The following is a 57,671-nucleotide window of genomic DNA, read 5'->3' as shown; positions in this document are numbered from 1 at the left end:
ACTCAAGAGCAACGTCTGATTTATTACAGTAGAAATCCGTTTCGATATCTGAATCACTACAGAACTGATAGCGAACAGTATCCATCTTATAGGATTTTTCTAAAGTAGAGATAGTACCATTGCCTAAGGTTGGGGTAGTCGGCTGCTCTTTTTTCCATGAGCCTAGAATACTGTTATCTCGAGTCTTAACACTTATCCAAGGTCCATCAGCATCAAAGATAGTGTCATCTGACATCTTAGGTTGTATTTCACGAGCATAACCAAAACGCAGTGCGGCTAAATCGTAAGCGCCATAAATATTATTATAGAAGCTTGAATCTGCCATGTACTCCATTACTGAACTATAACTGGTAATGATTTGCATGGATTTATCGCCAGCTACACCTAACGCTTTATCAATTTTTGGTTGTACTTTTTTGTAGAATGGCGAATTTTTGGTGAAGTGATGCGCAAGATCTACACTAGAACGGAAGTTATGACGAAGACCGAATGAGTGGCCCAGTTCGTGAGTTAAAATAGCTGAGTAGAAACCATTGCCGGTAATTTCCTGCATAAGCAATTGATTTTTTGGAGATAACTCAGAGAAGCTCAACATGTCAGAATGTCTTGGTTCACCGGTCCATAAATCAGGGTCATCCCAAATCGTTGAGTCTGGCCCATAAATTGGAGATAAGTTTTCTGTCCAGAACGTTTGGATATATGGCGGTAATTGATCCCCTGAAACTTCAGGTGTTTTAGGTATCGGTGGTACCTTCATAGATGTAGATGCATGGACACCGTTGTCTATATCATAAGTGCCTACACCTACCCTTTTGTTCGCCCCAAACGTCTCTAAGCCATGCAGGGCATTATAGTATTGGGTTGATTTAGCCAGATTTGAACGTTCAGCATCAGATAGCGCTTCATCATCACTGGATGTGTTATACGCGGTATCATCTGCGGTTGCAGTGGATTGTGACGTGCTAGTATCACTCGCATTCATATCACCGCTAGTAAGTTTTGCACTGATTTCATCGGCATTGAGTTTGCCGTCTAAATATTTAAACGTATCACGAATAGTGTCATAACGACCTTCTGTGCCCGTTGAGCGAGACATTGGTAGGTTCATCACAATATGGCTTGCTACGATTTCACCGGTTTGGGTATCAGTAATAGACTCTGTTAGCCCGCTGTAATTAAAGTTATCAGCGAAGTTATCTAGCGTGATATAGCTATAGCGCAAGTCACCGAATCTTTTATCCCCTTGTTTTTTAAGAACAATAGTCGGAACGCCCGTTTTCGCTTCTTTAAGCTCAATGTTAATGGCTTTGATGGCATTCTTAGCCGAATCTAAATACGGTTTGTTCTCTGGAAGATAATAATTATTGTCTAAATAATAAGTGATGTTTTCTCTGTTTGGATTCCAGCGATATAGATAGTCATGGTAACGATGACCATTTTGTACTTTGCTTCTATCTCGAAGCGAAATATACGCTAAATTTTCTGTTTCACTGTCAAAAAAGCCAAATCGAGCAAAGTCTTCATGGCTATACGGAACAGGGGTGTACTCTTTTTTACTCAGATTATCTTTAGCAACAATCGAGTAAAATTCATGGGTAGCGAAGCTGTTTGAGCTTGTGCCTGTGCCTGATTCACTACCGGCAATATTGCGATAAACAACCTGACAAGAGTTACTGTTACTTAGCGTATAGCGTTTTTGCAGTTCAAAGTTGATGATGCCATTTTTTAGGTCAATCTCAGAACCGTTCCAACTACCATCGTGCACTAAGGTTGCGCCACCTTGCTGCTGCATACAGTTGTTAAACTGTTGACCGATACCTTCCTCACCATCTGAGAATTGCTCAACATTGGCGAGATCTGGAATGAAGTAACGTTTTTTATCCCATGACACATCAGCATCGGAATTAACGGTTTCTTTGTTGATACATTTGTCGTAGCTGTCTTCCTGACATTTATAGTCGATATAGCTACCCGGTATAAACAACACCATCGGCCAATTAGTAATATTACTTTGGTTGTCACTCGTATAAATATCACGAGGAAGCGCTCTCACTTCTATACCATCTGAGACTAGGTTAATTTTTACCGATGCATGACGACGAATATCGTAGGCAACCGCATTATTCAGAAAAGACGGTAATTGAGTGACGGTATGGCTATATATGAATTTAGTGTCATTTAAGCTGCTAATGTCAGATGTTGTCATCTGATTAATATCTTTAGCTACTTCTTTATATTCTTCATCTTTCGGGCCGCATCCCACTATTGCTAGTGAACACAACAAAGACACTACAGTTCCTTTGTAGCCCATACTATTCCAGTTTTTATTCATTTATCTATTACTACTATGCCGATGAATATTAATTTGTAAGAAAATATGTCGAACTTCGCACTATATAATGCAGATCAAATTGATACAACGGGGTCAGGTCTTGAATTTTGCATATCTATTCGGGGGTCAGGTCTTGAATTTTGCAAGGTACCCCATTTTAAGGGCTGTGTGGGAGAGTCCTTGCTGTAACGGGTGTGGCTATGCAATCTGATGTTGCAAAATTGGAATTTTCAGTTTTCAACCTAGATTAAAAACTTGAGTAAAGAGAATAGCTACGTCTATATTTTCTATAGCTACCTACATAACTATTCATTGATGATTAGATGTTGATATTTTTAGTCCTTTATAGATGCGGCTAAATATGGAAGTGACTCAGGGTGATGCAAATTTCAAGACCTGACCCCGCAAGTTACTATTTTTTGTAACTAAGTTTGTGAGTCATTCTCATTTAAGGGGGTGACTATATGCGTTTGGCTGATTATTATCAGGCGCATTTCTTCTTTGGTAAGCGATGCTATGACGATTTCAAGACGCAACTTCCTCAAAGGCTCTCTGGCTACGGCAATTGTCACTGGTAGCGGTCTTACTCTTTTCTCTATCGATAAAGTGTTTGATGAGGATACTCAAATTATCCCTCATGCCAGCCACTTTGGGCCTTTTAATGCGATCGTCAAAGATGGGGTTGTGATTGGTATTCAGCCAATTTCTGAGTTGGATGCTATGCCTACGGAGATGTTGACCAAAGGTATCTTGAGCCGTTTATACGATGACACTCGAGTGCAATATCCTATGGTGCGCGCGTCTTATCTTGCTGATCCTACTGGAGATACTAAACCTCATTTACGCGGTAAAGAATCGTTTGTGCAAGTGAGTTGGGAGACGGCGTTATCTTTGGTTGCTAATGCCATAAACCACACGGTTGAGCAACACGGTAACGAAGCCATATTTAGCAGCTCTTACGGCGGATGGGCGCATCCGGGGTTGATGAAACCGCATGTATTACAAGGTCGTTTCTTTAATCTTATTGGCGGCCAGAGTGCAACTACTGGTGATTACTCTGGCGGCGCGTCGCAAATTATTTTGCCGCACGTGATTGGCGATATGGAAGTGTACTCTCCGCAAACTGCGTGGCCTGTTATAAAGGAATATACGCAAACCTTTGTGCTGATTGGTTGCGACCCTTGGAAGAACAACCGCATTGAAGCTCGCGTTGCTGATCATCAAATGTATCCGCATTGGAAAGAGTTTGTGCAAGCGGGGGTTAAATTCATTTCAATTAACCCGCAACGTACCCATACCGATGTTGAGCTCGATGCCGAGTGGGTTAAAATTGTGCCCAACACAGATACCGCGCTATTTTTAGCCATGGCGCAATACGTGCATAGCCAAGGCATGCACGATGCTAAATATCTTGAGCGTTATACCGTTGGCTCGGATAAATACATCGATCACCTGCAAGGTAAAGACGACGGTATAGTGAAATCACCGGAGTGGGCTGAAAAAATTACTGGCATTAGCGCCGATGAGATCAAATCTCTGGCGATTCGCTTTGTCACTACCCGCACGCAATTTGCCGCTTCTTGGTCGCTACAACGAGCTGATCACGGCGAAATGGTGCATTGGGCTATCATCAACTTTGCCGCCATGATAGGCAAAATTGGTAAGCCGGGTGAAGGGGCTGGCTTTAGTTGGCACTATGGCAATGGCGGCATGCCACAATCAGGTAAAACTGCGCCGATTGGCTTGTCACAAGGTCGAAACCTAGTGAAATCGATCTGTCCTGCTTCGCGCATCTCAGAGATGTTGAACAACCCGGGCAAATCCTTTACCCGAGATGGTCTCGAATACACTTATCCTGACGTGAAAATGATTTATAACGCCGGTAATAATGTGGTGTCTCATCAGCAAAACACTAATGAGTTCCTTAAAGCCTTAAACGAAAAAGTGGAAACCTTTGTCTGCCAAGATCCTTGGTGGTGCGCATCGTCGCGCTTCGCCGATATTGTTCTGCCGGCAACCAGCACATTAGAACGCAATGATGTAACCTCTGGCGGCACTTACAGCGCAGATAAAGTGTATGCGATGCGCCAAGTGATAGAACCATACGGAGAAAGCCTTGATGATTTTGAGATTTTCCGCAGATTATCCGCCATCTTCGGTGTTGAAAAGCAGTTTACTCAAGATTCCAGCGCTGACGATATAGTGAAAAAAGGCTACCAAGCCTCATCGGCTACCATGCCATTTGATGACTTTTGGCGATTAGGCGTTGCGCCTATGCCCGTCCCAGAAAAAGCCAAGCAGTGGGTGAGACACGGTGATTTTTACAATGATCCAGAAAGCAACCCATTACACACACGTTCAGGGAAAATAGAACTTTATTGTCAAGATATCGCCGATTTTAATGTTAATGATTGCCCGCCAATGCCAAGCTTTATGACGCCTAGTGAGTACTTAGGTAACGCCGATTCTGAGCAGGTGCATGTGGTTAGCCCGCACCCTTATATGCGAGTGCACTCGCAGTTAGCAAACGCTGACATTCGAAACATTGAAAATGTTCAGGGCCGTCAATATGTTCTCATTAATCAGCAAGATGCCGACAAGCGAGGCATTAAAGCGGGCGGTTTAGTCGAGATTTATAACGAACGTGGACATGTGATTGCAGGCGCGAAAGTGTCTGATCAAATCATGCCGGGCGTGATCAGTTTAGAAGAAGGCGCATGGTTACAATTTGACCAAAGGGGACGTTGTAACGGCGGCGCAATTAATGTGCTGACCTCAAGTAAAGCAAGCAGCGGTCTTAGTCAGGCGACGATCGCCAATACTTGCTTAGCCTACATGAAGCCTTGCCATGATCCTGAATCTGATAATCGCGCTTTTGAGCCACCAGTTGTTGAAACCAACAAACAGGGGCATACCGTAACTGCCGCGCCTATTTCAGCCCGTGCAAAAGCTAATAGTGCCGAGACGCAAAAAGCGGCTAAGCCGAGCGTGCACAGCGCCGGTGAGGCGCTATTTTATGAGCGCTGCACTATGTGTCACTCAGCAAAAGATCCTAAGCAGTACACCAAAGCACAATGGCACAGTATTACTCAAAGTATGTTCCCACGTGCCGGGCTTGATCCTGAGCAGCGAAAACTGGTGATGTCATTTTTAGAAGCTCACGCAAAAGATGCTAAGTAATTAATTAGCAGTAAAAGAGTATCGGTTACTGCGCTGTTGGAAATAGAAAATAGCTCAACAAGAAAGGCCTATTCATTTAAAATTGAATAGGCCTTATTTTTTGGATTTACCTTTGATATCAGTGCGTTATGCGTTCGTGTTACTAACCCGATAAAAAGTTGCGTATAACAAAGGCACAACCACCAAAGTCAACACAGTCGCAAAGCCAAGACCTGCCATTATGGTGACTGCCATAGAGCCAAAAAACGGATCTGCGACTAATGGTATTAAGCCTAAAATCGTGGTCAATGCCGCCATACTCACTGGTTTAACACGGCTTAGCGCACTGTCGATAAGTGCCACATACGGAGGCTTACCACTGCCAAGGTCGGTATTAATTTGATCCATCAACACGATGCCATTTTTAATGACCATCCCACTTAAACTAAGCAGACCTAATAGAGCGGTGAAACTAAATGGCAAACCAGTTGCTAGCAAGCCAAAACTGACCCCAATAATGGACAATGGTACGGTAAACCAAATCACTAAAGGCTTGCGTAGGGAATTGAACAAAAATACCGTAATCACAAACATCAGCAGATAACCCAGAGGCATTGCCGCGCCAAGTGCTTGTTGCGCCTGTTGCTCAGATTCATATTCACCCCCCCAATTTAGCTGATATCCCGCAGGAAGATGATACGCCTCGACAAGCGGTCGAATACGGTTAAACAGCACAGCTGGCGTTTCACTGCTGAGAATATCATGGTCGGCTAAGACTGAAATTTCACGTTTTCTGTCACGGCGCATAATTATGGAATCTTCCCAATCTAAGCTTAAACCATCCACAACTTGCTCAATCGGCACATAGCCTTGGAGCACTGGGCTCCAAATTTGTAAGCGTTTCAATGTTTGAATATCTTCTCGCTCCACTTTAGGCAGACGAGAAATGATTGGTAGCTGTTTGGTGCCGTCTCGAAGGACACCAATCGGCACACCGCCAAACGCCATTTCCAGAGTTTGTGACAAATCTTGTTTAGAGATTCCAAGGCGACGCGCTTTCGATTCATTAAACGCCGGCACGAGAATCTTGCTCTTTTCGCGCAGGTTATTTCGCACATTACGCGCGCCAGGATCGCTGGCAATAATACGTTCAATATCATTGGATATATGACGTAGTACTTGCATGTCAGGCCCTGTGATACGTGCTTCAATTTTTGACGCAGGAGAAGGACCAAATTCCACCACTTGCAACCTAAAATTAACTTGCGGAAATTGCTGGGGGAGCGTGGTATTTAGATTGTCTAATAGTGCGAACATGCTATCCAAATCATGTGCTCGCACCAAAAGTTGCGCATAAGAAGGGTAAGACATCTCAGGCTGATAGGTTAGAGAGTAACGCTGCCAACCTTGCCCTATCGTTGTTGCAACATAATCGACTTTGTCATTTTGCTGAATAAATTCATTGATTTGCTTGGTTATTTTGGTGGTTTGTCGAATATCCGCACCTTGCGGAAGCCACGCATTGACATAAAAAATTGGTGTATTTGAAGCTGGGAAAAACTGTTGTTTGACTGAGCCAAAGCCAATGACAGCGCTTACCAGTAATAGTAGAAGCGTCACCAAAGATAACTTTTTATAATGAAGGACAAATATCAGAGCGCGTTTAAATAGGGTAAATATGACGCCTTGGTATAAGTCATCGTTGTCCGTGGTTGGCTCAATGTCTCCTAAAAAGCGCTCAGCTAAAAACGGGGTTAAAGTTAATGCCGTCACCCAACTCAAAAACAGCGAAAAACATAACACCCAAAATAGCGATGCCATGAATTCGCCCGTGGCATCTTGCGATAAGCCAATCGGTGCAAATGCAGTAATGGCAATCACAGTAGCGCCCAATAAAGGCCATTGGGTTTGTTTGACAATCGCCATAGCCGCTTGCGCTTTCGACAGCCCACGCTTCATGCCAACTTGAATACCTTCCACCACCACGATGGCATTATCCACCAACATGCCAAGGGCAATAACCAAGGCGCCAAGGGAGATGCGGTGCAGTTCGATATTTTGATAGTCCATCAAAATAAAGGTGCCAAACACTGTCAGTAGTAGCACTAAGCCGATAATCAGGCCGCTGCGCAGTCCCATGGCAAACAGCAATACGACGATAACAATACCTATTGCTTGCGCAAGGCTGACTAGAAAGCTGTTGACTGAATGAGCCACTTCATGAGACTGGTCATAAAAGACATTCAGCTTCATACCTACAGGAGTTTCATTGTCTAGTTGTTGGATGCGCTGTGAAATAGCCTGACCTATATCGACCACATTCACGCCTGATGCAAACGAGATGCCGATGTTTAAGGCAGGTTGCCCGTTAAATAGCACTAGATTCTGCGGCTGCTCTGAAATGCCTTGTTTAACGGTGGCAATGTCTTTAAGGCGAATAAGTTTGCCAGTATCTCGGCCGTGAATAATGAGGTTTTCTAAGCTCTCAATGGAAGACATATTGCCAGTAGGGCGCAGGCGCAGATTATCGCCGGATACCATCACTTGCCCTGCATTTTGCACCGAGTTTTGTTGGTTAATGAGCCCAACTACAGTATTAGAGTCAAGGTTTAACGCTGCCAGTCGTTCGGTGGACATTTCGATATAGATTTGCTCTGGCTGGTCGCCTGTGATCATGACTTTGCCAACGCCATCAATTAACTCTAGCTCCCGCGACAGATAATCAGCGTAGCGTTTTAATTCAGGATAACTGTAGGCTTTGCCGGTTAAGGCAAGCGACATGCCGTACACATCACCAAAATCATCAAGCACTGAAATCCCTTGTACCCCTTGTGGCAAGCTTGGTTTCAGATCGTTGATTTTTCGGCGCATTTCATCCCATATTTGCGCTAATTGATCCGAAGCATAGATAGATTTCATGCGCACTAAAATTTGGGTTTTACCTGCGGTTGTGGTCGAAGTAATGTGATCCACATACGGCAACTGGCGAATGGCTTTTTCTAGAGGGTAGGCTAATTCTTCTTCCACTTCGTGAGGAGTTGCGCCCGGGTAAATGGCAACTACCATGGCATCTTTGATGGTAAATTCTGGGTCTTCTAAGCGACCAAGATCGTTAAAGGTGATGATGCCACCAATGAGTAAGATCAGGATAAACATCCAGCTGATGACGCTGTTTTTTATAGAGTAGTGTGCGATGTTCATTATTGAGATACCTTGCCCACAATGGTAAATGGACGGTGATGAGTTAACTTAGAGAGTTGGTTGGTGATGAGCAAATCGCCTTGCTGTAAGCCTTTGCTGATCACGGCGCCATCTTTTGTGATGGAATTTACTGTGACGTCTTGTTGGGTCAATTGTTGGTTTTTATACAGCCAAACACTAAATTCGCTTGGATTGTTGCCCGCCACCAGTGTGTTGGCCGGAATAAGATACGCAAGCGTCTGCGAGGCTTTATTGGTTGTCATAACGACTTGCGCTGCGGTGCCCGGCAATACTTGGGTAGGGGTTTGGTTTACCTCAAAGCGCATCAGATAATTACCGTGATTAGCGGTAGGCTCAGCCGACCATAGCAACAATCGACCATTGACAGGCTGTGGCAAACTTTCAAACTGGATTTGCACCTGAGTGCCGAGTTTGGGCCGTAAGCTGAGCAGCATTTCTTCGGTTACATTGATATCCACTTGCACGCGGTCGTGTCGATACAGGGTTAATATTGGCTCTGCTGAGGTGACATTTTCCGCGACTTCTTTCTCCACTGTGGCGATGGTTGCGTTAAAAGGAGCAAGCAATCGAGTTTGCGATAAACGACGCTGCAGTGATTGATACTGAATATCGGCCAATTGTTGTTTGCCGTTAATCGCATCAAATTCAGCGCGAGAGATCATTTTCTTAGTTGTTAGCCGTTGCGCTCGGGCGCGTTGTTTATTGGCAAGATCTAGCGCCACTTTCGCTTGCTTTAATTGCTGATTAATACGGGTATCGTCAAGAGTAGCAAGCACTTGACCTTTAATGACAGTGTCACCCGATTTGACGGATAAGTGAGTAATTTCACCGGCATTAACAAAGGCAAGTGGCGTGATATCTGCGGGCACACTGACCCCATTGAATTCACGGTTGCCAAGGGTGATCTGCTGTTTTACCTCAAAGGTTTTAAGGTGCAATGTAGGGGGTGTTAGCGCTGCTTGTTCGCTAAAACAGCCGCTTAAAAGCGTACACATTATCGCGACTAAGGGGGTAATTAAGGTGCGTTTCATCAAATGCCTCGTTCTCTGATCCATGGGCGTACAATTTGGTTTTCTACTAATGTTTGCACGCCGCTTTCTACCAGTATTTCCCCTGATTTCACGCCAAATACCACGCCAGTATCAAGATTGACCGACACCAGTCGTCGATGCACCTTGGAACTGCTTGGGTCATAGATCCAAACATGGCCTTTTTGCATATGATTCACTTCTGCCATATCAATCCAAGCACTGCTTTGAATAGGATTTGGGGCAGATTGATCACTTTTGATAAACACCTGCAATTGACCGCTGTGTCCTGGCATGAGTGGGATTGTTGAATTAAATGCCACCTTCACCAAATAGCTATTGGTGTCTAAATCGGGTTGGCTGGATATTTCGATGATCTGCGCAGGGAAGGGATGATCAGGCAAAGTATCACTGACAAATTGCAATTTAGGTTGTCTTCCCATAAGACGATGCGCGACTAAAACCGGCACCGACACCGACACGTTGTAACTGCTGTTATCTATGATATTGACGATAGGTTGCAAAGGCGCAACCACTTGGTGGGCATTGCTATGACGCATGGAGACCACGCCAGAAAAAGGCGCATAGATTTTGCCATAGGAAAGGTCAGTTTTGGCCTGCTCTAACGCCGCTTCGGTGGTTTTGTATTGGGTATAGGCTTGGTCCAATGCATCTTTACTGATCAGTTTTTTTGCCTGCAGTTGCTTAGCACGTTGATACTCACTTTTCCCCAGTACAAATTCTGTGGTTGCCGATTTTACGGCTAATTTTAAGTCTGCATCATCTAATGAGGCCAACAGTTGTCCTTTCGACACTTTTTGCCCCATTTCGACTGATATTGATTGTATTTCTCCTCCAACACGAAAAGAGATGGGTGAGTTCTTTACTGGAACAATCTCACCTAAAAATTGATAGGAGGGGTCCATATGCTGCAACTGCAGTCGGGTTGTTTTAATCGGTTTAATATTGCTAGGAGTTATTTCATCGGAGTGAGATAGGTCACAACCGACTAATAAAACACCTAGCAAGAGGCTGATAATTAAGGGAAATAGCTTCATGTTACACACCTTTACTGTACGTGCGTGTAGTATAAATGTGTTGAATAAGTTAAATCAATATATTTTACATTTGTGTAGTAAATAAAAAGAGTTATTGTATTCATGTCATTATTTAGTACCTTAACGTTAGGCAACAAAATACGCAGAGGATTGTGGTGCAGAGAAAACAAGGTCGAAGAAGCGCAGAAGAAGCTGAAAAAACAAAGCTGATGATTCTTAGTAGCGCGGCGTTTTTATTTTGTGAGAAGGGATACAACCAAGTCTCAGTACGTGACATCAGTGAGCGAGCAGGTGTTACCCACAGTTTGATTCGCCACTACTTTGGTAGCAAAGTGCAGATCTGGCGAGCAATCATCGATAAGATGCACGATTATGTTGATATTTATGGCAAAGGATTAGAAGAGTACATAGAGGTTGATGTCGCAGATAAATCGTTTATTTATCATTATTTGTGTCACTTTATGGCCTATATGCTGAGATGTCCGCAGTTATGCCAAATTATGCTCGATTATATCCATCACCCGGATAATGGTGCACAGGATGATGGGGAATATAGCCCACATATTCAAAGTGTTGTTGAGCGAGCTTACGACAATATTCCCGATGTGATTGCCAGACTATCAAACAACCCCAATTTGACCATGTGGCGCTTTTTAACTCACGCTGGTGGCGCTGTAGCGTTTAAGCCGTTTATGACAGCTGCGTGGCCGGGAAAAACCTATCAACAAGGTTTGCTAGAACATTGGAGGCTCTACGAACAAGAGATTGCTCGGGAATATGATATTGCTCAATCTCAGCGTTTAATCGCCTCTAGTATTGATGAGTTGGTGATTGATGTTGAGTGCCATGATGCTGATTTACAAAAGATATATCAGCAGCAACTTGAGTTGTTAAAGCAAGATCGACAGTAACGCTTGGGTTATGAGATATTGCGTTAAAACACGCTCTATCTACCGAAAAGAAAACTGAAAAAAGAAAGCTGATAAAAGAAATGCACACCCTCTATAAGGTGTGCATTTTTGTTTAGAAGTGACTCGCAGTTAGAGCTTTATGCTTTATGTCCCTTTGCTAAGATAGCGTGAGATTTCTAGTTTCCTCTACCGAAATACACCGTGCATCCATAGAAAACAAACCCAGCCACAATTACCCCAATTATCCATACGTCGGTCTGATTCATTTTTTGTCCTCGTCTGAGTAAATACCTATTAATTTAGCGATAACCACAGAGATAATAGTTATCGAAAAAATCATCGTTAGTGCCTGTAAAAAAATTTCAAATGCAAGATTCATCTGCGATTCCTTCTAGTGGGAGCTTGCTTGTGTCATCGTTTTTGAACGAAGTTTTGCAGGTTTAGATTCACCAGCAAACATCAGCAATACAATGGTTAAGATAAAGGCAACCGATGCCGTGATATGAGCATTTTCTAGACGTGCCGTCATTGGCAGTACTTCGATGATGGCATGTTTCAGCGGACGGATAGTCCAAATCATGTTACACGCCCAAGATACTAGCAATACAGTAACTGCCACATTGGTGTTTCGTTTCCAGAATAGTCCTGCAACTGTGACGAAGAATAACGGAGCCAACCATGCAAATAGCCAGTTGATAGCCGGTACAATAGCCGGTTGGTTAAAGAAGGTCAGTACTGCAGCAACAGAGCCGAACGCAATGATAAGGCGCTGAATGGTTCTCTTCTCTTCGATCGGCGTCATTGGCGTTTTGCGGTTTGCCTGAATGATGTCTTTGGTGAAGATAGTAGCAGGAGCCAATACGGTCATTGCGTAAGTAGACAGTAGCGCACCCACAAAACCGGCTTGTAGCATGACGACTAACCATGTTGGTAGCAGTTTCACCACTAAGGTTGCGCCCGCAAGTTTAGGACCCAGTTCCGCAAATTCAGGAATAGTAAATGCCGCTAGACCGACAAGTACAGGGAATACACCAAAGATGCCGTTGATAGGAGCGGCAATCCAGATTGAACGACGGATAACCGATTCGTCTTTTGCAGACATAGCCGCAGCCATACCTTGCTGGTTAACAGATTGAGAGAATACTACGGAGAAAACAGTGGCAATACCAAAACCAAATAGTAGGTCTGGCGTACCGAAAATGCTCAGTTTAAATTCTTGACCATTGTCGATATAGAATTGGCGAACGCCATCCCAACCTTCAGGTAGAACGAAGCCTAAGTAAACCGCAGCAATAATAATTGAGCTATACATTACGACAGCGTTGACTAGGTTTACCCACATGGTTTGCTTAATGCCACCCATAGTGACATACGCTAAACCAAGGAAAGCACCAACAATGATTGAGAAAGGAAGTGACCAACCACTGGTCGCAGACAGTGCAATACCAATCGCTTGAGTTTCAAGAGAGACTAGACCAAATACCACCATTGCACTAATACATGCAGTTAGGTTACGCATTTGTTTGCCAAATAAGTTGCCTTGTAGCTCAGGAATGGTTGAACATCCTAAACGACGAACCCAGCGCCCAGTACCCATACAAATAACACACATTAGTATGGTGTGGGCAAAACAGAACCAAAGCGCTACCGCACCCATTCCGTAGGACATTTCCATCAGTCCATATACGTGCGCCGAACCTAAGTAGGTGATGGCGAGCGTAACAGAAAACATTGCGATATTTGCATCAGCACCACCACGTGCCATGTCGGTGACACGCCCCGATGCTTTATCTTGTTGATTTAAGTACCACCCAATCCCGCCAATAACGACGAGATTATAAAGAAGTACCATGATTAAAACTGAGTTCATATTTAAGACCTCTTAATTGATATTATCCGTAAATTCAGCGTTTATAATGAGATAAATATCAATATAAAAAATCGAAGCGCATCACTATTCATATCAATTATTTTGCATGGATAAGAATCGATATTTCATAAAAGAAATATAGTTTAATCTCACAGGCATATAAGTTTTATTAATAATATAGGCTGGATCACTAAATACTATTTCAAAATTTAAAAATACATGAGCTAAATCTACATTGTTCAATAAATAGATAGAATAAGTGTGATGTGTTTTATTTTCATTTTTCGACGTATGGTATTAGTTTTCCCATTAATGAAGTGTATGAACTTGAATTCCAAGTTTTTTAATACGGCTTCTCAGTGTATGTGGATTTATGTCTAATATTTCAGCTGCGCCATTTGCACCTTGTATTTTTCCTTTAGTAAATAAGAGAACCTTCTCTATATGGTTCTTATTTATTTCATCTAAGGTGAAGAACATAGTCTCTGGATCTTGTTGCGTTGATAAAATGTACGGGGTTTGATCGGGTTCAACGGTACAAAAAGTCAGCTCTGCCCCCTGACAACTAATGACAGAGCGTTCAATAATATTGGCAAGCTCTCGTACATTACCTGGCCAGTGGTAGCTTTGCAGGTTAGAAATCTCACCCAGTGCAATCTCAGGTCGTGGGACATGTAACTTATTACAACACTGAGAGATAAAGTGGTTAGCAAATAGAGGGATGTCTTCTAGGCGTTCCCTTAATGGCGGCACAGTGATAGGGAATAGACACAAGCGATAGTATAAATCGGCGCGGAACGTATTGTTCTCTACCATCTTATCTAAAGAGCGGTTGGTTGCCGCTATAATACGCACATCCACTTTAATGGTTGCATTACTGCCAATGCGCTCCATTTCACCGTTTTGCAGAACGCGTAATAGGCGCACTTGGGCTTGTTTTGAAAGCTCACCAATTTCGTCTAAGAAGAGTGTGCCTTTATTCGCTCGTTCAAAGCGACCTATTTGACGCTCAATTGCTCCAGTAAAGGCGCCTTTTTCATGGCCAAATAACTCACTGTCTATAAGGCTTTCAGGGATAGCGCCGCAGTTTACTCGAATAAACGGTTCGTCTTTACGTGCTGATAGAGCTTGGATTTCATTGGCTATAACGTCTTTGCCAACACCGGTTTCTCCTAAGATAAGTACTGGTGCATCCGTGAGCGCAATAGCTTTTACCTGCTGCATGGTTTGTTTTAAACCACTGTCACAACCAATAACATCAATACGATTTATGCCGGCTATCTTATGTTTTAGGTGTTGGTTTTCTTTCAATAGGTTTTCATGCATTTGCTTGATTTCTAAGTGTTTAATGCTATTTGATACTGCGATACCAAACGGGGAGTTTAGTGATGAGAACAGTTCAGTATGCAAAGAGGTAAAGCGATTTTCCCCTCTTGCCAATAGTGCGATATCGCAAATACGTTGCTCGCCGATTTTTATTCTTGAAATCATATGTGAGTAAGTATGATTGCCATATATGGATTTCAGATGTTCTTGAACTTTGGCGCTAATGGGGTCGTCTTGATAATCATTGACCGCTTTTACATCATTAGTCTGCTCCCAGCGTGGAATGTAACGAAAGTCTTCTTCTATAGGGATAATAATGTTGCAGGCGCGACTGCTGGTCATGTCCGCAGAGGCGATAATTCGTAGCGAGCACAGGTTTTCATCCCATAGGTGCACAGATAACACATCGCCAGGGATAACTTCAGTCATAAATTGCAGGCAACTTTGTAGGCCATGATGCAAGTTTAAGCTTCCAGTCAGGGCTTCTACCGCTTGTTTGTAAAAACTGTCTTTATCCATAAGGGGGCTTCACTTAAATTTATTATAAATAGGAAATATCGTTATGATATTTAATAGCGCTGTGATATTTCCTATTCTATCTTGAGTCCTATTATCTAAAAACTGATTAAGATCATTATTTAGTTTTGATTTAAGGTGATAGAGATCCATAAATTAATAATTAAAAATGTTGGCTTGCATTTTGCAGTATGTAGATAACTATTTAAGTTGTTAGTGGAGTAATTGGATGAAGATTCCTAATATCGCAGCAGATAAACAATTAAAAGTAATTTTATTTGGTTTAACTCATACAATAAATGTATTAACTAAAAAAGACCGAAAGTTTAAAGCCCTTGTTTCTCAAAAAGATTTCACGGCGTGTATTTGTATTCGAACGTCAGATGTTGGGCGAGTTTTTAAATTTAATAACGGCAAAGTAAGATCTCAATCAAAAAAAGACATTAATTGTGATGTGGTCATGACATTTGAGTCAGCAGAAGACGCCATGAAGATGATGGTGCCGTGGCGCGATTATCAAGATGTGATTGATCTGGCAAAATTATTTAAAGTGGATATTTGTGGTAAAGAAGATGACACCGTAGTGGTGCATTTCACCGATATTCTTGGCGCTATCATGGACAACCAAGTTAAGTATGGCACCCCAATGCCAGATGGCACGATGCGCTATGTGAACAACACCAATGGTGGTCCGGTTTTCGTATTTGTTAAAGACGACAAAATCATTCGTATTACGCCAATTGATTTGGCTGAGGATGACGCTAAGCCTTGGACAATCAAAGCCCGCGGTAAAGAATTTACACCGACCAATAAAGTGACGGTAAGCCCGCATACGCAAGGCATCAAATCTACTATCTATTCTAAAGATCGTATTTTGTACCCAATGAAGCGTGTCGATTTTGATCCAGATGGCGAGCGTAATCCCCAAAACCGTGGTATTTCAGGCTACGAACGCATTAGCTGGGAAGAAGCCACTGATATAGTGGCTAAAGAAATTGTGCGCGTGAAAAAAGAATTTGGACCGGGCGCGATTATGAACGGTTCTGGCTCGCACCATACTTGGGGTAACTTAGGCTATTGGCTATCGGCTCGTCCACGCTTCTTTAATACTATCGGTACTTCGTATGTATCGCACAACCCAGACAGTTGGGAAGGCTTCTATTGGGGCGCAATGCACCACTGGGGAAATTCAATTCGTCTTGGCGCGCCAGATACCTATTCAACGGTAGAAGATGCACTGCAACATACAGATATGATCGTATTTTGGTCAGCGGATCCTGAGTCTACTAGCGGCGTGTACGGCGCTATGGAAGGGACGCAGCGTCGCTTGTGGGCAAAACAGCTCGGTATTGAGTTTGTGCATATCGACCCATTCTACAACCACACCGCAGCACTGCTTGGCGGTAAATGGTTTGGCACTAAGCCTTCTACCAGTAATGCAATGGCGCTTGCGATTGCTTATGTATGGATGAAAGAAGGTCTATACGACAAAGACTTTGTCGCTGATAAAACCGAAGGTTTTGCTGAGTGGCAAGAGTACGTATTGGGTAACGAAGACGGCATCCCGAAAACGCCGGAGTGGCAGGAAGACGAAACCGGAATTCCAGCACATGATGTGCGTGCATTGGCAAGAAAATGGGGTTCAAAACGCGTTTATCTAGCTGCGGGTGGTATTCAAGGCTTTGGCTCTGCATGTCGCAGTGCAACGGGCGCCGAGTGGGCACGCTCTATGGTGTGCTTAATGGCGATGCAAGGCATTGGTAAGCCGGGCGTGAACATGGGTTGTTTGCAACAAGGTACTCCGGTGGATACGCGTTTCTTCTTCCCTGGATACTCTGAAGGCGGTTTGTCAGGTGACTACGAAGGCACTGGTGTTGGCGTGAACATGTATCAGCGTATGCCACAAGTAATGACTATGAATACGGTCAAGCAGGTAGTGCCAAGGCTGAAGATCCCTGAAGCGATTTTAGAAGGAGAAGTGACCGGCTATCCGACCGATACTAAGTCAATTGAAGGGCAGTTCTTTGAGTATAAATACCCTGCACCAGGCCACGCTCCAATCAAGATGTACTATAAATACGGTGGCTCTCACTTTGGCACCATGAACGATTCAAACCGCTACGCGCACATGTATCGTAGCCCGAATCTAGAAACGGTCGTCAACCAATCTATTTGGTTAGAAGGTGAGGCGAAATTTGCAGACGTTATTCTTCCAGCTTGTACTAACTTTGAGCGTTGGGATATTGGTGAGTTTGCAAACTGTGGCGGTTATATCCATCACTGTTATACGCAGGTAAACCACCGCGTTGTGACCATTCAGCATAAGTGTATTGAACCGTTAGGTGAGTCTAAATCTGACTACGAAATCTTCCGCATGATTGCTTCTAAGCTAGGTCTAGGAGCTTACTACAGTGAAGGGACTTCAGAGCTTGAATGGGTACGCCGTTTATTTAATGGTACAGATTTACCAAGCAAGATCTCTTGGAAGCAATTCTTAAAACGTGGTTACTATGTGGTTCCACCGCCGAAAGAAGAGCACCGAGACCCTGTGTCATGGCGCTGGTATTACGAAGGGCGTAAGAAAGATGTGCCAGAGATGAATCCGCTTCCTTCTGAATATAAAGAAGGTTTTAAAGAGGGGCTACAAACGCAAAGTGGCAAGATTGAATTTGTCTGTAACAGCTTAAAACGCTTTGCTCCTGATGATCCTGAGCGTCCAATTATGACCAAGTACATTCCGTCTTGGGAAGGGCCACACTCGGGTGAGTTGTACGAGAAATATCCATTACAGATGATCTCTCCGCATAGCCGATACAGCTTCCATACCATGATGGATGGCAAGGATTCTTATATCAATGATATCCACGATCACCGCGTTGAGATTGATGGGTACTTCTATTGGATTATTCGTCTTAATGACGCTGATGCGAAGAGTCGTGGTATTAAGCATAACCAAATCGTTGAAGTATTTAATGATCGTGGTTCTGTGTTATGTGCCGCTCATATTACCAGCCGTGTACCAGCAGGTACGGTGCACTCTTATGAATCTTCTGCGCTCTATGAGCCAATTGGCGAACCAGGACGCTCACCAGATCGCGGCGGATCGGTAAATACATTAACCCCAAGCCGTCCAATTATTAAAAAGTCACACTCAACGGCATGTAACTCTTGCTTAGTGAATATCCGTGTATGGGAGGGAGAGTAATTATGGAAAATCAACAAGTAATCCAAACTTGGAACCTGATCGTAGACGTAGAGCGCTGCGAAAACTGTAACAACTGTTTCATGGCTGACAAAGACGAATATTGCGGTAACAGCTTCCCAGGTTACACCGAAGAACAGCCTCGCCATGGACATCGCTGGATTGATATTAAACGCAGAGAAAGAGGCAGTGGCTCATTAGTTGACGTTGCTTACCTGCCGACAATGTGTAACCAGTGTAAAGATGCGCCATGTGTGAAAGCGGCCAAAAATGGTGAGATTTATCAACGTGATGACGGGATTGTGATCATCGATCCTATCAAAGCGAAAGGGCAAGAGCGCTTAGTGAAAACCTGTCCTTACGGGCACATTTGGTGGAACGAAGAGTTATCGCTACCGCAAAAATGGTTCTTTGATGCGCACTTACTAGATAACGGCTGGAAAGAGCCACGTTGTGTGCAGTCTTGTGCAACAGGTGCATTGCAGTCAGTGAAAACCAGTGACCAAGAAATGGAAGAAACCGCCAAGCGTGATAACTTGCAAGTGCTTCATCCAGAGCACGGCACGCGCCCTAGAATTTGGTATAAAAACCTACATCGTTTTAATAAGCAGCACATCGCAGGTTCGGTCATTATGACCGTTGATGGAGTGTCTGATTGTGTAGAGTCTGCGATTGTGAGTCTAAGCCAAAACGGTAACAAGATTGCCGATCTCAATACCGATTACTTCGGTGACTTTAAGTTTGATGACTTAACTGAAAGCCCTGAACCGTACACGATTAAGGTCTCTCATCCGAAAGGCCAGTATGAAACGTCACTGGTGCTAGAAGACAGTATTAACTTAGGTGTTCTTGTCTTAGAGTAACAATATAGACAAGCAGTGAACCAATAAATAAAACCCCAAATGCTAAATTAGCCTTTGGGGTTTTTCTTTGGGTGAATAGTTAATGACTAAAATTAACTTAAATATAAAAAACAGGCTTATCCCATTAAGCCAGAATGTAATAATTTAGCACCAGAAAGAAGCAGTAGGAAATAACAAATACGATACACTTGTTGCTGCGAAGCAATATTTAATAAGAATACGCCAAGCTTCACGCCAATTGGCGCAAGAGGAAGAAGCACCAGTGAAGTCAGCAGGTTTTGTGAGTCAAATTGACCAAAGTAAGCGTAAGGAATCAGCTTAATCAGGTTCATAATGGCAAATAACACCGCCATAGTGCCCACTAACACCATCTTATTCAGGTTTTTAGGCAGCAAATAAATGCTAATTGGACCGCCACCGGCATGAATCATAGTGCTAGAAATCCCTGATAAGGTACTCCAGATACCGCAAGAGATTTTACCGGAACTTTTGGCAGGACCCACTAAGTAATATTGCACGCAAAATAGCAGTGACACTGCACCAATACTGATTTCTACTACTTTATCCGATACCACTCCCATGATCACCGAGCCAATCAAAATACCAATAAATGCATACGGGAAAATCATCTTCAGCTCTTTGTAGTCACAGTTTCTGTGATGATGTTTTACGGCAAAGATATCCATGACACACAAAATAGGCAACAAAATGGAAGCCGCCTGAAAGGGAGGAATAGTCAGAGCGATAAGAGGCACGGCGATCACCCCCAATCCGCCACCAAATCCTCCTTTGCCAATGCCGTAGACCAGAACCGCTGGAATAGCAGTCAAATAAAAGTAGTAGTCGTCAATCATAATAATATCTCAATAATAAGCAGAGAATAAATGAGCTAATCAAAGACGTCATAATAATCTATTTAATATATGCATCACGACGTTGATGAAGAACTTTGAATTTATATAGAAGGGAAATTAAATAAACCAGGTCTTATATTAATAGAACCCCAAAAATATAAAGCGAACCCAAGTCATAAAAACCAAAAACATCCTTTCACACATGAAAACCCCCGTTTCACCAACGGGAAAGTGCGGGGTCAGGTCTTGAATTTTGCAGGCGGTTTACATATTCAACACGCCTCAATGCTTGATCTACTTTGCATTCGATGAGTTTGAATGAAAGAAAACTTTCATATGGTTGAAATCGTTTTTTGTTGCATTGCTGGTAGATTCATCACAACTTTGATATTCATCATATGAATCAATTAGCATTTAAAGTTGAAACAATAGTATTTTGAGCGACATTCGAAAAATCAAACATAGACAAAATAATTATAGGGATATCAATGAAATACATAACTAAAGTTGGCGTAGGGCTCGGTGCACTTTTTGCCATTTCTAACCTAGCGCATGCCAGCAATTATTATGCAGATGGGCGTACAACCGCTATGGGTGGCACAGGAGTGGCCTCTGGCAACTATTTATCGGCGAGTTTTATTAACCCAGCTTTACTGGCAAATAGTAAAGAAAGCGATCGCTTTGGTATTTTGCTTCCTTCTATTGGCGTGAGAGCCTTGGATCAAGATGACACTTTGTCTGATATCAACGACTTGCAAGATAACGTAGATAACTTGAACGAAAACAGTAACCAAGATGATATCGACAAGTTCGCCGATACTTTTAATGCCGTTGCTGAAAATGCACCAGTGTTTGCAGAAGCAAGTGTTGGGATTGCGGTGGCGATTCCTTTTGAGGCGGTATCTGTGGCTTTGTTTAGTCAAAACTACGTGAATGTGGTTTCTATGGTGGATGCGGAACCAATTAATAGCTCAGATTGGGCTACCATCGAGCAAGCGTATCGTAGCGCCGAAGCATCAGTGATTGGCGTGGGCGTTATGGATATTGGCGTGACATTGGCAAAGCAATTTTCGTTTGGCGAGCATCGTGTTTCGGTTGGTGTTTCACCAAAGTTTCAACAGTTACAAAGCTACTATTCCAAAAGCAGCTTAGATGATTTTGAATTGAGCGATTACGATGATTCAAAGAACACAGAGAACGTGTTTAATTTAGATCTAGGCTTTTTATATCAATGGCATGCGTTGTCTGTCGGTCTTAGCGCTAAGAACTTGATCAGCAATGAGATTGAAACCGCGCCAATATCGGGCACTTCACACATCTATCAAGTTGACTCAAACATTGCGATGGGTGTGGCTTACCAACTTGAGTATTTCACAGTTGCGGTTGATGGTGATTTGAATAAGCAAACAAGGTTTAAACACATTACCACCGATGATACTCAGTTTGTACGTGCTGGCGTAGAAGGGAATCTATTTAACTGGGCTCAGCTTCGCGTAGGTTATGAGCATGATCTAGAAGGAAACTTTAAAGACAGTATTACCGCCGGTATTGGTCTAAGTCCATTCGATGTTGTACATATTGATATTGCAGGCTCTTATGCGGATGAAACTCAGGCGGGTATTGGTCTGAATTTGTCGCTGACGCTGTAATATAAGAGTCATTCCGTAGAAGCGAAGGTTATCAGGGATACATTTGACTTATGTCTATCGATTAACAGTCATCAATGTGCTGCCGGTAATCGCTTTTGTGCCTCGATGCAAATTTCAAGACCTGACCCCGCATTCTGCCCCCGCATTATTAGTGGTGCATAAAAAACCCGAGAACTTGTTCAGTTCTCGGGTTTTCTTTTTACGGGGGATCAGTGTTGGGGTACCTCGCACTAATTAAGTGCGTTTTTGTTAAAGCATCGCTACTACGCTAACTCCAATGTCTTTGAACTAAGACGATTCATATAACTGTTTACCGCAAAGGTAAGCCCACCGACTACTATCGCCCACAACCATAGAGGCAAAATGCCGGTGGATAATGCATAGCCGATAGCAGTTGCACTAATCACACCAATGAAGCCTGGAATTAAGAAGCTATGGTTGAGTATGTATTTACCTATCTGAGTTGTCCCAGAGCGATCAAAGGTGATGGCCGCCAGATCGGATGGGTAAAATGGGAAAAAATAGTAAGCGTAACAAGCGGGTAGCACGCCAATAAGCACTTCAGCTGGGATCCCTAACGCAAAGCCAAGCGGCAACATGATGGTGAGCACGGCCGCTTGACTCTTCAAAAACACAGATGATGCATACATCGCAATGGCAAAGGTCCACGGATGTGTTTGCACGATATCTTCAACCAAACCAATGATATATGGTTTATTGTGCGCAATGATGGTGTCACTCATCCAGGCAATACCAAAGATGATGATGACCGCACTCATTCCTGCGATAAAGACGTTAGTTTTTACGATTTTTTTCGGGTCAACATTGGTGGTAAGCAAAATGATAGCGCCTACTGACAACATCAAAAATTGGAGCGCAGTCGAGGTGCTGACCCCTTTTGGTAGCAAGCCAATATCTTTACCAAACATCGCAATACAAATTACAGTGAGGATACCAAGCAAGAATACGGTTAAGCCTCGTTTTGCTTGTTTGTCTTCGTGTGCCCCTTTTGTGTGGGTGCTTGTTTCACTGGTATCGATAAGTTGCGCTTTAAATTGAGGATCTTTACAACGCTCTAAAAACTCAGGGTCTTCGCTAAGATCTTTACCGCGTTTAAGGCTCCAAGTGGCGGCTAAAAGAACGCCTGTAAGCGTTGCAGGAATAGTGACTAGCAATACCTGACCTAAGGTAATATCCAGATTATTACTTGCCGCTGTTGCCATAACTACCGCCGCTGCCGCCGCAATAGGGCTAGCAGTAATACCCATTTGAGAGGCGACGGTTGAGATAGCCATCGGTCTTTCGGGGCGAATACCACGCTTTATACTGACATCGTATATTACTGGTAATAGAGGGTAGACGGAGTGACCTGTGCCGACCAATACCGTTAAGAAATAGGTACATAACGGCCCTAAAAAAACCACTTTTGAAGGGTGTTTCCTTAGCAGGATCTCAGCATATTTAACCAATAATTTGAGGCCGCCAGTGGCTTCAAGTGTGGCGGATGCGGCAACTACAGCAAGGATGATCAGCATGACCCCGATAGGCGGTTGACCCGGCGCAATACCAAATACAAAACTGAGAACAGAAACGCCTAATCCGCCAAGCAAGCCAAACGCAATACCGCCATAGCGGATTCCGACAAATATAACGGCTAAAAGTAACAACATGTGCACATAAAACATAACCACTCCTTTATGCTAATGACTGTCCTCATAGTACGTTTGTTGCTATGTACTTTTTATGATCTGTATAGGAAATAAATTGCACAACAGGACAGATTTGCAAATATCGGAGGTTAGTCACCTTGTTGCATTTGTGGGGTCTTAGTGTAATTGGTTTGTAGCTTGTTTTGCGGGGTTTTAATCGGTGGTAATCATGGTTAGGTATTACTAGTCGCCAGAGTTTAACCGCTCAACCTCCAAGCTTAACAACCTTCGACAATGGAACCAGAATAATAAACGCCTTTAGTTGCTTCATTAATATAAAACGCGTAGCAACCATTGGATTTCAGCACATAGCCTCTTGGCCAAATATAAGAGGCACGATCTTGTCCGCCATTTTGCGTCAGAGGATAATCTGGCACCGCAACATAACCATTCTTGCCGGGAAACATATTTCCTAAAATGCAAAATTCAGGTTCACTACAAGGAACGGTTTGCCAATTGCGCGTCCATGAAGGGGGAACTTCAATATTAAGCAGTGCACGCAGTGTTCCTGCGCTGGCGGCCGGCATTCCACCGGTCAGTGAAATGGTTTGACCTTGGTAGTCAATGGAGGTGTCTGCATTGTCGATGGCAATTTTTGCATCGGCAAAAGAAAGTGAGGATGCTAGAGCGGCTTCAACCCCTTTGATACTGGCTTCAAAGGCATTGTTTGAGAAGTTAAGAAAGCGCGGAGCAGCCACTACCGCCAGTGTTGCAACAATGACAAGTGCCACTATTAGCTCTATTAAGGTAAATCCTTGCTGTTGCTTTCGTTGCTGTTGTTTTGGCCACGGTTGATTTCGCACGTCCCATCCTTAGGATTTGTTACCAATCTACGTGCATATTAACATATCAATACATTTTATTGTGACTCTAATTTTCAGTGTAGGAAAAATAGTAAAGCCACTGCATAAGCAGTGGCTTTGGTCGTAGCATTGTGTTGGATCATAGGTGCGACGGGGCGATTAAAACAGGTAACCAAGTGTCCAAGAGACTGTGTAATATTCGTTATCATCGTAGCGCGAGAAATCAAATCGAAAGTCCGAGTACAGGTGCTGATTGAGATCTGCTCTGAGGCCTGCGCCAGTCACAAAACTAATTTCATTGAAGCGATATTTCGTACTGTTTAGCGTTCGAGTTTCAGATTGTCGAGCTAGCCCTAAAATTCCGTAAGGCTTAATGGCAAAGCCATTCATATGGATTTTATAGCCAATATCGGTGTCGATTTTAATATTGTAGCCGTCAAGATCTGTGGTGTGTTCAGCAAGTAAAAAGGTGTCTTTGTTTTGTGAGTAAGAAAGGTTAATGCCAAGTATCTCGTTAAGCTCATAACCGTATTCTAGTCGAATGCCATCCCCCCATTTGTCGGATTTTGTTAACCATTCCGAGGTGTTAGTACTGTTGTAACCCACGCCAACACGATGAGCTGGCTCAGACATGTTCGCCTGAACAGCGGTCGATAGTAATGAGAATGCAATAACGGTGGTAACAGTAGTGATTAAATTTTTCATGCTTAGCCTTAACTGGGGAAAACCAATCCTTTCTTCTCAATAGCTCCTTGCTTTGCTGCGCTATTGTGTTTTTATTCCCGTTATTAGGCTAATTAGCAGTGCTAATGTAGCTGATAGTTGCAGCTTATTAGTATATAGAATTACTCGAACTGCCTTGTTGTAAAAATAGAAATGACTTACTGTGAAATGAGAGAGGGATGACATCGCACACTGTCCATTGAGAGGGAAAACTAATGGCAAAAGATCGTTTTAATACGCTGGATCTTAATCTGCTCAAAACATTTTTAGTATTGAGCCAAGAGCTCAATATGCGTAAAGCATCGGAGCGACTGTTTGTTTCCCAGCCCGCCATTAGCCAGGCTCTGTAAAAGTTAAGGTTTCATTTTCAAGATGAGTTGTTTGTCAAAGCCCCGCAAGGCCTAACCGCCACTCCATTTGCGGTCGATTTGGCGCAAAAGATAGCGCCATTTTTAGATGGCTTAGCTACAGTATTAAATGAAAAAACCGAGTTTGCCGCAGCAGAGCTAAGCGGCGCATTAAAAATAGCAGTAGCGCCAATTGTGTTGACCTCTTTATCTGGCGCGCTATTTCAACATCTAAAACTGGTTGCTCCCAATGCCACCATAGAGCTCATCGGGTGGAACAAAGAAACATTAAATGATATCCGTAGCGGCGAGATTTTATTTGGCATCAGTATGGAGCAAAAGCTAATCCAAAGCGTCAGCGCCAGAGCCTTAGTAGAGCTTAATAGCCGGGTTATCGTCAGAAAAGATCATCCCCTAACTCACAGCGAAGTAACGCCAAAAGCGCTAGAGCCATTTGCGATAGCATCCATTCATACTGCGGGGTGGAATGACAATAAAACACTGGCCGCAGATGTAATGAAAGAACAAGGGTTAACACCAACGATAGGTTTTCGCTCTGAGTTCGTGATGGCAGTGGTCGATGTAATAGAACATACCGACTTCTTTATGCCGCACTCCGATTTGTTCCCTCTAAAACGCTTCCCAAATCTAAAAGCGCTTACCCCTATAGTAAACGGAGAGCAAATGTCTTTTACGGTGTTTTGTTATTTTCATACCAAGTACACGAATTCAGCATTGATTTCGTGGCTTGAGCGACAAGTGAGGCTGGTTATTGAACAAGAGCGTATGGAGTAGGGATGAGGAACATAGGCCTGCTTGTTTTAATTTACGCAGACATCAGCGATAGCGAATAAGGCGATTATGACACTACGAGTTGTACCAGAATTGTATTGCTTCGATATGAGCATCAGTAAATCTTATTTTATCGACGTATTAGGCTTCTCGGTGAAGTACGAGCGTCCTGAAGAAGACTTTGCCTACCTTACCTGTGAGGGTGTTGATTTGATGCTAGAAGGTCTCAAAGGAAATAGCCGCAAATGGACTTCGGGCCGTTTAGATTTTCCACTAGGACGAGGCATAAACTTTCAGTGGGATGTGACTGATATAGAGGCACTGTATGGCAACGTTAGAGCAAGGGCCGCGGATTCAATCTATTTGGCTATGGAGTCAAAGGAATATCAATGTGGCCATGCTGTGATCACGCAAAAACAGTTTATTGTTCAAACACCTGACGGTTATTTATTTCGATTTTGTCAGGATGTGGATTAAAGCTTTTCATTATGGTTATCGATGAAACAATGCAGGAGCATAAAGGCATTTTGTACTATTGCTGTTTACCTTATTCATATCCCCTAAATTCTTTACTTCTGAACTCATATCAAATTACCTGAACACATAACAGGTATGCATATTCGATCTTTGATTGCAGGGTATGGCATAGGTATCTTGTGCTCAACAACAAGACCCTAAGCTCTGATTTTGCAAAGAATCTGTATGAGGAAAGATCAAATGAAAACAATCTCTAACATTGTATCTGTTCTAGCATTACTTACTTCAACCAGCGTATTGGCCAATACCGATTGGTACGTTGGTGGCGGCACCTCGCATGGCAGTAACGTTCAAGGTGATACCGCAATTGTTGAGCTCGGATACAATGGTGAGATATTTGGTGGTTCTCTATATGGAGGTAAAGGTGACTCTGTTATCGAGCAAGATACGCCACAATATAACAGTGATGACGGTTACTTTGTCGGTACTGAACTTGAAGCCGGTTGGAAGTTTCACTTAGGCCAAGATTTCACCATCAAACCGTACGCACTAATAGGCTACGAGCTGCAAATTATCGACGAGCAAGCCGCCAAAGATCTACTGGCTAGCGGAACGGTCAGATACGGCGCAGGCGTACATTCAACATGGAAAATGTTTTACCTAGACGTTGAAGTGGCAGAGCATCGATGGGAAGCCGATAAACTTGAAGACCGTTTTGGTGAATATGATGAAAGTGTGGCGACTGTGACTGTCGGTTTTACGTGGTAGCGTCGATGCAAATGAAAATGCACTTTAGATAGTTACTCGTCCAGTTTTCTAGAGCAGCGACTCCTCTTATCAAAGAGGCGTCGCACAAAATCTCTATCTGAAATGGGAGTCGTCAAATATCAACATGTTGATTTACTTGCAAATAACGTTCGCGACTATCAATCCATTCCAAAACTTTATCTACATCTGCTTTCGGCATAAGGCTATCTTGATAGATACATTTGATTTTATTCTTTTGCTTTAACAAAGTCGTTATCAACTTCTGAGCCAACTTTCGGCTCAATCCAATCTTTTCACCAAAATTCAAAAAATCATAACCGGTATAAGTGCAGTGAGAATGTTGGCCACTTGACGCATTGTTGTTGCCTTCTTCCTCAGCCAGTAACGGTAGCGCTAAGCTGTTTTCATTTGCGATATAACCTTTGTAAGGCGCAACTGAAACATAATCATACACTGGTGCGAGCGTAGCCTTTTGGCCTAGAGGGTGTAACAAGCCGAAATTACGAAGATGTAGATCGTTATTACCTAGAAAATAGGCCGCTAAAACACGGTTGAAAAGCTCACGCTTAAACGCAAGGCTTGAATCTATATTTCTAATCATAAACAGACAAGCTTGTTCGTAGCTAATATAGCCTTCGTCATCATTTTTAATCTTGCCGTATTTTTCTGCTACTCCCATAGCACCATCAAGTTGTTCTTGATGAATCACTTCTTTATCAAATAGTCGACGATCGTAACGACGAATTAAAAATGCAACTTCACCGTCAGATAATTCACTTTTAAAGCGCACCAAACCAAATGGTGGCAGATCAAAGCCTAATTGCTTCATAGCGAGCATGGTAGCGTGCTCATTAGCCGCGAGATTTGGGAAATTTTGTGGCGAAGGTTTAAGGATAAATTGCGCTTGATGCTCAACCATGTTTAACAAACCATCTGCATCAAGTGCTAACGATAACTTCGGTTGATAGCCCGATATACTCATGCCTTTCTGTTTTATTGGACCTTCGATTAAAAAGTCTTCACGAGTAAAGGGAAGTTGCATCTTGTTTCGACTAGAACCTAATAGTTCTTTTACTTCTGATCGTAAATATTCATCTTGATAGCGAGTATTGCTATCAAGTAGTGCAAGACTTATTAAGCTTCTATCACTAGGATACATCATCCAGCCTCATTAATTGAACAGCTCCAAGCAGATCATAACCATTGGCGATTAACATACCCAATATGTCACGCTCATCAATTTTCTGTTGTTCAGAGAAACTTCTCTTAAGCCAGCCTTCAGGTGCCAGACTCTGAAAATACGGATGTAGTTGTTCAGTTTCAAATCGGCGTGTACTCACTGGTAAGCTAAGCGATAGAGATTGACCTCGATAGTTTTTGTCATACTCGAACACATAACCAGTTGCACTCTGAGTTAAAACACCACAAAACTCACCGTAAAGTAGCACTTTTACTTTTCGATCCAAATTTTCATCCCTAATTCGTTCGCGACAACTAAAAAATTCTCTAGTGAAGTATTTGCTGGATCTTTCATTATCCTCATCAATGTAGAACGAGATATATCTGTCTGTAATTCTAGATCTTCATAAGAAATGCCTTTCCTTCTCTCTCGTAAATCATTGATAAGTAGTTTTTTATCAAATATTGAATAGGAGGGAACAGGTGAATTTGATGCATCTTCTATATCAGAGAGTATTTCTTCCATATTAGCTGATATGTGCTGTAGTTCTTTACGAAGTTGGAAGAGTTTGGGATTCATATTTTACCTGATGTGTCATATTTGAAAGTAAATACCATTAATATGCACTTTAGTACCATATATCACCAAAGTAAAGCGATGAATGTTTCTTTATGATACTTTTGGTTGCTATTCTGTTTTGTTGTTCCATATATGAATAGTGATGATTTTCAAACCGATGCCGTTCTTTTTGGTTCAATAAATTCGGTTTGTAGTGGCATAGTGAATTTAGCCACCTTTATGTCTGCTGAATTACCCAAGGCAGTCTGAAAAATCAGAATGTGTTTTGATTTGTAATTCGATTTCCCCAAAACTTCTCAGCGCGATCACCTAACGATCCGCACTCTCTCAACTCAGGTCGCAACAGGCCTCTAAATAACTCACCAACCAAACTATCAACTATCGGAAGCCGTTCCGGTTTGAATTGCTAGGGCTTCTGGGTAGCCTCTGTCTCTCGCCAATGCTTTAGCTCGCAGCTCTATCTTCTCTAAGGATAAAGCTGATAAGTATGGATGGGCCTGCTCGATAGTGATTCCAGAACTCATCTCAGGTGCCGTTAAAGTTTGTTCAGCACTACTTAAATCTTGCAACTGTTGCTTAATCTTACGTGCTGCCTGATAGGCTGATGAGGCCTTTACCAGCTCAATCCGTGCATAGTTGTTTTGGGTGAATGAGACATCAGCGACGCGCAGACTTGGATCTTCACCTGGAATTTGCTGAGCACCAAAAAGAGGTTTTCCGCCTACGGTTGCCTTTGAAAATGTGGGGATATGCTGACTCATATGTCCAATGGCATTTTGGGTGCGCTGTTGAATCGCCATTTCAGGCCATCCATGAGTGATTTTGGCCTCAAGCTCTGATGGCAATCGAGGTTGTGAGCTTGGTTCTTCACTTGCTACCAAGCCCTTGTCAAACAAGGTGATAGATTCGGTCATACCGTGGACTTGAAAGTAACCATTACTATACGGGGTTAGCTGCGCCATGCCTTGAGGTGTGCCTCTCTCACCATGGAAAATCACCTCAGGCCAGTGTATGCCACTGCTTTCCCAGTGCGTTATGAATGCAGACTTAAACTCCACGAATCGCTTTTGTGACTGCTTGGTCAGGTCATCTATAGTGCCCGTTTTATACCCTGTGGCATTCACCAGATAATCCACAACGATGTGTTGCTTCTCACCCTGTTTTGGCTGGTAGGTTAAATGCCATTGGTTATTTTCATAGCGCGCCTCTTCCAAGCGACATCCCATCTTCAAATGAGCATGAGGATGATGCTCTAGAGTGAGGGTGACACTGGCTGCAAGACGAAAAACGCTCAGGCCAAATTCTTGAACAACCACAACTGGATACTTGAGCTTATCTAGGTCAACGAATTGAGCAAAGGGAATCATCCAGTCGTCATGACTCGATGGATTGTTGGGTTGCTTGTGGTCACGAAGCGCCTCTAATTGTTCACGGCTGTATTGCGAGTAATACTGGTCCGGCTCGCCTAATACGGCATTTAGAGGGTCTTGTGAGACCAAGGATTGATAGCTTTGTTTGATAACAGAAAGGCGAGGCAGTAGGGCATCTGGCTCATTACTATCAGTAAGTGGCGTTGCAATAACCGTAGGTCGTGCGTTCACGGCATACGGGAAAAGACGCACTGTCTCAATCGACTGCTTAAGTAACGCTGTACATTGCTGTTGAGAGATCTCTCGATAAAGATTACCACCAGCATGAAGATGACAAATGGGTGGACCATTAACTAAGCCATCACTTTGCTCAATCAAAGTGACGTCTATACGCTGTTCAGCAAGATGTAGCGCAGTCGTAGAGCCAGCGATCCCACCACCAATAACCGCAACACGGAGCGAAGTTTGCACTTGTTCAGCCACGAACTATTTATCCTTTATTCCTAATACATACTAATTTGCTTTTAACCAATTAGCTGTTGATCAAACTGTGCATACTCTACAGGCGATAGCCGTTTATTGGAACCATGTCAGGGCGTTACATGGTAAACATCTCTATGTAGTCGCAGACTTTGGGCGCGATCTCTATAGATACAAGTCTTTATCATTTGGAATATGGCTTTCCCTGATTACAGGAGAGCCAATATGATGCTGCGTATACTGAATAAATTCGCTGATAAGTAAGGCCTGTTTTCGGTGCGGATAGATAGCGTAGCAGATGCCTGTATCCATAGCGGAAAGCTTATGATCCGTCAGCAGAGGCACTAGCCTTGTTTCAGAGATCGGCTGATCGAGATTAAACCAGTCGATCAGCGCATAATCTGAGCCTCCTTTTAGCGCTCCCGCAATAGTGCGCACATCACTGATCTTATAGTTGCTCTGCATTCTAAAGGTGACCATATTGCTTTTAAGATCTCTCCTATGCAAAAAACAAGACCTGACCCCGTTTTCTTTTCAGTTAACAACTTTATAAATAGTCATGTTGTGGTTCGCTCAACCAACAACTTTCGCAACTTACGGTAGTTCCCATTCACTTCTGGTGTTGTTACCGTACATTTTTTCAAACTCGGGGATATTTGACTCCCAACATGGCGTTCCTTCACCAATATGTTCTTTCACTGCATCAAGGAACAAGCGTGTACGCATTGGCATTTCACGATGTGGGTAGACTGCGTAGAACGAGCTATAAGAGGCCAACTTGATATCAGTCATTATGGGAACCAATTTACCTGACAATACTTCATCTTGGATATGAACCGAAGGGATCTTACAGTAAAGTCGACCTGCTAGTGCCATTTGAACAACAAAATCAATATCACTTCCAAAATAAATACAATTCATTGGTATTGTTTGTATATGCTTTTGATTATCAATATATTTTATTTGAGTGACCCGAAAAGTTTCTGTTGCAAATCCCCCTGCAGGTAATCGTTCTAAATCTTCAATAGATTGGGGTTCACCGTATTTACTCAGAAAATCAGGTGAAGCAACTAATACCGAGCGGTTTCTAGCTAAGTGGCGAGCAACCATTGACGAATCTTGAAGTTGGCCTGCTCTAAAAGCAATATCAAAGCCTTCTCCAATAACATCGACAATGCGGTTGTTTGTGTGAAGCTCAATAATCACTTCAGGGTAGCGTTCTTGAAATTCTGCAATCACAGGTTGCAGTATATTTTTAGCTAATGAGGTGATAGCTGTTATTTTTATGAGCCCTTTGGGCTCCGTATGATAATTTTGCGCGACCTGAATGGTATTTCTTAAACTGTCACGTAATACTTCAGCTCTTCGTTTTACTTCCACACCAGCAACAGTCAGCGAAAGTGTTCTAGGCGAACGATTTAATAATCTGACTTCAAGTTCTTTTTCAAGCTTTGAGGGCTGCTTTGAAACCACTGAGCGATCAATATTACGAAGTTCGGCAGCTTTTCCGTAAGAACCTTGCTCTGCAACATCAAGAAATAAGAGTAGTCGACTTGTGATATCCATTTTATTCCTCTCAAAATCTACGATGCCAATTTGGCACTATAATAGTGCCATTCTATGTCTATTTAAGCATCAATAGTATCCGTATTATTATCGATACACAACGGCATAAAGAGTGAGATCAATTATGGAATCAGTAACACCAAAGAACGAATTTACTTCCACTGTAGGTACTGCAAGCAATGCGCATGAAAAAAGTATTTTGCCATCTAATCCTGAAGGTTACGAAGGAAACATAGCGGTTTGTACTGTATTAACTGTCATAAGTGCAATGGAGGTTGAAACCGATAATATGTGGGATAGGCACAAACAATGGCTAAAAACCACACATGGTCCTTGGGGTTTGATTTCATATACGATTGCAAAGCATAAAGAACTAAAACATCCTTTAGATCCTAAAAATAATGACACTACAGATCGAATCGTATATGTGATCCACGAAATATATAAGAACATCGACGGGCTTAAAAAACACTACGCCGAGTGTATGCAGGGTCACTATGTGGAAGATTTTATTAGAATCTGCTCTGCTGAGGGTAATTCTTTAACCGTGCTCCAAGGTTCAGCCATTACTCATTCACTGCTTCCAAAAGATTGCGATTTTCCGATCATGTTTAATTCATAAAGATTGATAGTTGCTCAGTGAGTGACCGGTTGTGATGAAAAAGAGTGAAGCTCAACCCCAGAGTCGTTAAATGAATTTCGGAGTGAGTCTACAGAGCTCAGTATTGCTTGTTTGGTTTCTTTAGGTGAATCCCTAGATATATCCACATTATCTAGGGATTTTAGAATTTGAGAAATAATGGGCGCACTTCGCCTGATGGCAATAGGACGAGATTTGGTTTTTAGACTGAATTTAAAGTCGAACGGATAGCCTTGCTGTACAAGTGCTTTGGGGGTACAAACGCGGACGAAATAGACGTAATGACGACTTTTATATAGATACATTGACTCACCAGAGCGTTTTCAGGGACTCAGAAACGGAAAAGCCCCTGATAAATCAGGGCTTTAAATGTGGTGGAGAGATAGGAGTTTGAACCCAAAGGTCACTCTTAAAAAGCACTGTAATTACAATTGTTTACGACTGATTTCAAAAATCAAAGTAGTGTATTTGTCAAGTACATATTAAAGGTCATTTTTTGCGGATTTGCCAAAAAATTTAGTAGTCATTTACAACCGATCCACATTGATACTTGCGATAAGCTTGCCTTGTCGCAAAACAATGGTAACCCGCAGCTCATATTGCACTTTTTCTCCGAAAAAGATGCAATATGAGCTGCGGGCAAGAGAAGCCTCTCTTGACTCTCTAGATTCTTCGAGCCCTTAAGAAGGTGTGGTATGAAGACAATCCGATTCTTTCATCGTCGAGTTAACTACAACTTCGCAGAATAGAGCAAAATGTATAGTAAAAATGCCATGCATCGCGAAGCACTCTTAAACAGGTTTGTTAGGCACCGTTTACAAACAACTCATTAATTGCTGTATGTATTTAGGCTCGAAACTGCTCTTTATCATCTTTGGACGGCGTATTATCAACCTTAATTTCAGGTGCTTCGCATTTTAAAGTTTCTGCGTTGATGCGCCCTAGCAGACCAAGAATAGCGGCAGTGAAATGCTCTCTCGGAGATATCGTTGATTCATGATAAGACAGAGATAGCCCCTTACACTGATCTGGTATTTTTTCTGAATTGAAATCCATAGGAGTTGCGACATGAGCGAACTGATTTCGAATCTTTTTTATGACGTTCAAGTCAGTTTTTCAGCTTTTGATATTTTGCCCAAATAATACGCCATATTTATTCTTGCAGAGAATGTTGAAAGTGGCGCAGTACCGTCAAACAACTCTTTCTCGATTTTTTTGTCCGTAGCAAGAGCACAGTACAAAAGATCAGACAGTGCAGAATCAATATATGATGTCGCATACAATGCACAACCTCTATCTGATTCTTTTGCTAGCTCACTTCTCAAAGCTTTTCTCTTTTCAACTAATTGTTTTAGGTATTCTTCTGAATTCATATCAATCTTCGTACGTTAAATTACTTTGGTGCCTAACGTCCTGCTAAATGGCAAAAACGTTTGGCGTAAAATTTCGCTTGAAAGCGATAATGCCGAGCGTTTTTGTCCCTTTAAGCAGTTTGTTAACAGTATGCTTTCACCTTACTCTTCGACAATCATATGAATATCTATAAAGGAGCTGAGTGTAGACTTTTTGCGTCGATATTTGTTGATAGCATGATTGCTATTGGTTTTATCTTTCGGAGGTACTGGTATCTCTGGTAATTCTTGAACCAAATATTTGCACTCTTTAGCGACTAAGTTGCGGTCATTTAAGTCACAGATGTTGTCCATTAATCTTGATAGTTCATCTTGAACATCATCAACTTTTTCAACAATGTCGGAAGCAAGCATCGCGCCGTTTGCGCCACTTTTAATTCTTTCTAGCTGATTCAATACCTTATGAACAGAGCCAATTATTCCAGTCCTAGCTTCAACCCGAATGACATCATGGTGTTTCGCTTTGGTTTGATACAAAGACTCCGATATGATTGCATCTGACAACCACTTTGAATCCGAATAGAGCAGTTGAAGACCTTCTCTAAAATCTTTGTATGAGCTAATGCCTTGTAGTAGAAGCATTAATGTACCGATAACAGTTACTCGTGTTTTAATCGACCCTTCTTCAAACTCAATATTTATATCAAGCCCTTCGGATAAAAAAAACTCTGTACGACTTAACGCAAAAGCTCTTATGCTTTCTTTGAACGCTTCAAGCTGTTCTTTAGTTTCAATTCCCGATGGTTCAACATGAATATACGCCTGACTAAGAATGTTTTTATTTATGTAATCAGCCACGAAACTTCCTCAATACTTTTAACATTGTTAATAACAGGCCTGCTCGTTTTTCTGTTTGCTTAATTTTCATTAAAGGTACCATAACCCAATGAAATATAATGTATATATATCACCTTTCGCACTCTGCATTTACGTAAAAATGAGCTTGCGTGTTATCACTTTTTAACAATACTCATTATCTTAGAGGTGAATAGTGCTAATCCTATGCTTAACAATAACTTACTAAATATTCTACTGACAAAATGAGACTGGACTCTAGATAAAACAAGCCATTTTTATACAACGGGATTCAAGCTCCTTCATTATTGGCTCCAGCGAAGCATAATGATGTATTAGGAAGCTAAGCGGTACTTCTCTTGCTCGCTGTTATTGTTCATCTTTATCGCTAGAAAAGTGTAAATATTTAGAATGTTTGTTCAAGGAGGGTGACTATATGAGCGCAAGATCACCAAGCTCGAACTTCGTTATTGCCTCGACTAGATGTTTATATTGGAGTGCTTTGTCGTATCAACCAAAAGTCATTGATTAGTGTTTATGTCCAACGATCTGCGCCACTACATGTTCTTCAACATATCGATAAAAGTATGACGAAAAGAGTAAGCGGTTGCTCGCTCACCAGCCCTATATCCCGTAGCATTAAGCCTCTGACTGCTTCCTAGGTTGGTAAATTTGATTGTTGGCTGTTCGGAGTCCAGATTGATGTCTCTTACGTTCAACTGGTATACCTCAGAAGGTCGGCATCCATAAAAGATCATCAAGAAGGTGATCCATTTTAAACCGCTCTGATTGTTTCTTGTAATGCGAAGTGGCAGTGGCATTCCATGCGCCGCACCAAGGCGACACTGATCCAAAACATTCGGGCTGTGCAATTATTGTTTGGCCATGGGAAGTTGGATAATACCATTCATTATCTAAGCGTAGAAATAGGACGCTCTGAACATCTCTGAGGGGATAGAGTTACAGTTATCTTGTCGTATTTTTTATATAGAGGTCATTTTTAACTGTATTAACATAAATACCTATAAAACAATGTTTTATGGTATTCATTACTTTTTGTATTGCCGTATTTTATTATTTGAGTATGCCGTATTTCTTCCTGTCATAATAAGGTTGCGTTATACTAGCAACACTTATGAAAGTTAGGAGGTTCAAATGACAGCAGTTGATCGTGTTTTTCAAAAGATAAAGCGCTCCAGACGCTATGTTTTTGAGCGTAAAGACTTTGATGGTTTTGCTAGCTACGATCAAATCGGTCGTGCATTAAGGCAACTGGTTAAGCAAGGCGAGTTAATAAAACTTGGTTATGGACTGTACACCAAAGCCCGCATTAACAGCCTAACCGGAAGACCGATGCCCACGAACCCAGGCGGAAGTGATGCCCTGATGCGTGAGATATTAAAGATGAAAGGTGTCGATTTTGAAATGGACAGCCTATCTTTGCAAAGCTTATCAGGAGAAAGTACCCAAATCCCATCCTCTGTTCAATACTCATGGAACCCCAAACAGTTTAATCGCAAATTGGCTGTCGGTAACCGGGTATTAAACTCGCCGAGTTAATATGGAAAAATTAAAACAACAATTTCTTGAGGCTTCCGATGCACTTGAACTCGGAAACCCAGCCATTATTGAAAAAGATTACTGGGTCGTTGCGCTACTGTCTGATCTAGCTGAAATGAAGCCTAATTCTCATCAAATGGTCTTTTCTGGCGGGACTGCTCTAGCAAAGTCCAATGTTAAAATTCTTAGAATGTCAGAAGACGTAGACATTAAACTGATACCGAAACCAGCGTTTGATGAGTTAAGTCGCGCCAAAAAGAAAGCGGCTCGTAAGGTATGCATTAAAGAGGTTGAGCAAGTGATCACTCGATCAGAGCGTTTCACCGTTGAGTCGCGAATAGTTCGTGATGAGTATCGCTATGTTGAACTTGAACTCAGGTACCCTCAGCAGTTTAGTCAAGCACCATGTCTTCGCCCCATTATTAAGCTGGAATTGATGGAGACTATCCCATTACTTGATGTAGAAGCTCGCAGCATTCAATCATTGGTTTCGGAGTTATATAAACAACCACAAGAAGTGGAGGTGTTTGATTGCGTCTCGACCCATGCAACCTTGGTTGAAAAAGTGATTTCAATGTTGCGCCGTACCATGTCAGTTAAGCGAAATGCACAGCGTAAGGATGACGCCACGTTAGTACGACATATCTATGATGTTTACTGCATTTTGAAGGCTGAGGAACTGACTGATCACCTCGTTCTGAAAACACTAACACCGTTATTTAAAACGGTGTTGGAAGAAGATGTTGAGCGTTTTGGTAATCAGCATGCAGAGTTCGTCTCCCATCCTAAACAAGAGCTACAGCTCGGGCTGAAAGAGCTTGAAGAAAACCCAGTTTTTCGACAACGCTTTCAAGACTTTGTTACCCCTATGGTGTTTAACACTGAGCCTCATGATTTTGATACCTGCTTTGTCTCTTTCAAACACGTAGCAGAATCGCTAATTAAAACAATATAATCTATTTGAGTATCATTTCATGCCGCATTCATCAATCAAGATGAGATCAACAAAGCCGTATGGGAGAGTAGGTTTTTAATCTGTTTACTAGACCATTTTTCTCTTTGTTCAGATGCAAATTTCTCAGATTTAAACGTAACAGTTAACCCCTCAAAAGGGTTTCGAGGAAAGTGTTGTTTTAGAGTGAGCCATTTCAAAAATTGTTTTGCTGCCCCCCAAAAGTCCTTCTTGGTTTTGGCGCTTTTATCCCATGACTGTAGGTTGCTCCCAAACTCCATCAAATCCGAAGCGGTGATCTGAGTAATACTGATTTTTTTATTTTTGAAGTAATCAAGGAAATAAAGGGTTCGTTTGTTTAACTGATGGACGGTTAGGTGTGTGATCCGCGCTTTTTGTTTCGACGTGATGAATTCTTCTTGCCAACGATACCCTTGAGCAAAGTTTCGTTTAATTGATTTGACGGTTTGTTGCTTTGTATCTGCTTGAGATGAAAAAGAGTGAAGCTCAACCCCAGAGTCGTTAAATGAATTTCGGAGTGAGTCTACAGGGCTCAGTATTGCTTGTTTGGTTTCTTTAGGTGAATCCCTAGATATATCCACATTATCTAGGGATTTTAGAATTTGAGAAATAATGGGCGCACTTCGCCTGATGGCAATAGGACGAGATTTGGTTTTTAGACTGAATTTAAAGTCGAACGGATAGCCTTGCTGTACAAGTGCTTTGGGGGTACAAACGCGGACGAAATAGACGTAATGACGACTTTTATATAGATACATTGACTCACCTGATTGACTCACCAGAGCGTTTTCAGGGACTCAGAAACGGAAAAATCCCTGATAAATCAGGGCGTTAAATGTGGCGGAGAGATAGGGATTTGAACCCTAGAACCGCTATTAACGGTTGCCGGTTTTCAAGACCGGTGCTTTCGACCACTCAGCCATCTCTCCGTGTGGCGCTAATATTATAAAGCTTGAGAAAGGTTGTAAAGTACTAAGTTGTTCGTTTGCTTGGTTTTTAAGCATATTTAGTTATTTAATTTGGGGTGGGTCGTATTTGATGTGATCTGGGGCATTTCTGGGGATATTTCGCTGTTCTTTGTAGGCTTAAACTTATGTAACGACAACAAAAAAGAGAGCCGAAGCTCTCTTTTAAATACTCTCTTTTAAATAGTAGCGTTGTTAGGTTTGCAACCTGCTTACACCTTTACAGGATTAATCTTGAGCATAGAAACGTTTGGTTTCTGATAAGCCTTGCATAATCACAGAAAGTTTTGGTTTGGCGTCACGTTCACGGCGATAGTCGTGGTTGTACACTTTGTAGTTTCCGTAGCGGTCTAGCACTGTGATTTCGTTGCTGGAAATCAAAGCGAACTCGCGGGCGTCACCTGCCATTGTCCAGCGGCGTTTGCTTGGGTCAAATAAGTTCTTACCGCTGCTAAAGTCGACAGGGTTCGAGGTAACGCCGAGTAAGTCTTGCATTAAGGTCACTGATAAATCGAAGTGACTGGTTACGTGCGTGTACTCATGTGCGGGTTTATTCGGCCAATGGATTACCATAGGGACTTGCAACTGGTATTTACTGTAGTTGCTGTTCGCGCCCCAGCTGTTGGTCTTGGTTTCGTTGAACTCCCAACCGTGATCTGAGGTGATGACAACGACTGTGTTATCCAACAATTGCTGTTCTTTTAAGGTATCGAGAATTTGTGAAATAGACTGGTCTATTTTACTGGTCGATGTGACGTAGGCTTTTTGCAGAACCGATTTGGCATCTTTATTAGAGATGTTGTCCACATGGTCTTCAAATTGCTGCATCTGCATTAGGTGAACCACGCTAAACCAACTTTTATTGGTTTCGTTTGTGAGCCACTGCTGCCAACTTTTAACGGCTCCACGGTCCGATTTGCTTTCTACATCGGTTTGGCCTTCATCTCTATTATGAAAAATAGTGTCATTGTAGATGCTGGCAGAGAAGTCATTGCCACTAAATAAGCCTAGATCGTAATTACGGTACATTAACTGTTGTATAAACAGAGGCTCAGTTTCAAAATGACGAACGCTTGCAGAGTAGGTGGCAGGGATGCCATAAAACAAGCCAAATGCTGCGCTGTTATCGTTACCAGAACTTAGGTGTTGGCTAAAGTTTTGGTTTTGCTCAGCAAATTCATGCAAGGTTGGCATGGCATCAGGAGTCATGCTATCAGCACGCAAGTTTTCAACCATAACCACCAGTAAGTTATAGTTTTTACTTTTGTTTTTGTTGATTTGCAATACTTCTAGTGGATAGGCCAGCACTTCACTGTTGGCATCACCACGCTCAATACGTTGCTGGTATTCAGCTCTATCAAACCACCCTTGACGCTCCAAGAAGGTTTTCGCCGTCATAGGATAAGAGAGAGGGAAGTTAGCTCTTTGATTGGTGATTGGATTATAGAAAGTGGCATCTGCCCAGATATAGATCAGATGGCTAAAAATAAATCCAATAAAGAAAACAGCGGCAATCGGGCGACCGATACGCTTGTGCGACAGTTTTCTTTGCTTGCGCCAAACCCACTCGGCAAGAGCGAGTTGGACGAAGAAAATAATAGGAACAAGAACGAATAACGTCTGCCACTTGGCATTTATGGCGTTTTTGTCGTCGCTTAACAGTAACTCCCAAACAATAGGGTTAAGGTGTAAGTTGAGCTCTTGATACGCTTGGGTATCTAATAGTAATACGGTGAGACCTATGGTACTTGCCAGTACACCTAAGACCCTAAACAGTTTAAAGTTAGGGACAACAAAGGTGAGAGGGAAAAGGCATAGGATATACAAGCCAAATACTAAAAAGCCGAAATGCCCCACCCATGAAGAGGCGAGGTAAAGCTGACCAAGAAAAGTCTCTGGCCAAGGAGATTCGGCTATGTAACGCGTCCCGATAAGCATTGCGATGATGACATTGAAAAAACTGAACCAATGTCCCCAACTGACAAGCCTTGATACCCGTTCCGCGTAGGAATTACCGCTATTTACCATGAATAATCGTTCTTGTAATTAATTATTAGTCATCAACTGATGCAATCAGTGCATCTGCAAAAGTTTTAGCAATGACTTTACGTTGTCCCTTCGCCACGTTCTGATTTAGAACGTTTGTGGCGATATTACCAACCAACATCAAGCTGAGTTCTGGAGTAGACTCGTGTCTCTCTAAAACGGTAGCAATCTCAGCTAACATGGTTTCAACTTTCTCGTCACTGTATTTTGATGTAATAGGCATAGTTACTCTGCTAATGATAGTGTAAACGGCTTATGATAACCTACTCTCAATAACAACTGAAAGCACAAGAGATAGAAATATCCTATGAGTTTACAATTATCCAATGTCATTTTGCATCAATTAGTTAAAGATTCTGAGCAACAGCTTGCGGTTAACTACCGAGAATCGGCTTTATCGAACGATGCTTCTACTGAAAGTTTAGTCGCAGAACTGCACCGAGTGTTCAATGCCAAGGCGGGAAAGGGCTTCGGCACCTTTGCTGAAGAGAGCGAATTTAAAGTCTGGTTGGATGAGTCACTTGCTGAGCAGCAAGACTTTTACACTTTCTCACAAAATAGCGCCAAGCGTTTAATCTCTGAAATCAGTAAATACTCATTTGCTGAAGAAGGCTTTTTAGTGTTGGCACGTTATCAGTCGTTAGCGACCGATTATTTGTTCATTGCCTTAGTGCCATCAAATGAAAGCCTTAAAGTAACCGAAGGGCTAGAGATCAGTGCCACGGATTACCTAGATATCTCGAAAATGGATATTGCGGCACGCATCGATTTATCGACCTATCAAACGGACAGCGACTCAAATCGTTACTTAACCTTTATCAAAGGGCGAGTAGGGCGCAAAGTGGCGGATTTCTTCCTTGATTTCTTGCAAGCTGAAACAGGCTTAGATACCAAGCAGCAAAACCTTGTGCTGATGCAGGCGGTGGACGATTTTGTTGCCGATGCCAAGCTGGAAAAAGAAGAAGCCAATTCTTATCGCAAGCAAGTAGCCGATTACTGCAACGACCAAATCAAAAGTGGTGATGACGTTGAAGTAAAAGAACTCTCTCAAGAGCTGCCAAAAAGTGACGATGGCACCAGCTTTGTGGAGTTTACTCAAGAGCAAGGCTATCAGCTTGAAGAGAGCTTCCCTGGTGACAGAACCGCCGTGCGCAAATTGACTAAATTTGTTGGCGCCGGTGGCGGCTTGAATATTAGCTTTGATGCCATGTTGCTTGAAGAGCGCGTATTTTATGATGCAGAGACCGATACGCTGACTATTAAGGGCACACCACCCAATTTACGCGATCAATTGGTGCGAAAAGGCTAGTTGTGCAAAGTAAAAATAGAGAAGCGTAACGAAATGGTGAGGTTTTTTGATCTTTGTTGATAAATCTCTTGTCATTCGCTTCAACTTTTTTAAATATGTCAGGAACAATAAATTTTGATTGAGCGCGAATAATTGTATTTGTCGCTCAATCTACTTAATTACATGGAGTAATAGATGATGCGAGTAGGTTTAGTCGGCTGGCGCGGTATGGTTGGTTCGGTTTTAATGCAGCGAATGGTAGAAGAGCGTGATTTTGATCTGATAGAGCCTGTCTTTTACAGCACCTCTCAGGTTGGTATTCCGGCTCCTGTCTACATGGGTAAAGATGCAGGCATGTTACAAGACGCTTTTGATATTGAAAGTCTCAAGCAACTTGATGCTATCGTCACCTGTCAAGGTGGTAGCTACACCGAGAAAGTGTACCCTGCACTAAAACAAGCTGGCTGGAAAGGCTACTGGATTGATGCAGCTTCTACGCTGCGTATGGCTAACGACTCCATTATTACTTTAGACCCTGTTAACTTAGCTCAAATCCAACAAGGCATTCATTCTGGCACTTCTACCTTTGTTGGTGGTAACTGTACTGTAAGCTTAATGCTGATGGCACTTGGTGGCCTGTACGAGAAAGGCATGGTTGAGTGGATGAGCGCCATGACGTATCAAGCCGCTTCTGGCGCAGGTGCCAAGAATATGCGTGAGCTTATCGCGCAAATGGGCACAGTGCAGCAGTCAGTGGCGGCTGAGCTTGCCGATCCTGCTTCTTCTATCTTAGATATTGACCGTAAAGTGGCGGAGACGATTCGTTCAGACGCATTCCCAACTGATCAGTTTGGCGCGCCTCTGGCGGGTTCTTTGATCCCTTGGATTGATGTGAAACGCGAAAACGGCCAAAGCAAAGAAGAGTGGAAAGCGGGCGTTGAAGCGAACAAGATTCTTGGCTTAGACGGCAACCCAATTGCGATCGATGGTACTTGTGTACGTATCGGCGCAATGCGCTGTCACGCACAAGCGCTGACCATCAAGCTAAAACAAAATGTGCCTATGGATGAAATCGAAGAGATCATCGGTACGCATAATGACTGGGTTAAAGTGGTGCCAAACGAGCGCGATATTACCGCTCAAGAGCTAACGCCAGCTAAAGTGACTGGTACTATGTCTGTGCCTGTCGGTCGCTTGCGTAAAATGGCGATGGGCGATGACTTCCTAAATGCTTTCACTGTAGGTGATCAGCTTTTATGGGGCGCAGCAGAACCACTACGCCGTACTCTACGCATCATCTTAGAAGCGAAGTCGTAATTTAGAACTCCAGTTTTTACGTGTTTAAAAAGTAAATGTTTAAAAAGCGCCGTTTGGCGCTTTTTTTGTGGCTGTTATTTGTGAGCGCTTATTTACTGAGATTAGCAGTACAGTGATTACTACCAAGGTGACAGGCATTAGTCATAATCGCTAGGCGTGTCATTTACCTTGACCACTCTCTCTTCATGCGAGGGCAGCTCACTGCCACAATGTTTGCAATGAAAGGCATCCGGTTCATGATCGTTTTTCATGCAGTTCGGGCACATCACTAATAGCCGGTGGTTTTGATAGGTTTTCTTTTGCTGTTTTACTTCTTGGCTCATTTCCGCCGTAATAATGCCAGTAGGCACGGCTAAGATTGAGTAACCCAGTAACATGGTTAGAGATGCCACGGCTCTTCCTAGTGTCGTGACTGGGGATATATCGCCATAGCCGACAGTGGTGATGGTTACAATGGCCCAATAAATGCTGGTGGGGATGCTAGTAAAGCCATTGTCTGGCCCTTCAATTACATACAAAAGTGAGCCAAATATCGTCACCAGAATGGCGACCATACTAAAGAAGACAAATATCTTACGCCTTGAGTTCAATAGTGAACGCATGATGATGTTTGAGTCTTGAATGTACTGTACAAGTTTCAAAATTCTAAAGATGCGCATAATTCTAAGGAGGCGTACCACCCCAAGGAAGTGAGCATTTGGAATGAGTAACGCCAAGTAGAAAGGTAAGATGGCGATTAAATCAACAAAACCATAGAAGCTTTTGGCGTACGCCCAAGGTTTGGGTGAACAATATAAACGCAATAGATACTCGATAGTAAATAAAACGGTAAACAAAATTTCCAGAACCTGTAAAACATTGGCGTGTTTTTGGTTTATTGATTCAACTGAGCCCATAATCAAAACGAGCAAAGAACCTAAAATTGACAGAATTAAAGTGATATCAAACCAACGCCCAGATGGTGTGTCTGTGCGAAAAATGATCACATAAAGTTTATGTTTGAGACTGTATTCATTTTGAGGCATATCATTTCAACTTAAATCAGTAATAACAATAGGATAGCATGTAGATTTAGATTGATTTGAATAAAGCAAAGGTCGATCATCGCTTGCCATAGACGAAAAAAGCACCACTAGGGTGCTTTTTATGTGTTCATTATGTATGCAAATGTAACTGCTATAGCATTAAACCTGGGAATAATGCGCCAATTCCACCGGCAATAAACTCAATTCCGAGTGCGCCAAGTATCAAACCCATAATACGAGTGATTACGTTGATACCTGTTTGCCCTAGAAAACGTACGATGAAGGGTGCAGAGCGAAACAGTATCCAACAACAAAATGCAAAAACTAAAACCGTCAGTGTGACTGCAATATAGTCGACAGGTCCGGAATGGTTAGAGCCAAATACAATTGTTGAGCTGATTGCACCAGGTCCGGCCATTAGTGGCATTGCAAGCGGTACCACACCTACTTGTTCTTTGCTGATACTTTCCGCTTTTTCTTGTTTATTCTGTTTCTGTTCACCAAGTTGCCCGTTCATCATCGAAAAAGCAATACTCACCAAAAGAAGACCACCCGCGATACGAAACGAATCTAAAGAGATACTGAACACGTCAAGCAGGAACTGACCTGCAAACAAAGAAACAATCAAAATAACTGCAACGGCAATGTTAGCTGTCGAAGCGGTTTTTATGCGTTCTTCAGGCGATAAATGATTCGTTAACGTCACAAATATCGGCATGATTCCAACCGGATTTACAATGGCAAATAAGCCAACAAAAAACTGTAAATAAACAGCGATATCGATACCTTGCATCACTAAACCTTTAACAAAAAGAGAGGGGGAGAAAAAAGTGTCGCTACTTTAATAAAGGATGCTGTTTTACGCTAGTAAAACTTGCAATTTCATACCTGAATTAAATTAAATCAACATTGATTTTGCATTAGAAAAACTAATGAATTGGCTTGTTCCATTAATGGTAGTTGAACAACTCATTTTTGATTGTCAAGGGGAGGGCGGAAACCATGGCTTTGAACTTACTTTTTGGAGCAAATTAATAATTGTCGTATGCGAAACAATGGTTATACTAGGGTCTGGCACGTTTATTACGGCCTACAGAAAAAATAAATTACTACTTAAGATAACGGTGTTTTCGTAGTAAAGCGGTACTTTCATGGATGATATCAGTGTCGTAGAAAGCCTTATTTGTCATACAATATGGCATTTAGGCCTAACTTAGCTAATAACTATTTTGCGTATAGTTCTTTCAAACTAAGTGATCTGAATCAATTTTATTCGGAGAGTGAAATAATATACTCGTCTGTGAAAGCTATTTACTAAGTTGTGTTGTTTGGTTAACAAACCTTACTAAAAAGTTTTTAATTTTAAATATCTAGGAGACAATTATGCCTGTAACTAATATGGCTGAGCTAGACGCTCTGGTAGCACGTGTTAAAGCAGCTCAAGAAGAGTTCTCAACTTTTTCTCAAGAGAAAGTGGATGCAATCTTCCGTGCAGCTTCTTTAGCAGCTAACCAAGCTCGTATTCCTCTAGCACAGCAAGCTGTTGCTGAATCTGGCATGGGCATCGTGGAAGATAAGGTTATCAAAAACCACTTTGCATCAGAGTTTATCTACAACAAATACAAGGACGAGAAGACTTGTGGCATCTTAGAAGAAGATGACAACTTGGGTACAATGACTATCGCAGAACCTGTAGGTATCATCTGTGGTATCGTTCCAACAACAAACCCAACTTCAACTGCAATCTTCAAATCTTTAATCTCTCTTAAAACACGTAACGGCATCATCTTCTCGCCACACCCACGCGCTAAAAACTCAACTAACGACGCAGCTAAGCTTGTTCTTGAAGCAGCAGTAGCAGCAGGCGCACCAAAAGACATCATTGGTTGGATTGACCAACCTTCAGTAGAACTGTCTAACGGCCTAATGAAGCATGAAGGCATTGCACTTATCCTTGCAACTGGTGGTCCAGGCATGGTTAAAGCGGCTTACTCTTCAGGTAAACCAGCAATCGGTGTTGGCGCGGGTAACGTTCCAGTAGTTATCGATGAAACAGCAGACATCAAACGTGCGGTAGCTTCTATCCTTATGTCTAAAACCTTCGATAACGGCGTAGTTTGTGCTTCTGAGCAAGCGGCTATCGTAGTAAGCGAAGTGTATGACGAAGTTAAAGAGCGTTTCGCTTCTCACAAAGCGCACGTACTAAGCAAAGCTGACGCAAACAAAGTACGTAAAGTACTGCTTATCGACGGTAACCTAAACGCTAAAATCGTAGGTCAACCTGCTCCAGCAATCGCTGAAATGGCGGGTGTTAAAGTTCCTGCTGATACTAAAGTTCTAGTGGGTGAAGGTCTGGGTAAAGTTTCTTACGATGATGAGTTCGCTCATGAGAAACTATCTCCAACTCTAGGTCTATTCCGCGCGGATAACTTTGAAGATGCGGTTGCTCAAGCTGAAACTATGGTTGAGATTGGCGGTATCGGTCACACATCTGGTCTATACACTGACCAAGATACTAACGCTGACCGTATCCGTTACTTCGGTGACAAACTAAAAACAGCTCGTATTCTAATCAACATCCCATCGACTCACGGTGGTATTGGTGACTTGTACAACTTTAACGTTGCACCTTCTCTAACTCTAGGTTGTGGTTCTTGGGGTGGTAACTCTATCTCTGAGAACGTGGGTCCTAAGCACCTTATCAACAAGAAAACTGTAGCGAAGCGAGCTGAAAATATGTTGTGGCACAAACTACCTAAGTCTATTTACTTCCGTCGTGGCAGCCTTCCAATCGCACTTGGCGATCTAGAAGGTAAAAAACGCGCATTCCTAGTAACTGACCGTTTCCTATTTAACAACGGTTATGCAGATAGCGTAGTAAGCATTCTTAAAGCTCAAGGCATCGAAGTGCAAACTTTCTTTGATGTAGAAGCGGATCCAACATTGTCTGTTGTTGAAAAAGGCGCTGCAGCAATGCAAAGCTTCCAACCAGATGTAATCCTAGCACTTGGTGGTGGTTCACCAATGGATGCGGCTAAGATCATGTGGGTTATGTACGAGCACCCAGAAACGCACTTTGAAGAGCTAGCAATGCGCTTTATGGATATCCGTAAACGTATTTACAAGTTCCCTAAAATGGGCGCGAAAGCTGAGCTAGTATGTATCACTACTACTTCAGGTACAGGTTCTGAAGTAACACCATTTGCGGTTGTTACTGACGATGAAACTGGTGCTAAGTACCCTCTAGCGGATTACGAACTAACGCCAAACATGGCAATCGTTGATGCTAACTTAGTTATGAACATGCCTAAGTCTCTAACAGCATTTGGTGGCTACGATGCAGTGACTCACGCACTTGAAGCGTACGTTTCAGTTCTAGCGAACGAGTACTCAGATGGTCAAGCTCTACAAGCACTTAAGATGCTTAAAGAGTACCTACCATCAAGCTACAAAAATGGTGCAGCTGACCCAATCGCTCGTGAGAAAGTACACAATGCGGCAACTATTGCGGGTATCGCATTTGCACAGTCTTTCCTAGGTGTGTGTCACTCAATCGCTCACAAAATCGGTGCTGAGTTCCACTTACCACACGGTCTTGCAAACGCATTGATGATCTCTAACGTTGTTCGTTACAACGCAAACGACAACCCAACTAAACAAACTGCATTCTCTCAATACGACCGTCCGCAAGCACGTCGTCGTTACGCTGAAGTTGCTGACCACCTAGACCTAAGTCAACCAGGTGACCGCACTGCACAGAAAATTGAGCGTCTACTGACTTGGTTGGAAGAGCTTAAGAAAGAACTGGATATCCCACTGTCTATTCAAGAAGCGGGTGTTAACGAAGCAGACTTCACGGCTAAACTTGAAGAGCTATCTGTGGAAGCGTTCGATGACCAATGTACTGGTGCGAACCCACGTTACCCTCTAATCTCTGAGCTAAAAGAAGTTCTAACAACGTCTTACTACGGTAAGCCTTACGTTGAAGGTGAAACTTTTGAAGGCACTACAGTAATCAAGAAAAAAGCAGACCAAAAGCCTGCTAAAGCGAAGTAATTCGACTCTTGAAAAGTGGGCTTAGATAATAAGCCCACCGTAAATAATAAAACCCCAGTGCCGTTGTGCTCTGGGGTTTTTTGTTTATTGCGACTTTTTTCCTGTGCTATTTCTGATCACTGACTTAGTGTGATTGGCATAAGACTACAACACTACCAAGACATCACCCGCCCATTAAATGAATCGTTTGACACTATGTATTCGGTGTTTCTAATTAAATCTTCTCGGATAGTGGCAAAGCTATGTTGATGATCATCCGTGGCCAAATGGTGCACGCTGGGTAAAATACCGCCGACACGGATATCAAAAGGATGAAGTTCCTTTGCCCAGCTCTTAGTCAAGCCACTGACCATGGAGCAGATGCTTTCTGTGCCGAGTATAACGTGCGCATTTTCATTAGTTAGGATGTTTATAATGACGCCACGATTGTCATTTTTACGCATTTGTTCAGCACAAGCGTGCCCACAACTGAACAGTGATTGAACTATGTTGGAAAATTTTGCACTGAACTCTTCTGCAGGAGAGGTACTGACTAAAGTTGGCAGCGGGCGGTTTTCCCAGTGATTGATCAACACATCCACACCTTGATTGTAAAACTTCTCTATGTAGTAAAACATGGCGTCAACATGCTCTTGGGTGTCATCGGGCAGAGTGTAAGTACATACGTTGTAACCCGCAGCGAGACAATCTCGATAGGTTTCCTTTAACTGTGCAGCGCTTTTATCAGTAATGACCACTCTGGCACCTAAGGAGGCAAAGTGTAGGGCAAGTGTTTTACCCAATATGGTTCCTGCTGAGGTGATCAGCACTACTGAGTTATGTATAACCATATATTTACCTCCCCCAATTTTTAAATTGCCACTTACCCTGTTTAGCACATCAATCGTAGTAACTAACAGATCACTTAATCACTGCAATGGTATAACTGTTTAGCTTGGTATTTAGGGTACGCTTAACTAATAAGCTATCAATCAATATAGTGTTTAAAAAGTAAACAGGTTGAGTCATTTGTTACAATTGTGATATGCAACAGCTTGAGTTAAGGGGTAGGTCACATATTGTGCTGAGATAGTGTGATGAATTTCGTGGTTTTCGTCAGCTTAATCATGATTGGTGGGATGTTATGAGCTGGCGCTAGAGAAATGAAGTGATGATATTGAGCAAAAAAATAGGCCACCAAATTGGCAGCCTATTTATCGCATTTTTAGCTTATTATTTAGCTAAGTTTTCTGCAACGAAGTCCCAGTTAACAAGAGCCCAGAAGCCATTCATGTATTCTGGACGAACGTTACGGTAATCGATGTAGTAAGCGTGTTCCCACAGATCAACAGTAAGAAGCGGAGTTACGCCAGCTTCTGTTAGAGGAGTTGCTGCGTTTGAAGTGTTTACGATTGCTAGTGAACCGTCTGCATTTTTAACAAGCCAAGTCCAAGAAGAACCGAAATTGTTGATTGCAGAATCAGTGAATTTAGCTTTGAACTCTTCAAAAGAACCAAATGCAGCGTTGATAGCATCCGCTACCGCACCTGTTGGTTCGCCACCTGCTTTAGGTGCTAGACAATGCCAGTAGAAAGTGTGGTTCCAAATTTGAGCCGCGTTGTTGAATACGCCACCAGTAGAAGTTTTAACGATTTCTTCTAGTGTTTTGCCTTCAAACTCAGTGCCTGGAATTAGGCCGTTTAGCTTTACAACGTAAGTGTTGTGGTGCTTGCCGTGGTGAAAATCTAGAGTTTCAGCTGAGATATGTGGTTCTAGTGCATCTTTTGCATAAGGAAGAGCTGGTAATTCAAATGCCATTTGCTCGGTTCTCCATTTATTTGGGCTAAGCCCTAAGCTTCCCATGTAGTAAGAATATGTATTTAATAAGAAAAAGGCTCATTAAGTACATGCTACAGCGTCGTTTTGAACACGAACCACTGTACTAATACCAATCGTAGCAATCAACAGTCATTGGTATAATTCGTTGGCATTCTATCAATTTTTGGTGCTAATAAAAGGTTAGGTTGCAAAATTATAACATTTACTGGTGAGTAAATCGGGAGAATTCTTTTAAAGAATATTGTCTCAGGCCTTTAATTATGGGGCTTGCAGAGGAATATGCCCTGTTATGAAAATCGCATTAACAGTAATTTTGTTTCTGCATCAATTGGTATACTATGTGGGCACTGCAACAAGATTTGTTCAAATACGTAACAATAACCTTATTTAGTTTATGGTTTTTATTCTAAACTAGTAAGGTAAAATGGCGAGATATTATCAAGAGCACACCGACTCAGAGGTCCTTAATGGAAACCCTAGACAAAATTAAACAGCAAATCGAACAAAACACTATTCTTCTATACATGAAGGGTTCACCTAAGCTTCCAAGCTGTGGGTTTTCTTCACAAGCGTCTCAAGCTTTGATGGCGTGTGGTGAGAAGTTTGCTTACGTTGATATTCTGCAAAACCCAGATATCCGCGCAGAGCTTCCAGCTTACGCGCAATGGCCTACATTCCCTCAACTTTGGGTTGAAGGCGAGCTTGTTGGTGGCTGTGACATCATTATCGAGATGTTCCAAAAAGGCGAACTACAACCGCTAGTTAAAGAAGCGGCTGAACGCGCTGCTGGCGAATAAGTGTTTTTGTAACCTATTTTTTAGGTCAATAACTAAAAAAGGCTTCCGTTTGGAAGCCTTTTGTTTATCAGTCAGCTACAAATGTAGTCACTTTTCTAAATCATTCCCCTAAAGAACCATATCCCCTAAAGAACCATAGCGGCAATCCAGCCGAAGATGATCAAAGGAATGTTGTAGTGAATAAAGGTAGGCACAACGGTTTGCCAAATATGCTCGTGTTGACCATCAGCATTCAGACCTGAGGTTGGGCCCAAGGTTGAGTCCGAAGCAGGAGAGCCTGCATCACCTAACGCTGCAGCCGTACCGACTAGGGCCACCACTGCCATTGGTGAGAAACCAAAAGCCAGCGCTAGCGGAACGTAGATAGTCGCAATAATTGGGATAGTGGAGAACGAAGAACCAATCCCCATCGTGACCAAAAGACCGACGATTAGCATCAACAAAGCAGCCAGTGGTTTGTTGTCACCAATAGAGATCGAAAGTGACTGCACTAGCGTTTCAACACCGCCTGTGGCTTTCATTACCGCGGCAAAGCCCGCTGCGGCAATCATAATAAAGCCAATCATCGCCATCATGTGTACGCCACGGGTAAATACGTCGTGAGTCTCTTTCCATGCGATAACGCCACCAAAGGTGAACACCATGAAACCGGCTAGTGCACCGATAATCATAGAGCCTGTGTACAGCTGTACAGAAAGTGCCGCCACAATACCTAGCACAGCAACAAGAATGTGTTTTTTTTTAATGTGGTTTGGCTCAGTGTCTACATGAGTGATTTCTGTTTCTTGGTAGGTTCTTGGCTTGCGATAGCTGATGAAAATAGCAATCAATAAACCAGTGACCATACCTAAGGCAGGGAATAGCATCGCCATAGGAACATCAGAAGCGGTAATATTTGTTAGACCGTTGTCTCTTAGGTTCTTGAGCAAGATGTTATTAAGGAATATGCCACCAAAACCAATTGGCAGGACCATATATGGCGTAACAAGACCAAAGGTTAGAACACAGGCAATCATGCGGCGGTCTAGTTTTAGTTTGGCAAACACAGCAAGCAAAGGTGGGATCAGAATGGGGATAAATGCTATGTGTACAGGAATAACGTTTTGCGATGACATGGTAATAAGTACCAAAATTGCCAAAACGCCATATTTTAAAGCGGTAGACGCTGAGTCATTTTTTTGACCATTGATGCGTTTTATCGCGCTTTGAGCTAGCAAATCAGTAATACCTGATTTAGAAATGGCCACAGCAAAGGTGCCTAACATGGCGTAACTTAATGCAATGGTTGCACCGCCACCTAATCCACCTTCGAAAGCAGAAATAGTATCAGTGATGCTCATACCTGCGGTAAGTCCACCGACGATGGCACTAAATGTTAACGCAACGACAACGTTAACGCGCATCAATGCCAGCAATAGCATGATGCAAACGGATATAATTATGGGATTCATTAATCTTCTCTGATTGTGTGTTTATACCAACAATTAGGGTTGGTATTAATCTTGGTCCATCAACGGCCAGCCGCCAAGGGCTTTCCACTTATTAACAATTTTACAAAACAGTTCAGCGGTTTTTTGCGTATCGTAAAGTGCTGAATGAGCTTCTTTATTATCGAACTCTATTTGTGCAGCTTTGCACGCTTTTGCCAATACCGTTTGCCCAAAAGCCAGACCACTTAAGGTGGCAGTATCAAATGTCGCAAACGGGTGAAAAGGTACGCGTTTTAGCTTAGAGCGTTCACTCGCTTCAGAGACAAAGCCATGATCAAAGGCGGCGTTGTGGGCAACAATAATGGCGCGGCTGCATTCTGCTTGTTTTTGTTCTTTACGAACTAACTTATAAATTTCTTTGAGTGCTTCTGACTCCGGAATAGCTCCACGTAATGGGCTAAAAGGGTCAGGCATGCCTATAAAATCAAGAGCTTCTTTTTCTAAATTAGCGCCTTCAAAAGGTTCAACCTGAAAATGAATGGTACTTGCAGGATGCAGATCTCCATTTTCATCCATAGCTAGAGTCACTGCGCAAATTTCCAGCAGTGCGTCAGTTTTGGAATTAAACCCAGCTGTTTCTACATCAATAACAACAGGGAAATACCCTCTGAATCGTTTTTTTAGCGTCAAAGCTTCATTTTCTACAGTCATAACAAACAAAACATATAAATAAGGGTGAGCATTATTGCAGATTCATAACTTTTTCTAAACCTAAACATGTATTTAGCTAATGGGAAAGGTGAGAATACTCTTAAATAGTGCTGCGCAATTAATCCACACTTGCATAAAATGGGTGTGCGGAACGCGCATTATTGGGCTGAGAAAATGTCTATGAATACTAAGGTTGGCACTATTAAATAGACACAAAAAAGCGATAGTTATCAGCTAACTATCGCCTTAAATATGGCATATTTTGCGTTTAAACAGAATTATCCGTTTAGACCTGCAGATGCGTTATCACGTTGGATAAGTTCAATTTTGTAGCCGTCTGGGTCAGTCACAAATGCGATATGTGTTGAGCCACCTTTTACCGGGCCGGGTTCACGAGTGACATTGCCGCCTGCTGCTTTAATAGCATCACATGTGGCGTAAATATCTTCGTAACCGATCGCAACGTGACCGAAGGCATCACCTAGGTCGTATTGAGTTGTGCCCCAGTTGTAAGTCAATTCAATCACGGCACCTTGAGACTCATCACCAAAGCCAACAAAGGCAAGAGTGTATTCATACTCTTTGTTTTCGTTTTTACGTAGCAATTCCATACCCATAACCTTGGTATAGAATTCGATAGATTTGTCTAAATCACCCACGCGAAGCATGGTGTGTAATACGCGACCTTGAGACATGCTGTTTCCTTGATTATTTTTGGTTGAGGATAATGGCGCTAATCTATGACTTTATCTTTAAATTCACAAAGATCTTCTATGATACAGCTCGCGCAGCGCGGTTTACGTGCAATGCAAGTGTAGCGGCCATGCAGAATGAGCCAATGATGTACATCGAGTTTAAATTCTTTCGGCACAACTTTAAGCAGTTTTTGCTCTACATCGTCGACGGTTTTACCCATGGCAAACTTAGTACGGTTTGATACACGATAGATATGGGTATCGACCGCAATGGTCGGCCAGCCAAAGGCGGTGTTAAGTACAACATTGGCTGTTTTACGTCCGACGCCGGGTAGCGCCTCTAAGGCTTCTCGGTTTTCTGGCACTTCACCATTGTGCTTTTCTAATAAGATTTTGCACGTTTTAATGGTGTTTTCTGCTTTCGAGTTAAACAAGCCAATGGTTTTTATATATTGCTTGAGTTCATCAACGCCAAGATCAAACAGTGCTTGCGGTGTATTGGCCACGGGAAATAGCTTATCCGTGGCCTTGTTAACACTGACGTCTGTTGCTTGCGCTGAAAGCAAAACGGCAATTAATAATTCAAAAGGGGAGTTCCAGTTGAGCTCCGTTTCTGGATGAGGGTTTTCCTCACGCAGTTTTTCCAATATGAGCCGACGCTTATCTTTATTCATTGAGTCCGTTTAAATATAAGATTAATTGTTAGTAACACGAGCACGTTGGATTTCTTTTTTCTCTTGCTTAGGTGCTTTCTTGGCTTGATAGCTGTCTATCCAGTTTTTTGCCGCAATTAAAAAGCCCACGCCGATAAAGGCACCCGGCGGCAACATAGCCAGCAAGAAATTACTATCGACATGATAAATTTGAATTCGCAATACGCTTGCCCAATCACCGAGTAGTAAATCAGCGCCATCAAATAAGGTGCCGTTGCCTAATATCTCACGCATTGCGCCAAGCACAACCAATACCGCAGTCATACCTAAGCCCATCCACAACCCATCTAGCACAGCCAGTAGTGGTGAATTTTTTGAAGCGTATGCTTCTGCGCGCCCGATGATGATACAGTTTGTCACAATCAGCGGAATAAAAATGCCCAGTGACAGGTAAAGTCCATACGCGTATGCATTTATGAGAAGCTGCACACAGGTGACGAGTGCGGCAATGATCATAACGAAAATAGGCAAACGGATTTCTTGCGGCACATGGTGACGAATCAAAGAGATGGTCAGGTTTGAGCTAACCAGTACCATGAGAGTCGCAATGCCAAGTCCCATTGCATTGGTCACCGTTGCCGAAACTGCCAATAACGGACACAAGCCGAGCAGTTGCACGAGTGCGGGGTTGTTGTCCCACAGTCCGTTTTTTAATAGGAGTTTTTTCTCTGACATTATTTCACCTCACATTGTGGTGACTGGTTTAAGATTTGCTCTTGGTTTTGAGAAAAGTATAAACCAGTTTTGTATACCGCTTTTACCACAGCACGCGGGGTGATGGTTGCGCCAGTAAATTGGTCAAATTGGCCGCCATCTTTACGTACGTGCCAGCTGTCGTGGTTATCTGGAGTTATGATTTTATTAGCAAAAGATAAAATCCAATCAGAGACACGCAAGTCGATTCTGTCGCCAAGCCCTGGGGTTTCATTTTGCGATAACACGCGCGTACCCAACACTTTACCTTGTAAGTCTATACCCACTAATAGCTTAATAGCGCCGTTGTAGCCATCTGGGGCGATGGTTTCAATCGCCACCGCTGTTGGTTTACCGTCTAAGGTTGCCACATACGCAGGCATGCTTTCTTGCGTGCCTAACGCTGGGTTATTTAAGTGTAGACAATTTGCGTATAGCTCATTGTCGTGCATGCTCATTGGGATAACTTGGTTGAGTTGTCCTTGTAGCTGCGCAATTTGTTGAGCCTGTATGGTGTCCTTGGTCAATAGGTGCGTTATTGAAACAACACCTGTTGTAATGCAAGCGAACATGGCAAGGATCAAACCGTTTTTCTGTATGGTTTTAAACATGATATTACTTGTGACCGTAGGTTCTTGGTTGAGTGTAGTAATCAATAAGTGGCACACACATATTGGCAATAATCACGGCAAACGCAATCCCGTCTGGGAAGCCACCAAAGGTGCGGATAATCACCACCAGTGCGCCGATGAGCGCGCCAAAAATCAATCGACCTTTGACTGTGGTGGCCGCAGACACCGGATCGGTGGCAATAAAGAACGCCCCTAGCATGGTTGCTCCAGAGAACAGCTGAAATAGGGGAGAGCCTTGTGCTCCCGGTGTAATAATAAATAGCAATACGCTCATGCCCAATACACCAGCCAATACGCCAGCAGGGATATACCACTGAATGACGCGCAGCTTCACCATCACTAAACCGCCAATCAGGAACATGATATTAATCCATTCCCAACCAAATCCAGCAATCCCAGAAAACAGTGGGCTATTGGTGATTTCAGACAGTGTTTGACCGTGGCCAAGTCCGGTTTTTACGGTATCTAATGGGGTGGCCATAGTTATGCCATCTACGCCGGTGCGTATTTGCTGTAGCGACATACCATCAATATTAAAACCGCTGAAGATTAAGGATAGCGCATCGGTTGCCCCTACCGGAGTCGATGAAATTTGTGCTGGCGTTAACCAACTGGTCATCTGCACCGGAAAAGAGATCAGCAAGACAACGTAAGCGACCATTGCCGGGTTAAAGAGGTTTTGCCCAATACCACCGTATAGGTGCTTGGCGACCACAATCGCAAAAAATAGACCGATTACCGTGATCCACCAAGGCGAGAGTGGAGGAATGGCAATCGCAAGCAATAATCCGGTTAATAGCGCACTGTTATCACGCAGAGCGCCAAAAGGTGAGCGGCCACGTAATAACATGATGACGGACTCAAAAGACCATGCCACCAAAATGGCAAACAGCACCTGTATTATCGTGCCAAAGCCAAAAAAGTAGGTTTGCGCCAAAATGCCCGGAATGGCACAAATGGCAACTAACAGCATCATATTCGACAGTGAGCGACGCTTTTGAGTGTGTGGTGAACTGGCGATAAAAAATGCCACTAGTTTTTCTCCTTAGAGTCACTGCTATCGACTTGTTGAGCCGCTTTTCTTGCTTTTGCCCGTGCAATCGCCGCGGCTACCGCGGCTTTCTTCGGGTCGTTTTCTGGTGCAGGTTCACTGGGTTGTGATGCTGCGTTATCTGTTGCTTGTTGCTCCGCTTTACGTGCTTTAGCGCGAGCAATGGCAGCGGCCACAGCGGCTTTTTTCGGGTCATCGCTTGGCGCAGGTTCGCCAGTGTCTGACTCGGTGTTGTTTGTCGAGGCTTGCTCTGCTTTGCGTGCTTTAGCG

51 protein-coding genes, 1 tRNA gene and 2 pseudogenes (1 of these 54 running past the window's edge) are annotated in these 57,671 nt (G+C 42.7%); 17 read left to right on the top strand and 37 right to left on the bottom strand.

Annotated elements, in window-relative coordinates:
• Window positions 1-2,332, bottom strand: the 5' portion of a protein-coding gene (locus tag VHA01S_RS02815) for a zinc metalloprotease (protein ID WP_023402833.1). The gene continues 1,742 nt to the left of window position 1, outside the view; only the first 2,332 of its 4,074 coding nucleotides appear in the window; the start codon lies at window positions 2,330-2,332; its stop codon lies beyond the left edge, outside the window.
• A gap of 516 nt (window positions 2,333-2,848) precedes the next feature.
• On the opposite strand from VHA01S_RS02815, the gene VHA01S_RS02810 reads away from it, so the two are divergent.
• Entirely contained in the window at window positions 2,849-5,512 is a 2,664-nt protein-coding gene (locus VHA01S_RS02810) for a molybdopterin-dependent oxidoreductase (protein ID WP_023402832.1), read from the top strand.
• Window positions 5,513-5,638: 126 nt separating this feature from the next.
• Here VHA01S_RS02810 and VHA01S_RS02805 read toward each other — a convergent pair whose 3' ends face one another.
• Genes VHA01S_RS02805 through VHA01S_RS02795 form a run of 3 tightly spaced genes read right to left on the bottom strand, consistent with a single transcriptional unit; the run spans window position 5,639 to window position 10,799 of the window.
• A complete protein-coding gene (locus tag VHA01S_RS02805) occupies window positions 5,639-8,692 on the bottom strand; it encodes an efflux RND transporter permease subunit (RefSeq protein WP_023402831.1) in 3,054 nt (1,017 codons plus the stop codon).
• The gene (locus VHA01S_RS02800) at window positions 8,692-9,744 is read right to left on the bottom strand and encodes an efflux RND transporter periplasmic adaptor subunit (RefSeq protein WP_023402830.1); all 1,053 of its coding nucleotides are present in this window, start codon (window positions 9,742-9,744) and stop codon (window positions 8,692-8,694) included. Before VHA01S_RS02800 ends, VHA01S_RS02805 begins: the two co-directional genes overlap by 1 nt.
• Window positions 9,744-10,799: an efflux RND transporter periplasmic adaptor subunit gene (locus VHA01S_RS02795; protein WP_023402829.1), complete on the bottom strand. Its 1,056-nt coding sequence runs from the start codon at window positions 10,797-10,799 to the stop codon at window positions 9,744-9,746. Before VHA01S_RS02795 ends, VHA01S_RS02800 begins: the two co-directional genes overlap by 1 nt.
• A 155-nt stretch (window positions 10,800-10,954) precedes the next feature.
• Between VHA01S_RS02795 and VHA01S_RS02790 the strand changes: the two genes are divergently transcribed.
• The gene (locus tag VHA01S_RS02790) at window positions 10,955-11,710 is read left to right on the top strand and encodes a TetR/AcrR family transcriptional regulator (protein WP_039970029.1); all 756 of its coding nucleotides are present in this window, start codon (window positions 10,955-10,957) and stop codon (window positions 11,708-11,710) included.
• A gap of 391 nt (window positions 11,711-12,101) precedes the next feature.
• Here the strand turns inward: VHA01S_RS02790 and VHA01S_RS02785 are convergent, their stop codons facing one another.
• Both VHA01S_RS02785 and VHA01S_RS02780 read right to left on the bottom strand, forming a co-directional pair.
• Window positions 12,102-13,580, bottom strand: coding sequence for a sodium:solute symporter family protein (locus VHA01S_RS02785; protein WP_023402827.1), 1,479 nt, complete (start codon window positions 13,578-13,580; stop codon window positions 12,102-12,104).
• 309 nt (window positions 13,581-13,889) lie between these two features.
• Window positions 13,890-15,425, bottom strand: coding sequence for a sigma-54 interaction domain-containing protein (locus tag VHA01S_RS02780; protein WP_023402826.1), 1,536 nt, complete (start codon window positions 15,423-15,425; stop codon window positions 13,890-13,892).
• Between the two features lie 226 nt (window positions 15,426-15,651).
• Here VHA01S_RS02780 and VHA01S_RS02775 point away from each other — a divergent pair, with 226 nt between their 5' ends.
• Both VHA01S_RS02775 and VHA01S_RS02770 read left to right on the top strand, forming a co-directional pair.
• Entirely contained in the window at window positions 15,652-18,627 is a 2,976-nt protein-coding gene (locus VHA01S_RS02775) for a molybdopterin-dependent oxidoreductase (RefSeq protein WP_023402825.1), read from the top strand.
• Window positions 18,628-18,629: 2 nt separating this feature from the next.
• Complete coding sequence (locus tag VHA01S_RS02770; protein WP_023402824.1) at window positions 18,630-19,487, top strand: 4Fe-4S dicluster domain-containing protein; 858 nt, start codon at window positions 18,630-18,632, stop codon at window positions 19,485-19,487.
• Between the two features lie 116 nt (window positions 19,488-19,603).
• On the opposite strand, the gene VHA01S_RS02765 is transcribed toward VHA01S_RS02770, so the two are convergent.
• The gene (locus tag VHA01S_RS02765) at window positions 19,604-20,341 is read right to left on the bottom strand and encodes a sulfite exporter TauE/SafE family protein (RefSeq protein ID WP_023402823.1); all 738 of its coding nucleotides are present in this window, start codon (window positions 20,339-20,341) and stop codon (window positions 19,604-19,606) included.
• 488 nt (window positions 20,342-20,829) lie between these two features.
• Here VHA01S_RS02765 and VHA01S_RS02760 point away from each other — a divergent pair, with 488 nt between their 5' ends.
• Window positions 20,830-21,990 (top strand): conjugal transfer protein TraF, encoded by a 1,161-nt coding sequence (locus tag VHA01S_RS02760; protein WP_023402822.1) that lies wholly within the window; start codon window positions 20,830-20,832, stop codon window positions 21,988-21,990.
• A 263-nt stretch (window positions 21,991-22,253) separates the two neighbouring features.
• Here the strand turns inward: VHA01S_RS02760 and VHA01S_RS02755 are convergent, their stop codons facing one another.
• The 3 genes from VHA01S_RS02755 to VHA01S_RS02745 form a co-directional block, all read right to left on the bottom strand.
• Complete coding sequence (locus VHA01S_RS02755) at window positions 22,254-23,675, bottom strand: anaerobic C4-dicarboxylate transporter (RefSeq protein WP_023402821.1); 1,422 nt, start codon at window positions 23,673-23,675, stop codon at window positions 22,254-22,256.
• A 242-nt stretch (window positions 23,676-23,917) separates the two neighbouring features.
• Window positions 23,918-24,502, bottom strand: coding sequence for a pilus assembly FimT family protein (locus VHA01S_RS18735; RefSeq protein WP_023402820.1), 585 nt, complete (start codon window positions 24,500-24,502; stop codon window positions 23,918-23,920).
• Window positions 24,503-24,661: 159 nt separating this feature from the next.
• Complete coding sequence (locus VHA01S_RS02745) at window positions 24,662-25,207, bottom strand: porin family protein (RefSeq protein ID WP_023402819.1); 546 nt, start codon at window positions 25,205-25,207, stop codon at window positions 24,662-24,664.
• 233 nt (window positions 25,208-25,440) lie between these two features.
• Here VHA01S_RS02745 and VHA01S_RS18750 point away from each other — a divergent pair, with 233 nt between their 5' ends.
• The 4 genes from VHA01S_RS18750 to VHA01S_RS02730 all read left to right on the top strand — a co-directional run bounded on the left by VHA01S_RS18750 (window position 25,441) and on the right by VHA01S_RS02730 (window position 27,609).
• Window positions 25,441-25,575, top strand: coding sequence for a LysR family transcriptional regulator (locus VHA01S_RS18750; RefSeq protein WP_306301651.1), 135 nt, complete (start codon window positions 25,441-25,443; stop codon window positions 25,573-25,575).
• Between the two features lie 27 nt (window positions 25,576-25,602).
• Window positions 25,603-26,367: a LysR substrate-binding domain-containing protein gene (locus VHA01S_RS02740; RefSeq protein WP_023402818.1), complete on the top strand. Its 765-nt coding sequence runs from the start codon at window positions 25,603-25,605 to the stop codon at window positions 26,365-26,367.
• Between the two features lie 66 nt (window positions 26,368-26,433).
• Window positions 26,434-26,841 carry a bleomycin resistance protein gene (locus VHA01S_RS02735; protein WP_023402817.1) on the top strand — a complete coding sequence of 136 codons (408 nt, stop codon included), beginning with the start codon at window positions 26,434-26,436 and terminating at the stop codon, window positions 26,839-26,841.
• A 240-nt stretch (window positions 26,842-27,081) separates the two neighbouring features.
• On the top strand, window positions 27,082-27,609 hold the full coding sequence (locus VHA01S_RS02730) for a hypothetical protein (protein WP_023402816.1): 528 nt from the start codon (window positions 27,082-27,084) through the stop codon (window positions 27,607-27,609).
• 112 nt (window positions 27,610-27,721) lie between these two features.
• Here VHA01S_RS02730 and VHA01S_RS02725 read toward each other — a convergent pair whose 3' ends face one another.
• The 6 genes from VHA01S_RS02725 to VHA01S_RS02700 all read right to left on the bottom strand — a co-directional run bounded on the left by VHA01S_RS02725 (window position 27,722) and on the right by VHA01S_RS02700 (window position 32,784).
• Window positions 27,722-28,771 (bottom strand): type II toxin-antitoxin system HipA family toxin, encoded by a 1,050-nt coding sequence (locus VHA01S_RS02725; RefSeq protein WP_023402815.1) that lies wholly within the window; start codon window positions 28,769-28,771, stop codon window positions 27,722-27,724.
• A complete protein-coding gene (locus tag VHA01S_RS02720) occupies window positions 28,758-29,075 on the bottom strand; it encodes a HipA N-terminal domain-containing protein (protein ID WP_023402814.1) in 318 nt (105 codons plus the stop codon). Before VHA01S_RS02720 ends, VHA01S_RS02725 begins: the two co-directional genes overlap by 14 nt.
• Entirely contained in the window at window positions 29,060-29,368 is a 309-nt protein-coding gene (locus tag VHA01S_RS02715; RefSeq protein WP_023402813.1) for a helix-turn-helix domain-containing protein, read from the bottom strand. Before VHA01S_RS02715 ends, VHA01S_RS02720 begins: the two co-directional genes overlap by 16 nt.
• 374 nt (window positions 29,369-29,742) lie before the next feature.
• Entirely contained in the window at window positions 29,743-31,221 is a 1,479-nt protein-coding gene (locus VHA01S_RS02710; RefSeq protein WP_023402812.1) for an FAD-dependent oxidoreductase, read from the bottom strand.
• Window positions 31,222-31,383: 162 nt separating this feature from the next.
• Window positions 31,384-31,683, bottom strand: coding sequence for a hypothetical protein (locus tag VHA01S_RS02705; protein WP_039970025.1), 300 nt, complete (start codon window positions 31,681-31,683; stop codon window positions 31,384-31,386).
• A 129-nt stretch (window positions 31,684-31,812) separates the two neighbouring features.
• Window positions 31,813-32,784, bottom strand: coding sequence for a LysR family transcriptional regulator (locus VHA01S_RS02700; protein WP_023402810.1), 972 nt, complete (start codon window positions 32,782-32,784; stop codon window positions 31,813-31,815).
• A gap of 124 nt (window positions 32,785-32,908) precedes the next feature.
• On the opposite strand from VHA01S_RS02700, the gene VHA01S_RS02695 reads away from it, so the two are divergent.
• Window positions 32,909-33,406 (top strand): hypothetical protein, encoded by a 498-nt coding sequence (locus tag VHA01S_RS02695; protein ID WP_023402809.1) that lies wholly within the window; start codon window positions 32,909-32,911, stop codon window positions 33,404-33,406.
• Between the two features lie 14 nt (window positions 33,407-33,420).
• On the opposite strand, the gene VHA01S_RS18290 is transcribed toward VHA01S_RS02695, so the two are convergent.
• From VHA01S_RS18290 to VHA01S_RS18285, 5 genes are all read right to left on the bottom strand, one after another.
• Entirely contained in the window at window positions 33,421-33,729 is a 309-nt protein-coding gene (locus VHA01S_RS18290) for a hypothetical protein (RefSeq protein ID WP_174375511.1), read from the bottom strand.
• A 541-nt stretch (window positions 33,730-34,270) separates the two neighbouring features.
• Entirely contained in the window at window positions 34,271-34,480 is a 210-nt protein-coding gene (locus VHA01S_RS02690; RefSeq protein ID WP_156916958.1) for a hypothetical protein, read from the bottom strand.
• A gap of 47 nt (window positions 34,481-34,527) precedes the next feature.
• A complete protein-coding gene (locus VHA01S_RS02685) occupies window positions 34,528-34,797 on the bottom strand; it encodes a hypothetical protein (protein WP_023402807.1) in 270 nt (89 codons plus the stop codon).
• A 141-nt stretch (window positions 34,798-34,938) separates the two neighbouring features.
• Complete coding sequence (locus VHA01S_RS02680; RefSeq protein ID WP_023402806.1) at window positions 34,939-35,634, bottom strand: hypothetical protein; 696 nt, start codon at window positions 35,632-35,634, stop codon at window positions 34,939-34,941.
• A 554-nt stretch (window positions 35,635-36,188) separates the two neighbouring features.
• A complete protein-coding gene (locus tag VHA01S_RS18285) occupies window positions 36,189-36,452 on the bottom strand; it encodes a site-specific integrase (RefSeq protein ID WP_156916957.1) in 264 nt (87 codons plus the stop codon).
• Between VHA01S_RS18285 and VHA01S_RS18525 the strand changes: the two are divergent.
• From VHA01S_RS18525 to VHA01S_RS02670, 3 genes and pseudogenes are all read left to right on the top strand, one after another.
• Window positions 36,450-36,591 (top strand): annotated as a pseudogene (locus tag VHA01S_RS18525) (integrase); the annotation flags it as partial. The gene VHA01S_RS18285 and the pseudogene VHA01S_RS18525 sit on opposite strands and share 3 nt — an antisense overlap.
• A 195-nt stretch (window positions 36,592-36,786) precedes the next feature.
• A complete protein-coding gene (locus VHA01S_RS02675) occupies window positions 36,787-37,191 on the top strand; it encodes a DUF6088 family protein (RefSeq protein WP_023402805.1) in 405 nt (134 codons plus the stop codon).
• 1 nt (window position 37,192) lies between these two features.
• On the top strand, window positions 37,193-38,146 hold the full coding sequence (locus tag VHA01S_RS02670) for a nucleotidyl transferase AbiEii/AbiGii toxin family protein (protein ID WP_023402804.1): 954 nt from the start codon (window positions 37,193-37,195) through the stop codon (window positions 38,144-38,146).
• Window positions 38,147-38,181: 35 nt separating this feature from the next.
• Here VHA01S_RS02670 and VHA01S_RS02665 read toward each other — a convergent pair whose 3' ends face one another.
• The 4 genes from VHA01S_RS02665 to VHA01S_RS02650 all read right to left on the bottom strand — a co-directional run bounded on the left by VHA01S_RS02665 (window position 38,182) and on the right by VHA01S_RS02650 (window position 41,398).
• Window positions 38,182-38,922: a site-specific integrase gene (locus VHA01S_RS02665; protein WP_023402803.1), complete on the bottom strand. Its 741-nt coding sequence runs from the start codon at window positions 38,920-38,922 to the stop codon at window positions 38,182-38,184.
• Window positions 38,923-39,002: 80 nt separating this feature from the next.
• Window positions 39,003-39,093, bottom strand: a tRNA-Ser gene (locus VHA01S_RS02660).
• A gap of 264 nt (window positions 39,094-39,357) precedes the next feature.
• Window positions 39,358-41,157 carry a DUF3413 domain-containing protein gene (locus tag VHA01S_RS02655; protein WP_039970023.1) on the bottom strand — a complete coding sequence of 600 codons (1,800 nt, stop codon included), beginning with the start codon at window positions 41,155-41,157 and terminating at the stop codon, window positions 39,358-39,360.
• A 25-nt stretch (window positions 41,158-41,182) separates the two neighbouring features.
• Complete coding sequence (locus VHA01S_RS02650; RefSeq protein WP_023402801.1) at window positions 41,183-41,398, bottom strand: YejL family protein; 216 nt, start codon at window positions 41,396-41,398, stop codon at window positions 41,183-41,185.
• An 84-nt stretch (window positions 41,399-41,482) separates the two neighbouring features.
• On the opposite strand from VHA01S_RS02650, the gene yejK reads away from it, so the two are divergent.
• Together yejK and asd are read left to right on the top strand one after the other, a co-directional pair.
• Window positions 41,483-42,484, top strand: coding sequence for a nucleoid-associated protein YejK (gene yejK, locus VHA01S_RS02645; RefSeq protein ID WP_023402800.1), 1,002 nt, complete (start codon window positions 41,483-41,485; stop codon window positions 42,482-42,484).
• Between the two features lie 177 nt (window positions 42,485-42,661).
• The gene (asd, locus tag VHA01S_RS02640; RefSeq protein ID WP_039970052.1) at window positions 42,662-43,780 is read left to right on the top strand and encodes an aspartate-semialdehyde dehydrogenase; all 1,119 of its coding nucleotides are present in this window, start codon (window positions 42,662-42,664) and stop codon (window positions 43,778-43,780) included.
• A 137-nt stretch (window positions 43,781-43,917) separates the two neighbouring features.
• Here asd and VHA01S_RS02635 read toward each other — a convergent pair whose 3' ends face one another.
• Window positions 43,918-44,805 (bottom strand): ion transporter, encoded by an 888-nt coding sequence (locus VHA01S_RS02635; RefSeq protein ID WP_023402798.1) that lies wholly within the window; start codon window positions 44,803-44,805, stop codon window positions 43,918-43,920.
• Window positions 44,806-44,956: 151 nt separating this feature from the next.
• A complete protein-coding gene (locus VHA01S_RS02630) occupies window positions 44,957-45,598 on the bottom strand; it encodes a YchE family NAAT transporter (protein WP_023402797.1) in 642 nt (213 codons plus the stop codon).
• A gap of 590 nt (window positions 45,599-46,188) precedes the next feature.
• Between VHA01S_RS02630 and adhE the strand changes: the two genes are divergently transcribed.
• Window positions 46,189-48,861, top strand: coding sequence for a bifunctional acetaldehyde-CoA/alcohol dehydrogenase (gene adhE, locus VHA01S_RS02620; RefSeq protein WP_023402796.1), 2,673 nt, complete (start codon window positions 46,189-46,191; stop codon window positions 48,859-48,861).
• A 152-nt stretch (window positions 48,862-49,013) separates the two neighbouring features.
• Here adhE and VHA01S_RS02615 read toward each other — a convergent pair whose 3' ends face one another.
• Window positions 49,014-49,691 carry an SDR family oxidoreductase gene (locus VHA01S_RS02615; protein ID WP_023402795.1) on the bottom strand — a complete coding sequence of 226 codons (678 nt, stop codon included), beginning with the start codon at window positions 49,689-49,691 and terminating at the stop codon, window positions 49,014-49,016.
• Window positions 49,692-50,073: 382 nt separating this feature from the next.
• Entirely contained in the window at window positions 50,074-50,658 is a 585-nt protein-coding gene (gene sodB, locus VHA01S_RS02610) for a superoxide dismutase [Fe] (protein WP_023402794.1), read from the bottom strand.
• Window positions 50,659-51,146: 488 nt separating this feature from the next.
• Here sodB and grxD point away from each other — a divergent pair, with 488 nt between their 5' ends.
• Complete coding sequence (gene grxD, locus VHA01S_RS02605; RefSeq protein ID WP_023402793.1) at window positions 51,147-51,476, top strand: Grx4 family monothiol glutaredoxin; 330 nt, start codon at window positions 51,147-51,149, stop codon at window positions 51,474-51,476.
• Between the two features lie 125 nt (window positions 51,477-51,601).
• Here the strand turns inward: grxD and VHA01S_RS02600 are convergent, their stop codons facing one another.
• The 8 genes and pseudogenes from VHA01S_RS02600 to VHA01S_RS02565 form a co-directional block, all read right to left on the bottom strand.
• Window positions 51,602-52,927 carry a Na+/H+ antiporter family protein gene (locus VHA01S_RS02600; protein WP_023402792.1) on the bottom strand — a complete coding sequence of 442 codons (1,326 nt, stop codon included), beginning with the start codon at window positions 52,925-52,927 and terminating at the stop codon, window positions 51,602-51,604.
• A gap of 45 nt (window positions 52,928-52,972) precedes the next feature.
• The gene (gene rnt / locus VHA01S_RS02595; RefSeq protein WP_023402791.1) at window positions 52,973-53,617 is read right to left on the bottom strand and encodes a ribonuclease T; all 645 of its coding nucleotides are present in this window, start codon (window positions 53,615-53,617) and stop codon (window positions 52,973-52,975) included.
• Between the two features lie 278 nt (window positions 53,618-53,895).
• The gene (gloA, locus tag VHA01S_RS02590) at window positions 53,896-54,312 is read right to left on the bottom strand and encodes a lactoylglutathione lyase (RefSeq protein WP_023402790.1); all 417 of its coding nucleotides are present in this window, start codon (window positions 54,310-54,312) and stop codon (window positions 53,896-53,898) included.
• 38 nt (window positions 54,313-54,350) lie between these two features.
• Entirely contained in the window at window positions 54,351-54,986 is a 636-nt protein-coding gene (gene nth, locus VHA01S_RS02585; protein WP_023402789.1) for an endonuclease III, read from the bottom strand.
• A 21-nt stretch (window positions 54,987-55,007) separates the two neighbouring features.
• The gene (locus VHA01S_RS02580) at window positions 55,008-55,700 is read right to left on the bottom strand and encodes an electron transport complex subunit E (protein WP_023402788.1); all 693 of its coding nucleotides are present in this window, start codon (window positions 55,698-55,700) and stop codon (window positions 55,008-55,010) included.
• Complete coding sequence (rsxG, locus tag VHA01S_RS02575; protein ID WP_023402787.1) at window positions 55,700-56,329, bottom strand: electron transport complex subunit RsxG; 630 nt, start codon at window positions 56,327-56,329, stop codon at window positions 55,700-55,702. The genes VHA01S_RS02580 and rsxG overlap by 1 nt, the downstream gene beginning before the upstream one ends.
• A 4-nt stretch (window positions 56,330-56,333) precedes the next feature.
• Entirely contained in the window at window positions 56,334-57,383 is a 1,050-nt protein-coding gene (gene rsxD / locus VHA01S_RS02570; RefSeq protein WP_023402786.1) for an electron transport complex subunit RsxD, read from the bottom strand.
• A pseudogene (locus tag VHA01S_RS02565) lies at window positions 57,383-57,671 on the bottom strand (electron transport complex subunit RsxC); the annotation flags it as partial. The pseudogene VHA01S_RS02565 and the gene rsxD, both read right to left, overlap by 1 nt.

The sequence above is a fragment of the Vibrio halioticoli NBRC 102217 genome (genome assembly GCF_000496695.1).
Taxonomy (GTDB): Bacteria; Pseudomonadota; Gammaproteobacteria; order Enterobacterales; family Vibrionaceae; genus Vibrio; species Vibrio halioticoli.
The sequence above is the reverse complement of the archived record's forward strand: the minus strand, read 5'-3'. Positions and strand labels throughout refer to the sequence as shown.

Bases quoted from the DNA above. Each gene is read 5' to 3' on its own strand.
- VHA01S_RS02735 (WP_023402817.1), top strand. From the start codon at position 26,434: ATGACACTACGAGTTGTACCAGAATTGTATTGCTTCGATATGAGCATC.
- VHA01S_RS02705 (WP_039970025.1), bottom strand. From the start codon at position 31,683: ATGCAGAGCAACTATAAGATCAGTGATGTGCGCACTATTGCGGGAGCG.
- VHA01S_RS02600 (WP_023402792.1), bottom strand. From the start codon at position 52,927: ATGAATCCCATAATTATATCCGTTTGCATCATGCTATTGCTGGCATTG.
- VHA01S_RS02755 (WP_023402821.1), bottom strand. From the start codon at position 23,675: ATGTTTTATGTGCACATGTTGTTACTTTTAGCCGTTATATTTGTCGGA.
- VHA01S_RS02685 (WP_023402807.1), bottom strand. From the start codon at position 34,797: ATGAATTCAGAAGAATACCTAAAACAATTAGTTGAAAAGAGAAAAGCT.
- VHA01S_RS02695 (WP_023402809.1), top strand. From the start codon at position 32,909: ATGGAATCAGTAACACCAAAGAACGAATTTACTTCCACTGTAGGTACT.
- VHA01S_RS02715 (WP_023402813.1), bottom strand. From the start codon at position 29,368: ATGAATCCCAAACTCTTCCAACTTCGTAAAGAACTACAGCACATATCA.
- VHA01S_RS02800 (WP_023402830.1), bottom strand. From the start codon at position 9,744: ATGAAACGCACCTTAATTACCCCCTTAGTCGCGATAATGTGTACGCTT.
- VHA01S_RS02770 (WP_023402824.1), top strand. From the start codon at position 18,630: ATGGAAAATCAACAAGTAATCCAAACTTGGAACCTGATCGTAGACGTA.
- VHA01S_RS02690 (WP_156916958.1), bottom strand. From the start codon at position 34,480: ATGGATTTCAATTCAGAAAAAATACCAGATCAGTGTAAGGGGCTATCT.
- VHA01S_RS18290 (WP_174375511.1), bottom strand. From the start codon at position 33,729: ATGTATCTATATAAAAGTCGTCATTACGTCTATTTCGTCCGCGTTTGT.
- VHA01S_RS02670 (WP_023402804.1), top strand. From the start codon at position 37,193: ATGGAAAAATTAAAACAACAATTTCTTGAGGCTTCCGATGCACTTGAA.
- VHA01S_RS02615 (WP_023402795.1), bottom strand. From the start codon at position 49,691: ATGGTTATACATAACTCAGTAGTGCTGATCACCTCAGCAGGAACCATA.
- VHA01S_RS02655 (WP_039970023.1), bottom strand. From the start codon at position 41,157: ATGGTAAATAGCGGTAATTCCTACGCGGAACGGGTATCAAGGCTTGTC.
- VHA01S_RS02650 (WP_023402801.1), bottom strand. From the start codon at position 41,398: ATGCCTATTACATCAAAATACAGTGACGAGAAAGTTGAAACCATGTTA.
- nth (WP_023402789.1), bottom strand. From the start codon at position 54,986: ATGAATAAAGATAAGCGTCGGCTCATATTGGAAAAACTGCGTGAGGAA.
- VHA01S_RS02760 (WP_023402822.1), top strand. From the start codon at position 20,830: ATGAAATACATAACTAAAGTTGGCGTAGGGCTCGGTGCACTTTTTGCC.
- rsxG (WP_023402787.1), bottom strand. From the start codon at position 56,329: ATGTTTAAAACCATACAGAAAAACGGTTTGATCCTTGCCATGTTCGCT.
- VHA01S_RS02580 (WP_023402788.1), bottom strand. From the start codon at position 55,700: ATGTCAGAGAAAAAACTCCTATTAAAAAACGGACTGTGGGACAACAAC.
- VHA01S_RS02730 (WP_023402816.1), top strand. From the start codon at position 27,082: ATGAAAACAATCTCTAACATTGTATCTGTTCTAGCATTACTTACTTCA.
- sodB (WP_023402794.1), bottom strand. From the start codon at position 50,658: ATGGCATTTGAATTACCAGCTCTTCCTTATGCAAAAGATGCACTAGAA.
- VHA01S_RS02725 (WP_023402815.1), bottom strand. From the start codon at position 28,771: ATGATGTATCCTAGTGATAGAAGCTTAATAAGTCTTGCACTACTTGAT.
- VHA01S_RS02700 (WP_023402810.1), bottom strand. From the start codon at position 32,784: ATGGATATCACAAGTCGACTACTCTTATTTCTTGATGTTGCAGAGCAA.
- rnt (WP_023402791.1), bottom strand. From the start codon at position 53,617: ATGACTGTAGAAAATGAAGCTTTGACGCTAAAAAAACGATTCAGAGGG.
- VHA01S_RS02795 (WP_023402829.1), bottom strand. From the start codon at position 10,799: ATGAAGCTATTTCCCTTAATTATCAGCCTCTTGCTAGGTGTTTTATTA.
- VHA01S_RS02635 (WP_023402798.1), bottom strand. From the start codon at position 44,805: ATGCCTCAAAATGAATACAGTCTCAAACATAAACTTTATGTGATCATT.
- VHA01S_RS02745 (WP_023402819.1), bottom strand. From the start codon at position 25,207: ATGAAAAATTTAATCACTACTGTTACCACCGTTATTGCATTCTCATTA.
- VHA01S_RS02810 (WP_023402832.1), top strand. From the start codon at position 2,849: ATGACGATTTCAAGACGCAACTTCCTCAAAGGCTCTCTGGCTACGGCA.
- VHA01S_RS02675 (WP_023402805.1), top strand. From the start codon at position 36,787: ATGACAGCAGTTGATCGTGTTTTTCAAAAGATAAAGCGCTCCAGACGC.
- VHA01S_RS02785 (WP_023402827.1), bottom strand. From the start codon at position 13,580: ATGAACTCAGTTTTAATCATGGTACTTCTTTATAATCTCGTCGTTATT.
- VHA01S_RS02780 (WP_023402826.1), bottom strand. From the start codon at position 15,425: ATGGATAAAGACAGTTTTTACAAACAAGCGGTAGAAGCCCTGACTGGA.
- VHA01S_RS18285 (WP_156916957.1), bottom strand. From the start codon at position 36,452: ATGCCACTGCCACTTCGCATTACAAGAAACAATCAGAGCGGTTTAAAA.
- adhE (WP_023402796.1), top strand. From the start codon at position 46,189: ATGCCTGTAACTAATATGGCTGAGCTAGACGCTCTGGTAGCACGTGTT.
- asd (WP_039970052.1), top strand. From the start codon at position 42,662: ATGCGAGTAGGTTTAGTCGGCTGGCGCGGTATGGTTGGTTCGGTTTTA.
- VHA01S_RS02805 (WP_023402831.1), bottom strand. From the start codon at position 8,692: ATGAACATCGCACACTACTCTATAAAAAACAGCGTCATCAGCTGGATG.
- VHA01S_RS02665 (WP_023402803.1), bottom strand. From the start codon at position 38,922: ATGTATCTATATAAAAGTCGTCATTACGTCTATTTCGTCCGCGTTTGT.
- yejK (WP_023402800.1), top strand. From the start codon at position 41,483: ATGAGTTTACAATTATCCAATGTCATTTTGCATCAATTAGTTAAAGAT.
- VHA01S_RS02775 (WP_023402825.1), top strand. From the start codon at position 15,652: ATGAAGATTCCTAATATCGCAGCAGATAAACAATTAAAAGTAATTTTA.
- VHA01S_RS18750 (WP_306301651.1), top strand. From the start codon at position 25,441: ATGGCAAAAGATCGTTTTAATACGCTGGATCTTAATCTGCTCAAAACA.
- VHA01S_RS02630 (WP_023402797.1), bottom strand. From the start codon at position 45,598: ATGCAAGGTATCGATATCGCTGTTTATTTACAGTTTTTTGTTGGCTTA.
- VHA01S_RS02765 (WP_023402823.1), bottom strand. From the start codon at position 20,341: ATGATTGACGACTACTACTTTTATTTGACTGCTATTCCAGCGGTTCTG.
- gloA (WP_023402790.1), bottom strand. From the start codon at position 54,312: ATGTCTCAAGGTCGCGTATTACACACCATGCTTCGCGTGGGTGATTTA.
- grxD (WP_023402793.1), top strand. From the start codon at position 51,147: ATGGAAACCCTAGACAAAATTAAACAGCAAATCGAACAAAACACTATT.